A 57,671-nucleotide genomic window follows, 5' to 3' on the forward strand; every position below is an offset into this window, starting at 1 on the left:
TCAGACCACCACCCTGCGCGTACCTCATAACTACGGCGTACCGCGAGGATCAAGGCTTGTCAGCAGCTACGACTTCACGAGTTCAAGCTCAGTAACAGGCCTGTGAGAGCACGAAGAGCGCCGTGTCCTCGCACCGGGGTTGGCCGGCGCGTTCGACGAGCCTGCCCTGCTGGCGATTCCCGTGAAGGTACGTTCACCCGATCCGACCGCTTCTAGGATGCGACGGGGTTGGAGAGCGGCGGGGAACTCGGCGGACAGTATCCGCTCACCGGACACCAGGAGCGGGCTGGTCGGGTCGTTCAGACAGTGCCAGAGGAAGTCCCTGCGACTCCAACCCGGGCGTCATTCCTGGCAGATCAGCGGGAGGCCTCCGGTGATCAAGTAAGCATCGATCGCCTGCACGGCGCCAAGTCCCGTCATTTCCAAGACGTCCCAGGGCGTGAGCGGGCCAAGCACCATTCCGACGCCACGCTGATGGAAGGGCCGTTCGTAGGCCGACAGTCCCTCCATCACCGCCAGGTCACTCGAACGGAATTGCGCCCTGTCTCGCATGATCGACATGCGGGCGCGCGTACCTGGGGTAAGGCTGTCCGGAGGGGCTGGAAGGAGCGTGTGATGAGACTTCCGTTGCTTGGTACGGCCGCTGTTCTGGGGACTGCCGGGGTGGTCACCCTGGTTACCGTCCTGCCCGCCGCCGCATCCGATCCCGGAGGGCGTGTGAGCTCGCATATCGGGCTGAACGTGCACAGCAGCCCTTCGATGTCGGCCCGGGTCACCAAGGTCCTCGCGTATCAGCAGCTCGTGCTGCTGAGCTGCAAGGTCAATGGGCCCAGCGTCGAGGGGAACCGGATTTGGTACAACCTCGCCCACGGTGGGTGGGTCAGCGCGCGGTACGTCGACAACCTGTCCGCCGTGCCGACCTGCAACAGCGGTGTGGGGAACGGCGGGGCGCGGGCTCAGGGGCGGGTCAGTTCGCGTACCGAACTGCATGTGCGGAAGGGCGCTTCCACTTCCTCGGCCTTTGTGAAGGATCTGAAGCCCGGGTCCGTCATCCCGCTCTACTGCAAGAAAAACGGGCAGAGCGTGGGCGGGAACAGCCTCTGGTACATGCTCGGCGACGGGAGCGGGTGGGTCTCCGCTCGGTACGTCGACAATTTGAGCATCGTTCCGTACTGCTAGGGCTGCGTCGGGGCCGACTGTTTTGTGTCCTGGGGCGGCTTCGTGTCGTCGCCGCCCGATGTCGCCAGCCAGCCGCCCACGCCTACCGCTGCCGCCAGCACCAGCGCTGCCGCGCCCAGCTTCAGGCGGCGTTTGCGGATTGCCTCTGCGCTGGACTTGTGGCGGGCCGAGCCCGGGCGGCGCTGAGCGGACGTACGGGGGGCTCGGGCCGTGCCTCTGGGGCCGCCTGCCAACTCGTCGGGGGCCGGCACGCGCATGCTCGTGTGCGTGTCCCTGTTGGAGTCGGGGGACGAGCCCGGGACCAGGGGGACCGCGCCTCTGCGTTGCGGGGTGGCGGGCGTGGGTTGGGAATCGTCGTACGCGGCCTCGCCCTCCGGCTGCGCTTCGTCGTCCGGTTCGTCCACGTCCAGCGGTGGGATGCCTGCCAGGTGCGGGAGTTGTTCGCGGAGGCGGTCCGCCAGTTCCGAGGCGCGCAGGCGGGATGCGGGGGCCTTCGCCAGGCACTGGACGAGGAGTTGCCAGAGTTCGTCGGGGATGCCGGGGAGGGGGACGACCGTCTCTGTCACGTGGCGGCGCAGGATCGCGCCCGGGTGGCCTCCGCCGAACGGCGTGAAGCCTGCCAGGAGTTCGTAGAGGACGGTGGCGAGCGCGTAGATGTCGACCGAGGCGCGCGGGGGCAGGCCTTCGATGATCTCGGGCGCCAAGTAGTCCGGGGTGCCGATGATTTTGGTCGCCCGGGTGCGGCGTGGGGTGTCGATCAGCTTTGCCACGCCGAAGTCCGTCAGGAGCGCGGGATGCGAGCTGCCGGGGCCCAACGGGCCCTGCATGTCCAGGAGGATGTTCTCCGGCTTCACGTCCCTGTGGACCACGCCTGCCGCGTGCGCCGCCGCCAGGCCGTCCGCGATGTCCGCGACGATCGCCACCGCCGCTTCGGGGCTCAGGCGGCGTTCGCGGTCGAGGCGGGTGCGCAGGTCCGTGCCCCGTACCAGGTCCATGACCAGGGCGAGGTCGTTGCCGTCGACCACCAGGTCGCGTACCGAGACCACGTGGGGGTGGTTCAGGCCCAGGAGGGCCGTGCGCTCCTGTACGAAGCGGCCCACCAGCTCCTGGTCGGATGCCAGGTCCTCGCGGAGCAGCTTGATGGCGACGGGGCCCTCAGGGCCTTCGCCTAGCCATACCGTGCCCGCGCTGCCGCGCCCCAGGATCTGGTGCGCGGTGTACCGGCTGCCGATTTTCCGTGCCAAGACTGCTCCCTCAGCGGCTGGCGATCGCACCCAAAATACGCGGGTGCCGGGGTGTTCAGTGCCCCGGATGGCACCAACCTTCACTTCTGCGGGTGAAATTGGTCCGCAGAAGTCGACTTGTTTACAGGGTGGGGCTGAATCGCGTCAGTTTCCTGAGTCCGAGCCGCCGATGCTCGAGATGAAATCGTTCACCTTGTCGATGATGTCGCCGACCTGAGCGAAGAAGCCCTTCGTCGAGCCCACCCAGTCCTGGAGGGCCAACTCCCAGAACAGCCAGCCTCCGACGAAGAGGATCAGGGCGATGAACAGGCAGCCCTTGAGGCAGCCCAGGCCCGGGATCTTCATCGGGTTGGCGCTGCGCTGACGCGGCTGGCGCGGTTCGCGGGGTGCGGGAGGCTGGGGCTGCTGCGGGGGTGCGTACTGCTGACGCTGAGGTGCGTACTGCTGTTGTTGCGGGCGCTGTTGTTGCGGGCGCTGTTGTTGCGGGCGCTGCTGCTGCTGCTGGGGGCGCGGCTGCTGCCTCTGGGGCGGGCGCTGCTGCTGGGGCTGCTGCTGCTGAGAGCGGTGCGGGCGGTGGCGCAGCGGGTCCTGGTTGGGATCCAGATACTGGACCTGGGTCTGCTCGTTGCGGTCGCGCGCCGCCTGGAGCTGGCTCTGCCAGGGGTGCGGGCCTTCGGGCTGCGGGGGCTGCTGCGGCTGGCCCGGAGGCTGGTTGGGCATGACGGCCGTCGGGTCCGCCATGGGGCGCGGCGGGGTGTTCGGCATCACGCTGGTGCGCGCGTTCGGGTCGTACGACGCCGCGTTGGACGGCAGCACCTGGGTGGGGTCGGCCGCACCCGGCATGTCGGGGACCGTCGTGGGCGCCGGGTCGGGGGCCAGCAGGGCGGCCACGCCGAGGGCCGCGTCGACCTGGGCCGGCGTGGAGTGGACGCCGACACCGGCGGCCACCGTACGCAGGCCGCGCGCGAGGTTCTCGGCGCTGGGGCGGCGGTCGGGGTTCTTGGAGAGGCAGCGCTCGATGACCGTCCAGAGGGGCTCGGGGACGGTCGTGGGGCGGCGGGGCTCCTCGCTGAGGTGGCGGTGGAGGACCTCCAGGGCCGTTCCGCCCGCGAACGGCGGGCGTCCGGTGACCAGTTCGTACAGGAGGATGCCCGCGCCGTAGATGTCGACGGCCGACGTCTGCGGGCGGCCTTCGGCGGACTCGGGGGCCACATAGGCCGGCGTACCGACGAATTCGTGGGTGCGGGTCAGGCCCGGGGAGTCCGCGAGGCGCGCGATGCCGAAGTCCGTCAGCATCGGGTGCATCTGGCCGTCGGGGCTGGTGGCGACCAGGACGTTGGCGGGCTTGAGGTCGCGGTGGACCACGCCGTCCGCATGGCTCGCCGCGAGCGCGTCGGCGACCTGCGCGGTGAGGAGCGAGGCGGCGACCGGGGAGAACGGGCCGTTGTCGCGGAGGTAGTGGTGCAGGTCGGGGCCGTCGATCAGGTCCATGACCAGGGCGAGGAGATCGCCCTCCACGACGAGGTCGCGGGTGCGCACGATGTTGGGGTGCGTCAGACGCAGGAGTACGGAGCGCTCACGGAGGAAGCGCATCACGATGTCCGGGTCGTTCGCGAGCTCCTCCTTGAGGACCTTGATCGCGACCATCTCGCCGGGCTGGCCGGCCACGGCCGCCTCGGCGCCCGCGGTCTCGCGCTGGCGTGCTCGCCAGACGGTGCCCGTGGCACCGCGCCCGAGGGGCTCCTCGAGCAGGTACTTGCTGCCTACCGGCCGCACGTCATGCGCTCCCTGCTGATCGGGGTCCTGGTTCCTGCGCCGCTGGTCCGGAGGTCGTGCTGGTGGTGCATCCCGGCTCCAGCGTTTCCGGTCCACTCTAGTGCCGCCGAACGGGGCACCGGCCGGGGAAGTTCCGGATGTGCGCAGGGCTGTGTTCCCGCTGTGTTCGAGTGGAAGACGCAAGCGCGGCCCTGATGGTTGCCGAACCCGTCCCAACCAGGCACTTTTACGTCCAGAGCCGACCGTTCAAGATCACTTTCCGGCCACCCCCGGGCGTGTTGTCAGTGGCAGGTGCGAGGATGCCCTACAGCACGGAGTTGTGGGGTCGGGAGCCCTTCGTTCCGTGCCGACCTGCCGGGTGGGGGAGATCACAGGGCGGCTTCCCCTGCCGGGCACCCCGCGCAGAAGGGACCGCCGACGGCTATGCAGATCCGGCTGACCGTCCTCGCGCCGCGAAGCGGCCAACCCTCCAACGAGGTGCGTTCCTGCAACGTGCTGGTGACCGCGCCCGCGGGTACGGCACTGGCGGCTGTGACCTCCGGCCTGGCCGCGGCTGTGGCAGGCGCCGAGGCCGGCGCCGAAGCCGGCCGGTCGGGCGCCGTCGTGCTGTACGCAGGGCATCGGCGGCTCGACGTACAGCAGTGCGCTCTGGGTGAGCCGCCGCTGGTGGACGGAGCGGTGCTGTCGCTCCAGATCCCGGCCGAGGACGACGGGGCGGCGGCGCGCGGCGACGAGGACACGGCCGCCCAGCTCCATGTGGTCGCCGGTCCTGACGCCGGCGGGGTGCATCTGCTGCACGGCGGGCAGATCCGTATCGGACGCTCGGCGGACGCGGACGTTCCGCTGGACGACCCCGATGTCTCGCGGCTGCACTGCGCGGTCACCGTCGGCGACGACGGCCGGGTCACGGTCGCCGATCTCGGCTCGACCAACGGCACGACGGTGGACGGCAGGGAGATCGGCGGGCGGCCGGTGCGGCTCGCACCCGGCGCGCTGCTGCGGATCGGCGAATCGGCGCTGCGGATCGCCTCGGGCACGGGGGGTCCCGCCGCTGGTGCGGCTGCCGCTGTGGTGCCGGACGGCGAGGGGCATCTGCGGGTGTCGAGCGCGGTCGCGGAGGCGCACGCGGACGCCGGCTCGGACAGCCGTGTGAACACCGCGGCCGCAGAAGGGACTTCGGGGTACGGCGGCACGGCGCCCGCGCCCGTGCGCGACCCGTACAGCACGCCGCACCCCGGCACCCGCCCGAGCGGGCGGGTCGGCACGCCGCCGCGCGGCACCCGTATGCCCCTGCGGGACGACGACATCGACGAGCACGCCCGGGCCGAGAGCGAGGGCGACACCGAAGCAGGACCCGGCGGCGCGCGCAGGCGCGGCGGGATAGGGACATGGGCCCGGCGGCTGACCGGCGGGCGTACGGAGAGCGTGCGGGAGAGTCCGCCCGCGCAGGGCCCGCCCACCGGGGCGCCCGACGCCTCGCCGGTCCGCCTCCCCGAGTCCTGGCCCGATCCGGCCGCGCTGCTGCTGACCGCGCTCGGCCCCGGGGCGCGGCTGTGGGAGCGCGGGCCAGGGCACCCGGAGTCGCTGGTGGTGCGGCTCGGGACGGCGGACCGGGCCGAGATGGCTTCCGTGCCGGTGACGGTGTCGCTGCGCGAGGCCGGTTCGCTCGGTCTCGCGGGCCCGCGCGAGCGGCTGGCCGGTCTGGCCCGTGCCGTCGTGGCGCAGCTCGCGGCCCTGCACTCCCCCGCCGGTCTGGAGATCGTGCTGATCAGTACGGACCGGGGGCGTTCGGCCGCCGAGCGCACGGCGGACTGGGGCTGGCTCGGCTGGCTGCCGCATCTGCGGCCCGCGCACGGACAGGACTGCCGGCTGCTGCTCGCCTACGACCGCGAGCAGGCCTCCGCCCGCACCGACGAGCTCGTACGGCGCCTGGATTACGGCCCGCTCGGGACGAGTTGGGCCTCGGCGGACGCCCGGAGCATCGATGCCGCCGCCCAGAACTACGACGGGCCGCGCACGGTCGTCGTCGTGGACGGCGACCCCGGCTCCGCCGTCCTGCGCGAGACGACGGCGCGCCTCGCCTCGGCCGGCGCCGCCGCCGGCATCCATCTGCTCTGTCTGGCCGAGACCCCGGCCGCCTCCGCGCTCTCCCCCGTCGACGCGACGTACGAGACGGCCTGCGCGGCCTCGCTCGCCTTCCGTGAGTGCGGGGCCGTCGCCCTGCTCAGCGGGGACGTGGCGACCACGCTGCGGCTGCTGCGCACGGCGGGCGGGCAGCCCGCGGGACACGGCACGCTCGCCGCGGTGGACGCGGTGTCCGCGGCCTGGGCCGAGCGGTTCGGGCGGGCGCTGGCGCCGCTGCGCGCGGACGGCAGCGGCGGGGGCGGTGAGTCGTCGGCCCGTCAGGCCGCGGCGCTGCCCCAGTCGGCCCGCCTCCTGGACGAGTTGGGGCTCGCCAGGGCCACCCCGGCCTCCCTGATGGCCCGTTGGGCATCGGCGGCAGACGGCAAAGAGGCGTCGGAGGGTGCGGGCGGACCGCACCGCACGCCCGAGGGCGGCTCCGCCACACCCGGGGCCCGCGCCCTGGCCGTGCTCGGCGCGGGACCGCGCGGACCGCTCACCGTGGACCTGGCCGCCGAGGGCCCGCATCTCCTGATCGAGGGCCCGGCCGGCAGCGGTCGTACGGAACTGCTGCGCGCGGCGGCCGCCTCGCTCGCCGCGGCCGCGCGCCCTGACCGGCTCGGGCTGATCCTGGTGGACGGATCGGGCGGCGACGGCCTGTCCCCCTGTACGGAACTGCCGCACACCTCCACCCACTTGGTGGCGTCGGACCCGGTGCGCATGCGCGAGTTCGCCCAGTCCCTCGGCGGCGAACTGAAGCGCAGGGCCGAGCTCCTGGGCTCCATCGGCTTCGCCGAATGGCACACCCAGCGCGAGGTCACGGAGCGGATGATCGGCCAGCGCACCGGTTCGGGCTCCCCCGCGGGCCGACGCGTAGGCGGTGTCGGAGGCGGCGCGGGGAGCGGGAGCGGAACCGGCGGCGACGAGGCCGCGGCCTGGGCCGCCGCCCCCCGGGTCGGTCCCCCCGGGCGCCCCGGTGACATAGAGTCCGCCGACTCCGGCACGCTCCGGCTGCGCGGACGCATCGCCCGGGCCGACGCGGCGGCAGCGACGGACGGTGCCTCCCAGCCGCCCCCGCCCCTGCCCCTGCCCCGACTGGTCGTGCTCGTCGACGACTTCGACGCGCTGGTCGCCCCCGCCCTGGGCAGCCCCGGCCGCCCCGCCGCCGGATCGGTGGTCCGCGCGCTGGAGGCGGTGGCCAGGGACGGCGAGCGTCTCGGGGTGCATCTGATCGCGACCTCGGCGCGCCCCGACCGCACCGCCGACACCGAGCTCGCCCACATCGCACGGCTGCGCGTGGTCCTCGACCCCGCGCCCGTGTCGCCGGGCCCCGAGGACCCGAGCCCGGGGCGCGGCCGCCTCGGCCACCCGGACGGCAGGGTGACGCCGTTCCAGGGCGGGCGCGTCACCGGCCGCATCCCGCGCACGGCCACCCTGCGCCCCACCGTCGTACCCCTGGAGTGGGAGCGGATGGGCGATCCGCCCACCCGCCGCCCCGTCCGTGAGCTGGGCAACGGACCCACCGACCTGGCCCTGCTGGCCAGCGCCCTGGACCGGGCCGCCCGGTCGGTGGAGGCCGTCCCGATACCGCCGCTCGTCTGCTGACATATCCCCCGACATGACCACTGACGTAACGTCACAGGCCCATCACGATCCGGGAGTTGACACCTGAGGCAGTATTGCGGGCCCCGTGGACCGGGCGTAGGACTGACGCACGGGACACAGGCGTCGCCGACGTGGCCACCACCGGCACGCGCTCCACGGCTGCGCCGATCCGCACGCGCGCGCAACGGGAGAGGTCGGGGCAGACATGCGCACCATACGCACGGCTCGTCGTACACGGAACTCCGCATTCGCGGTACTCGCGGCAGGTTCGCTCGTGCTCGCCGCAGGCTGCGGGAGCAGCGACAAGAAGTCGGACGGCAAGGACACCAACTCACCGAGCGCAGGCTCCAGTACGTCGTCCGGGGTCACGCTCCCCAAGCTCGACGGCGTCTCGCTCACCGTGGCCGCCGTCTGGACGGGCGCGGAGCAGAAGAACTTCGTCAAGGTGCTCGACGAGTTCTCCAAGCGCACCGGGGCGAAGGTCACCTTCGTCCCCGCCCAGGACCCGATCGTCAACTTCCTCGGTACGAAGATCGCCGGCGGCGCCCCGCCGGACGTGGCGATGCTGCCCCAGGTCGGCGCGATCACCCAGGCGGCCGCCAAGGGCTGGCTCAAGCCGGCGGGCCCCGAGGCCAAGGCCGAGCTGGACAAGAACTACTCGAAGATCTGGAAGGACCTCGGCGCGGTCAAGGGCACCCAGTACGGGGTGTACTACAAGGCCGCCAACAAGTCCCTGGTCTGGTACAACACCAAGGTCTTCGGCGACGCGGGCGCCACCGAGCCCAAGACCTGGCCGGACTTCCTGAAGACCGCCGAGACCATCTCCGCCTCCGGTGTCACCCCGGTCTCGGTCGGCGGTGCGGACGGCTGGACCCTCACCGACTGGTTCGAGAACATCTATCTCTCCCAGGCGGGCCCGGAGAAGTACGACCAGCTCGCCGCCCACAAGATCAAGTGGACCGACCCGTCCGTGAAGGACGCGCTGACCACCCTCGGCCAGCTCTTCGGCAAGCCCAGCCTGATCGCGGGCGGCGCGAACGGCGCGCTGCAGGTGGAGTTCCCGGCGTCCGTCACCCAGACCTTCACCGGCGCAACCCCCAAGGCCGGCATGGTCTTCGAGGGCGACTTCGTCCAGGTCAACATCGGCCAGACCAAGGCCAAGGTAGGCACCGACGCCAAGGTCTTCCCGTTCCCTGCCGTGGGCGCCAAGTCCCCGGTGGTCACCGGCGGTGACGCGGCCGTCGTACTGAAGGACTCCAAGGGAGCCCAGGCGCTGCTGACCTGGCTGGCCTCCGCCGACGCGGCGAAGGTCGCGGCCGAGTCCGGGGGCTTCATCTCCCCCAACAAGGGCCTGGACATGGCCGCGTACCCCAATGACATCCAGCGCACGATCGCCAAGGCCCTCATCGCCGCCGGTGACGACATCCGCTTCGACATGTCCGACCAGGCTCCGCAGTCCTTCGGCGGTACGCCGGGCAAGGGCGAGTGGAAGGCGCTCCAGGACTTCCTGAAGAACCCGAAGGACATCGCGGGGACGCAGGCGACGCTGGAGTCGGACGCCGCCAAGGCCTACACGAGCTGACGGCGCGAGACACGAAACGCGAGACACGACGATGACGTCGGACGCTGCGGCGGGCGGCGCGCTCAACCAGGCGCCCCCCACCGGGAATCGCACCCCCCGTAAGAGCGTGACAGGCACGCGCAGCACCATCGCGGTCGGCTTCCTGCTGCCCACGCTGGTGCTGCTCGGCGCGCTCGTGGTCTACCCCATCGGGTATTCGGTCTACCGGTCCTTCTTCGACAAGTCCGGCAACGGCTTCGCGGGCTTCGACAACTACACGTCGGTCTTCACCGACGACACCATGCAGACCGCCGTCATCAACAACGGCATCTGGCTGATCGCGCCCGTCGTCGCCACCGGCATCGGTCTGATCTTCGCGGTCCTCACCGAACGGATCCGCTGGAGCACGGCGTTCAAGCTGGTCGTCTTCATGCCGATGGCCATCTCGATGCTCGCCTCGGGGATCATCTTCCGGCTGGTGTACGACCAGGACCCGCACCGCGGCGTCGCCAATGCCGTCTGGGTGAGCGTCCACGACACGTTCGCCGAGTCGGCGGGCTACCCGGGCGCACACCCCCTGCCGGTGGCACCGCTCAAGGCGGCCGGCGGCGGCTCCTTCCTCACCAAGCAGCCGGTGAGCGCGTCGACTCCCGTACAGCTGCCGCTCGTCGGCGTCCTCCCGGCGAAGATGCCCTCGGACGCCAAGCCCGCCCAGGCACCAAAGGCCGCCACCGGCGGGAAGATCACCGGCACCGCCTGGCTGGACTTCACCAAGGGCGGCGGCGGCAAGCCCAACACCATCGACTCCACCGAACTCGGCCTCAAGGGGCTGAAGATCGAGGCGGTCAAGGACGGCAAGGTGGTGGCCTCGGCGAAGGCGGCGCCCGACGGCACCTTCACTCTCCCCGCGAAGGCGGACGGCGCGCAGCTGCGCCTGCCCGACTCCAACTTCCACGAGCCGTACAACGGAGTGGACTGGCTCGGCCCGAAGGTCGTCACCCCGGCCATCATGGGCAGTTACATCTGGATGTGGACGGGCTTCGCGATGGTCCTCATCGCGGCCGGCCTGGCCGGCATCCCGCGCGAACTGCTCGAACAGGCGCGGGTGGACGGCGCGAACGAGTGGCAGGTCTTCCGCCGCGTCACCGTGCCCCTGCTGAGCCCGGTACTCGGCGTGGTCACCATCACGCTGATGATCAACGTCCTGAAGGTCTTCGACCTCATCTTCATCATCGCCCCGGGCTCGTCGCAGGACGACGCCAACGTCCTCGCCCTCCAGCTCTACCGCTCGTCCTTCGGTACGGACGCGGACCTGGGCGTCGGCAGCGCGATCGCCGTCATCCTGCTCCTCCTGGTGATCCCGATCATGATCGTCAACATTCGCAGGATGCGGAAGGAGGCCCGGCGGTGACCACACAACTCCAGGTGGTGAAGGCGAAGCAGTCCCTCCCGGCCAGGATCGCGGCCCGCACGGGCGGCGGCGTCGTACGGCTCCTGCTGCTCGTCGTGGCGCTGATCTGGCTGATGCCGACGGTCGGGCTGCTCTTCTCCTCCCTCCGCTCGCCCTCCGACATCGCGGCGAGCGGCTGGTGGAAGGTCTTCTCCGCGCCGTCCCAGATGAACTTCGACAACTACACCAATCTCCTCGACAACAAGGTCATCACCGACTCCCTCCTCACCACCGTCCTGATCACGGTCCCCGCGACCCTGCTGGTCGTGATCATCGGTTCGCTCGCCGGCTACGCCTTCGCCTGGATGGAATTCCCCGGCAGGGACTGGTGGTTCCTGATCGTCGTCGGCCTGCTCGTGGTCCCCGTCCAGGTCGCCCTGGTCCCGGTGGCGAAGATCTTCGGGGAGGTGGGCCTCTTCGGTACGACGCTGGGCGTGATCCTCTTCCACGTCGCCTTCGGTCTGCCGTTCGCGATCTTCCTCCTCCGCAACTTCTTCGCGGAGATCCCGCGCGAACTCCTCGAAGCGGCACGCCTGGACGGTGCGGGCGAGATCCGCCTCTTCACCAGGGTCGTCATGCCGCTCGGCGGTCCGGCGATCGCCTCGCTCGGCATCTTCCAGTTCCTCTGGGTCTGGAACGACATGCTGGTCGCGCTGATCTTCGCGGACTCCAAGCACCCGCCGATCACGGTCGCGCTCCAGCAGCAGGTCCGTCAGTTCGGCAACAACATCGACGTCCTCGCGCCGGGCGCCTTCGTCTCGATGGTCATCCCGCTCGCCGTCTTCTTCGCCTTCCAGAGGCAGTTCGTCTCGGGGGTCATGGCGGGCGCCGTCAAGTAGGCACTCAAGTAAGCGCACCGCAGGCCCGGTTCACCCATAAGCGGGAGGCGCCGGGCCTGCACAAACCCATCAGCCCCCCGAATGCCACATCCGGCGTAACCGCCTCACCCCTTCGGCCGTTCCCCGGCCATGCCCCGGTTCAGCGTGATCGTCCCCGCGTACAAGGTCCAGGCCTACCTCCAGGAATGCCTGGACTCGGTACTGACGCAGACCTTCGAAGACTTCGAGCTCATCGCGGTGGACGACTGCTCACCCGACGCATGCGGCGCGATCATCGACGAGTACGCGGCCCGGGACCGCCGGGTCACCGCCGTACACCTCCAGGAGAACCAGGGCCTGGGCCGCGCACGCAACGCCGGCCTCGCCCGCGCCACCGGCGACTACGTCCTCTTCCTGGACAGCGACGACACCCTCACCCCCGGCGCGCTCCAGGCGATCACCGACCGCCTCAAGGAGACCGGCGGCCCCGACGTCCTGGTCTACGACTACGCGCGCACCTACTGGTCGGGCGAGGCCGTACGCAACGAGCGCGCGACCCAGCTCACCGAGGAAGGCCCTGACACCTTCAGGCTGGCCGACCGCCCGGGTCTCCTCAAGGTCCTGATGGTGGTCTGGAACAAGGCCTACAGCCGGGAGTTCATCGAGAAGCAGTCCATGACCTTCCCGCCCGGCTACTACGAGGACACCCCCTGGACCTACCCGGTCCTGATGGCCGCCGGCTCCCTCACCACACTCGACCGGGTCTGCGTCCACTACCGCCAGCGGCGCCTCGGCAACATCCTCTCCACCACCAGCCGCAAGCACTTCGACCTCTTCGACCAGTACGACCGCGTCTTCGCCTTCATCGACTCCCGCCCCGAGCTGGCGAGTTGGCGTCCGGTCATCTTCCGGCGGATGATCGACCACTTCACGACGGTCTTCACCAAGCGCGACCGCCTCCCGCGCGGATCGCGCGCCGAGTTCTTCCGCCGCGCCCGCGCCCACTACGCCCGCTACCGCACCCCCGGCGCGACCCCCCGCCTCTCCACCCGGGCCCGCCACTCCATGGTCCGCCTCGGCGCACACCGCACCTACGGCACCCTTTTCAAGGCTCTGGCCCTACGACGCCGGGCGCACCGCCTGCTCGCGACGGCCCACCGCACCGTGCGCGCGGCCCTCCTCCAGCTGCACTACCGGGTCCAACTCCGCCTGCCGGTCCGCAAGAACACCGCGGTCTTCGCCGCCTACTGGAACGGCGCCTACTCCTGCAACCCGGCCGCCATCGAGTCCAAGCTCCGCGAACTGGCCCCCCACATCCGCACCGCCTGGATCAGCGCCCCGGCGCACCGCCACACGGTCCCGCTCGCCACCCGCCGCCTCGCCCCCGGCACCTTCTCCTACTGGACGGCGCTCGCCCGTTCCGCGTACCTCGTGAACAACGTCAACTTCGACCGCCGTCTGGTCAAGCGCCCCGGCCAGACCTTCCTCCAGACCCACCACGGCACCCCCCTGAAGTCGATGGGCCTCGACCTCCGGCGCCACCCGGCGGCCTCGCACGGAATGAACTTCCACGACCTCCTCTCCAACACCGACAAGTGGGACTACACCCTCTCGGCGAACCGCCACTCCACGCTGGTCTGGGAGCGCGCCTACCCCTCGCGCTACACCACGCTCGAATACGGTTACCCGCGCAACGACCGCTTCCAGAACGCCACTTCGGCCGATGTCTCCCGCATCCGCGAGTCCCTCTCGATCCCCGAGGGCTTCACCGCGCTCCTGTACGCGCCCACCCACCGCGACTACGTCGCCGGCCAGCGCCGCACCCTGGACCTGGAGCGCCTGGCCCGCGCGCTGGGCCCGCGCTGCGTGATCCTCACGCGCGCCCACTACTCGTACGAGGCGCCGCTCTCCCCCACGCCGCTCCCCCGCGTGATCGACGTCTCCGCCCACCCCTCGGTCGAGGACCTCTGCCTCGCCTCGGACGCCCTGATCACCGACTACTCGTCCCTGATGTTCGACTACGCGTCCCTCGACCGCCCGATCGTCCTGCACATCGACGACTGGGAGGCCTACGAGGCGTCCCGCGGCACGTACTTCGACGTCCGCGCCTGTCCCCCCGGCGCGCTCGCCCGCACCGAGGACGAGCTGATCGACATCTTCACCACCGACCACTGGCGCGGCTCGCGCTCCGCCCAGCTCAGGTCCGCCTTCCGCGCGCGCTTCTGTACGTACGACGACGGGCGCGCCGCCGAGCGCGTGGTCCGCCATGTCTTCCTCGGCGGGACACCGGGCCTCCCCGCGCCCCTCCCCCTGGAGAACCGCACCCCGGCGCCCGCGCCCCAGCACTTCCCCCGCACAGCGGCCGCCACCGCCGGCTACATCCCCTCCAACACCCACAGCTGAGAGGCCCGCCACCATGGCGCCCACCGTGCCCCCCGCAGCCACCACCACCACCACCTCCACCGCCGCCGAACCGACCGAACAGCTCCCGCAGCCGACCCGGCTCTCCGACGTCAAGGGCTGGTTCTTCACCGCGGACCAGTGGCTCTTCGACTGGTTCCTCACCCACCAGCGCGAGCAGCAGCCGGCAGGCGACCTCCTCGAACTCGGCGCGTACCTCGGCAAGAGCGCGATCTTCCTGGGCTCCTATCTGAAGCCCGACGAGACGTTCACGGTCTGCGACCTCTTCGACTCCCCGGCCCCCGACGCCTCGAACACCCGGGAGATGAACCGCTCGTACGCGACCCTCACCCGCCGCGCGTTCGAGGCCAACTACCTCTCCTTCCACCCCCAGCTCCCCACGGTGATCCAGGCCCCCACGTCGGCGGTCACCGACCACGTCGCCCCCGCCAGCTGCCGCTTCGTCCACGTCGACGCCTCGCACCTCTACGAGCATGTGCACGGCGATATCGCGGCCGCCCGCCAACTCCTGCTCCCCGAGGGCATCGTGGCCTTCGACGACTTCCGCTCCGAGCACTGCCCGGGCGTCGCCGCCGCCGTCTGGGGTGCGGTCGCGACGACCGGCCTCAAGCCGATCTGCGTGACCGGCACCAAGTTCTACGGAACGTGGGGCGACCCCGCCGCCCCGCGCGAGGCACTCCGCGCCTGGCTGAAGACCCGCAGGTCGGACCTCTGGCACGGGGTGGAGGAGGTCGCGGGCCACCCGCTGATCCGGGTCTCGGACAAGAAGGCCAGCCCGCCGCCGCACCCCAAGTCCCGTCACGCGGCGGCCATTCCGGCCCAGCGGGGAACCACCGCGGACGCCGGCGCCCCCGCGCCCGCCGCGCACCCCTCGCTCGCGCGCCGCCTGGCGAAGGATCTGCTCCCGCCGGTCCTCACGCGGGCGATCGCCGCACGCCGTACGTCCTGAGCAACGCAAGGAAGAGTGAATGCCCCGCTTCAGCATCATCGTCCCCGTCCACGAGTCCCTCGGATATCTGCGGGGGTGCGTGGAGTCGGTGCTCGCACAGTCGCATCCGGACTTCGAGATCATCGGCGTCGACGACGGTTCCGCCGACGGCTCGGGCCGTCTGCTGGACGCTCTCGCGGCCGGCGACGGCCGGGTGAGGGCCGTCCATCTGCCGGCGGCGGTGAGCATCGGGGAGCGGCGCAACGCCGGTGTCCGCGAGGCCAGGGGCGACTATCTCCTCTTCCTCGACCCGGCGTTCGTCCAGCTGCCCGGCGCCCTGCAGGCCCTCGCCGAGCGGCTGGCGGCGACGGACGACCCCGATCTGCTGGTGTTCGGCCACATCCGTACGCCGTTCCTCGGCAAGCCGGAGCCCGGCCGCTCCCTCGCCACCCTGCGGGCGGTCGGCGACGGCACCCACACCCTCGTCGACCGGCCGCGCCTCCTGGACCTGGCCGCGGTGTGCTGGAACCGGGCGGTACGCCGGGAGTTCTGGCAGTCCGAGTCGCTGGCCTTCGGGTCCGGCCGGTACGCGGAGGGGCTCCTCTCGCTGAAGACCCTCGCCGCCGCATCGACCGTCGCCGCCCTGCCCACCGCCTGTGTGGACCACCGCAGGCGACGCCCTGTGCCGGGGACCGCGCAGCCCGAGGGCTCGCCGCTGGAGTTCGTGGACCAGTACACCGGGCTCTTCGCCTTCCTCGCCGAGCGCCCGCGCCTGGCCCCCCTGACCGCCCCGCTGTTCACCGAGGCCGTACAGGAACTGCTCAAGGCGTACGGGGACCTGCGCACGGGCCGCCGCGCCTATGTCCGCGCGGTGGCCCGCTTCAGCTCGGCCCACCGCCCCGAGGGCCACCGCCCGGCGGGCGGCCGGGCCGGACTGCGCCAACGGCTGCTCACCGACGGCAGGTACGCGGCCCTGACGGCGCTCGACTCCGCGCTCGGCGCCCGCCGTGCCGTGCACGGCACGGTCCGCTCCGTCAGGAAGCGGGCGGCGCGCACAGCCGTCAGCCGCTACTACCGCCTCCAGCGGCTGCTGCCCCTGGACCCCGCGCTGGCGGTCTACTCGGCGTACTGGGACCGCGGGATGAGCTGCAACCCGGAGGCGATCCACCGCAAGGCGGCCGAACTGGCCCCCGCGATCAGGAGCGTCTGGGTCGTCTCAGGGAAGAACGCCGCAGCACTGCCCCCGGGCACCGCCCACATCGTGCCGGGCAGGCGCCGCTACTGGCGCACGATGGCCCGCGCCACGTACTTCGTGAACAACGTCAACTTCCCCGACAAGGTCGTCAAACGCCCCGGCCAGATCCACCTCCAGACCCACCACGGCACGCCGCTGAAGAAGATGGGCCTCGACCAGCAGGACCACCCGGCCGCGGCCCAGGGCCTCAACTTCCGCCGCTTCCTGGCCCGCGTCGACCGCTGGGACTACTCGGTGACGGCCAATCCGCACACCACCGAGGCCTGGTCGCGCGCGCACCCGAGCGCGGTGCGCTTCCTGGAGTCGGGCTATCCGCGCAACGACGTGTTCACCACGGCGACGGCCGCGGACGTCGTGGCCGTACGCGAAGAGCTCGGCATCGCCCCGCACCAGCGCGCCCTGCTCTTCGCGCCCACCCACCGCGACTACGAGCGGGGCTTCAGCTCCACCATCGACCTCGCCCGCCTCTGCGACGAACTCGGCCCGGACACCGTGGTGCTGGTCCGCGCGCACTACTTCTACGCGGCCGCCGGCCTGCCCTCCCACCCCTCCCTGATCGACGTCTCGGCGCACCCCAGGGTCGAGGACCTGTGTCTGGCGGCGGACGCGCTGATCACCGACTACTCCTCGGTGATGTTCGACTACGCCAACCTCGACCGCCCGATCGTGGTGCACGCCCCGGACTGGGACATCTACCGCACGGTGCGCGGCGTCTACTTCGACCTGCTGTCGGGAGCGCCGGGCGAGACGCCGGGCGCGGTGACCACGTCCACGGACGAGCTCGTCGCGGTCCTCAGCGACGGCACCTGGTGCAGCGAGGAGAACACCGCGCTGCGCGGTGCGTTCCGCGCGCGCTTCTGTACGTACGACGACGGGCGCGCCGCCGAGCGGGTCGTGCGCCGTGTCCTGCTGGGCGAGAGCGCCCCGGTGCCGCTGGTGCCGCTCGCCGAACGCACCCCCGCGCCCTCCGTGAGCAGCTTCAGCCCGACGGCGACGGCGAAGGCCAGGCAGACCCAGGCGGCCATCGCCCACCAGAGCGGAAGCGTGAGCCGGACGGATGCGGAGCGGCCGATGACGCACCAAGGGGCGCCGCATCCGCTGGTGTAGGTGATGACGAGACAGGTCCCGGCGCTCAGACCGTAGAGCGCCGCGGTCCAGAACTCCACGAGGAAGAGTCCTGCGGCGGCCCAGGCCAGGTACTGGACTCCGCTGGCCGTGCTCAGCAGCAGGAAGAGCGCCAGGGTCAGCCCCGCGGCGCCGGGGAGCCGGTCGGGCGCACGGCGCACCAGCAGGGCGCCGGCGGCCGCGCACAGGGCGACGACGGCGAACCGGCCCGGGCCGTGCAGCAGGTTCAGTACGGGGCCCGGGTGGATGCCGAGCAGCCGCACCAGTTCGTTGAGCCCCCACCAGTCGCCGGTGCCGCCCGCGTAGCCGAGAACGTTGTGGCGCAGCCCGGCCCACTGGGACCAGGCGGCGGGCCCCCACACCACCAGGGACGCACCGCCGAAGCCGAGGGCGAAGTGCCGCAGGCTCCGCCGCCCCTGCAGGAGTGCGGCCAGCAGCAGCGCGGGCAGGACGACGACGGGGACGATCTTCACGCCGAGAGCGAGGGCGAAGACGACGCCGGCCGCGCCGGGGCGCCGCAGATCGGCGAGCAGGTACACGGCGAGCAGGGTGAGGAAGACGAAGACCGGATCCGTGTTGCCGTGGAATCCCGACACCGCGACGAGGACGGGGCTGAGGCTGACCATCACCGAGGCGGCGACGGCCCGCGCGGTTCCGGCCCTTCGGCGCACCATGGCGTACACGAGCAGTGCGGTGCCCGCGTCGGCGAGGCAGGCGGGGGCACGGATGAACAGCGGGAAGGGGATGCCCGCGCTGTGCGCCGCACCGGCGAGGGAGAGCCAGGCGCCGGTGACGGGCGGGTGGTTGTAGAGCCTCCCGCTGTAGAACGGATGCTCGTACGCGCCCGCCACCCCGAGCCGGCCGACCGCATGGGCGAACACCTGGAACGTGCGGACGTCTCCCGTCCCGAACGTGTGCGCGGCCAGCCAGAGTTTACCGGCGCAGGCCAGCACGGCGATCACCAGGGTCACGCGTGATGCGGCGGTGGCGGCGGTGATGGGACGCAAGGTGGTACTTCCTCTACCTCTGCGGGAAACAGGAGACCTGCCTATCTGTCGACCGCAGAGGGCACACCGCAAACCAACCGTGACGAAGGGCGCCCCCCGGCGGGGAGCGCCCTTCGTCACGTACGCGACCGCGGGGTCAGCCGGATTGCCCCGCGAAGACCGTCACCAGGCCGACCACCACCAGCAGGGATCCCGCCCAGGTCCACGGGGAGGTCTGCTCGTGCAGGACGGTGGAGCTCGCCAGCACGATCAGCAGATAGCCCAGCGCGTTGAAGGGGTACGCGATGGACAGCGGCACCTGGGCCAGCGTGGACATCCACGCGATGGCGGAGATGCCGAAGACGGCGAGCCCGAGGACCACCCAGGGGGTGGTAGCCGCGCGTACGGCCAGCGATCCTCCGGCGTGGTCCGCGGTCTTGGCCGCGACCTTCATTCCGTGCTTGAGCATGATCTGGCCGGCCGCCGAGGAGAAGACGGCGAACAGCAGCAGTACGAGACTCGGCAGAGTCAACGTCCGCCTCCCATCGGATAGTTCGTGTTCCGCGGCGTCCTCGGCGGGCTCAGACGCCCACGTGGTCGGCTCGCTCGGCGGGGCTGTACTGGCGGTTGAGAATGTCTTGGACATCGACGTGCTCTCCAGCGATGATCGTCCGGGCCGCATGCGGAGTGAGCAGTGCGACGTGCTGATAGCCGAACAGCGTCGGCCTGAGGCGGGTCAGCAGCTTGGACATTCCGCCGAGCACCTTGGCGAGCGGCCCGCCGCCCATCACGGACCAGAACGGCGCCCCGGTCGAGGTGATGTCGAGGACGTCGTAACCGGCCGAGGTGACGGTGCGGCGCAGGCTGGCGCGGGTGAAGAAGCGCAGATGCGTCTCGTCGAGGATGCCCCTGCGGTCGTAGTCGAAGGCCCCGAAGGCCACCCGAAGACGCGAGTACCAGTGGCTGAAGTTCGGTACGGAGAGCAGCATCTTGCCGCCCGGTGCCAGGATGTCGGCGATCTCGGCGAGGACCCGCTCGGGCCGCGAGAGGTGCTCGATCACATCGCCGGCGACCACGTAGTCGTAGTCGACGCCGATGTCCTCGGGCAGTCCCTCCTCGAGGTTGGCGAGGAAGAACTCCGAGCAGCGTTCGCGTACGCCCTCGACCTCGATGTAGTCCACGCCGGTCACCTTGTGGCCGAGCATCTCCAGGCGCTCCGCGAAGAGCCCGCCCGAGCAGCCGAGGTCCAGGACCCGGCCGGGCGGCAGGGTGCGCATCCGGTCCAGGATGACGGAGTGCGAGGAGCCGTCGCCCTCCTTGAAGGCGTACTCGGCGGGCTTGGGGATCCAGGCGCAGGTGCCGAATCCCTTGACGGCGAGCCGGTATTCGAGGACGTCCTTGATGACGTCCTTCGCATACTTCATGCCGTTCACGTAGCAGATCTCGTCGCCGTAATACGTGGGAATGGGGATCTCCTTGATCCGCATTCCGGCATTGATCAGCTGGACGATGATCTGGGTGTCGAAGTCGAAGGCGTCGGTGTTCCGGTCGATCGGCAGCTGCTTGAGCGCCGCCACGCTGTACGCGCGGTATCCGGAGTGGAATTCGGTGAGCTGCGACCCGAGGAGTGAATTCTCGACCCGGGTGAGAATGCGGTTGCCGAGCCATTTGTACATCGGCATGCCGCCCTTGCGGGCCCCGCCGGACTTCATCATGCGCGAGCCGAACACCGCCTCGCATTCGCCGCGTTCGATGGGGGCGACCATGTCGGGCAGCGATTCGGGGGCGTACTGGCCGTCGCCGTGCAGCAGCACCACGATGTCCAGACCTCGCTCGGCGGCGAGTGCATAACCGGCCTTCTGGTTTCCGCCGTAACCGAGGTTCTTCGTGTGCCGCATGACCACGGTCTGCGGCATTCCCTCCGCCTGCGACCAGCGGCATCCGGCGGTGAATGTCTCGTCGTGACTCGCGTCGTCCAGGATCAGGATCTCGGCGATGCGCGAGCGGAAATCCTCCGGAATGCGGTCGAGCGTCTTCTCCAGCGTGGTTTCGGCGTTGTACGCCACCACCATGATCCCGATCCGGGGGCCGGGGCTGGAGCTGCTGCTTTCCTTCACGTACGTGTCTCCACGGTCTGTTGGGGTTCGATTGCTTGACGGGGGAATGAGCCGGCGCCGGCCTGCGGCGGCCGCGCTCCGAGCACCTTGTGGACCGCCGACGCGAGGGCGATCGCGAGGACAAGCCAGCCGACGGCGCCGACGGTGAGTTCGAAGGAGTTCCACCTGACGGCCCGGTGGACGGCGTAGACCCAGGAGGCGAGAGCGCCGGCGACGAGGCTGTAACCCAGCCCTTCCCAGAGCCCGATGACGAAGAGTCCGGCCACCGGCCAGGCCAGGTACTGCACACCGGACGCAGTGCTCAGCAGCAGCAGAACGCCCATGGTCACGCCGACCACGGCGGGCAGTTCGGCGGGTCGCCGCCAGGCGAGCCACGCCCCGGCGGCAACCGTGATCAGCACCACCACGTAGTGCCCGTCGCCGCGCATGAAGGCGATGGTCGACTCGGGCGCACCGAGCCAGTCCGCGAACCGGATCAGCCCCCAGAGGCGAGTCCGGCCGCCCTCGTACTCCAGGACTTTCTCCTTGAGCGCCAGGGGCACGGTCACCAGTGCCGGTCCCCAGACGACGAGGAAGACGGCACCCAGCCCGGCGGCAAAACGCACGAACGGACGGCGTCCACCACGGAACGCGGCAATCACCAGTGCGGGGAGCGCCACGACCGGCACGAACTTGACGCTGATGGAGAGTGCGGCGCACACCCCGGCGGCCAGCGGGCTTTTCCGGTCCGCCAGCAGATACGCGGCGGCCAGCGCGAACATCACCGCGACCGAATCGGTGTTGCCGTGAAATCCCGAGGTGGGAATCAGTACGGGGGAGAGCGTGACCCCGATGCCGCACGCCACGGCCATACGGACGGAGCGACGCCTGCGCACGATTTCGAACACCAGAATGCTGGACACGAAATCGGCCAGGCAGGCCGGAAGGCGAATGAGTGTGCTGAAGTCGGCCACCCGGCCCGCGAGTTCATTGAGCACCAGCAGCATCCAGCCGGCCAGCGGCGGGTGGTTGTAGACCGGCAGATGCGCCATGGGGTGGTCATAGATGCGCACCGGTCCGACCTCGGCGATGTTCCGGGCGAACCCATGGAAGAAGCGGACGTCCGCGGGCCCTCCCGTGCCGGCGGCGAGCATCATCTTTCCGATGAGACCCACTGCCGCGACCAGCACGACCACGGCCATGCCACGGTGCGCGGCCAAGACCTTCCGAAAGTTCAGCAAGCTCATGGCCGCCGAACGTAGCAACGATCTGTTCCATCGTTCCGGAGGGATGAAATCACTATTGCCGCAAGCGAGTTCGCTGCCCTGCGGATCTACACAAACATCACTTCAGGTGAATCACCCATACGGCGCACGGGAACCCGTAATTCGGCACGCCAACTCTCGTTCACAACCTGTCCCTTGTGCGGCAACCGCGCAGCCAACTCACAGTTTTGACGACGGGTCGGACCAGTGAAAGCACTCGTACTCTCCGGTGGTGCCGGCACCCGCCTGCGGCCAATCACCCACACCTCGGCCAAGCAGCTCGTACCGGTCGCCAACAAGCCGGTGCTCTTCTACGGCCTGGAGGCGATCGCCGAGGCGGGCATCCGCGAGGTGGGCATCGTCGTGGGCGACACCGCCCCGGAGATCGAGGCCGCGGTCGGCGACGGGTCGCGCTTCGGCCTCGAGGTGACGTACATCCCCCAGCTGTCCCCGCTCGGGCTGGCCCACGCGGTGCTGATCGCCGAGGAGTTCCTCGGCGACGACGACTTCGTGATGTACCTCGGCGACAACTTCATCGTCGGCGGGATCACCTCGCTGGTCGAGGAGTTCCGCACCACCCGCCCCGACGCCCAGATCCTGCTCACCCGGGTCCCCGACCCGCGCGCCTTCGGTGTCGCGGAGCTGGACGGGACGGGCCGGGTGGCGTCCCTGGAGGAGAAGCCGGCCGATCCCAAGAGCGATCTGGCGCTGGTCGGGGTGTATCTCTTCACCCCGGCCGTGCACGAGGCCGTACGGTCCATCACGCCCTCGGCGCGCGGCGAGCTGGAGATCACGCACGCGCTGCAGTGGCTCATCGACCAGCAGCGGATGGTGAGTTCGACGATCATCAGCGGCTACTGGAAGGACACCGGCAACGTCGCCGACATGCTGGAGGTGAACCGTTCCGTGCTGGAACTGCTCGAACCCAGCGACGAGGGCAGCGTGGACGCCGCCACCGAGATCATCGGCCGGGTGCGGATCGGGAAGGGCGCGACCGTACGCGGATCGCGGATCGTGGGCCCGGCGATCATCGGGCCGCGTACGACCGTCGAGAACTCCTACATCGGGCCCTCCACGTCGATCGCCGAGAACTGCCGGGTCACCGACAGCGAGATCGAGTACTCGATCGTGCTGAGCGGATCCTCGCTCGACGGCGTACGGCGCGTGGAGGCGTCCCTCATCGGCCGGGACGTCGAGATCACGCCCGCGCCGAGCATCCCGGCCGCCCACCGGCTGGTCCTCGGGGACCACAGCAGGGTGCAGATCTCCGGCTAGCGGGAGGACGGCGGGACGGGGCGGCCCGGATCACCCGGACCGCCCCCAGGGTCACCGTGCCAGCATCCGGTCGGCCACCGCGGCGGCCGCCGCTCCGTCGTCGAGGTCGCAGAAGACCTCGCGGAACGCCTCGTAGGCCCCGGCGTACGCCTCCGTCGCCGTGGCGGGGGCGCGCAGCGCCTCGATCAGCTCCGCCGAGCCGGGGACGAGCGGGCCCGGCGCCTGGGACTCGAAGTCGAAGCAGAACCCGCGCAGGGTGTCCCGGTAGTGCTCCAGGTCGTAGGTGTGGAAGAGCATCGGGCGGCGGGTCTGGGCGAAGTCGAACATCAGCGAGGAGTAGTCGGTGACCAGCACGTCACTGATGAGCATGAGCTCCGCGACGTCCGGGTAGCGCGAGACGTCCCGCACGAAGCCGTCGGCGGTGGCGGGCAGCCGGTCGGTGACCAGGTAGTGGCGGCGCACCAGCATGACGGTGGAATCGCCGAGTGCCTCCTCGGCGGCCTTGAGGTCCAGGCGCAGGTCGAGGGCGTACTGGCCGCCTCCCGCCGGACGGTCCTCGCGCCAGGTCGGCGCGTAGAGGACGACGCGCTTGCCTTCGGGGAGGGAGAGCCTCTCCCGTACGCTCGCGGCGATCTTCTCCCGGTCCGGCGCGTGGAGCAGGCCGTTGCGCGGGTAGCCGCTCTCCAGCACCTCGCCCTCGTAGCCGAAGGACCGGCGCAGCACGGGGGTGCTGAAGCGGTTGGGCGACACCAGCAGGCTCCACTGGCGGGCCCGCTGGGGAAGTGTCGCGATGTACGGCTCGTTCGCCGCGGCGGTGCCGGTGAGGTCGATCCCGATGCGCTTGAGCGGGGTGCCGTGCCAGGTCTGTACGACGTACTGGTCCTCGCGGCGCTCGAACCACTCCGGCAGCTGGGTGTTGGTCACGATGTACGCCGACCGGGCGAGCGCCTCGTGCCAGGCGGTGGAGCCGTGGATCACCGCGCGGGCACCGGACGGCAGCTGGGCCTGCTGGTCGCGTACGACGCACAGGTGCTCCAACTCGCCGCCACGGGAGAGGAGTTCCTCGTGCACGGCGCGCGGTGAGTCCGAGTACTGGCGGCCGTCGAAACTGCTGTAGAGGACGGCGGCGCGCAGCGGCTGCGTACGGGCGGCACGGTAGCCCTCCGCCAGCCGGTGCTGCCCGTGGGCGCCGCGCTCGTCGGCCGCGAGGACGGAGCCCGACACCAGCAGCAGCTGGTCGTGGAAGCGCCGGTCCAGGGTGAAGTCCCTTTCGTTCAAGGTGCGTTGGGCGGGGACGGAGGCATGCAGGACGGGGAGCAGCCGGACCGGGACACCGGGCGACTCCTGCTCGGTGCCGGTTCCGGATTCCCGCAGGAAGAAATACCAGTTCCCCTCCGCGAGCGGCAGCTCGCCGCCGGGCCCTTCCACGGTGTGCGGATGCAGTGCGGCGCGGAAGCGGCCGTTCTCGTACTGGACGGGAAAGACCAGCTCCTCGCGGTGTGCGCTGTGCTGGGCGACCAACTCGACCTCGTACGAAGGCCCTTGGGGATACGAGCCCTCGATGACGAGCTCACCCTCCCCGCTCCAGCCCGCCCGGTCGACCAGAGGCTGCACCGTCTGGTCGCAGAGCTGCAGATTGCCGCGGGCGCCCGCCGTGACGCACAGCTCGCGGCCCGCATCCGCGAGCGGATAGCGGCCCGTGGCGCGCGTGCCGGGAGCGTCGACCGGCGTCCGGCGCCCCTTGGCGTCGACGAGATGGGCGCTGTACGGATCCACCGGCCTGGCAGACGTCGCCTGCGCGCCCGCGAAGTCGGCCAGCGGCACCTGCGCGGTGAAGCGGTTCCCCTGAAGCGTCACCGGGCAGACGACCACCGCATCGGAGTGCTGGTGGTCGAGGTGCAGGGTGAACGGTCCCCGGCCTGCGCCGTCCCCGACCAGCTCCCCTTCGAGCACGACCGTGTCACCGGCCGCCCGGCTTTCCTCGAACCTGGCCGACACCGCCTCGGCGTACAGCACCAGCTTGCCCCCCTCGAATGCGGGGACGATGCGCGAGGTCGCGTCGGGCCGGTGGACGGCGGGCGGCGTCGGGGCGTCGGCGGGCCCGAGGGCGGAGCGGCGCAGCAGCCCGTGTCCTGCGACGCCGATCTCCAGCCGCCAGGCCGTGCCCGCACCGCCGGTTCCGGCCGACAGCAGCCGCCGGGGGTCGACGGACGTCTCGAACCCCGCCCAGTCGTAGCGGTGCAGCCGCTGCCGGGAGCGCGCGGTGGCCTCCGCGTCGGCGACGGTCCGCAGGCGCAGGGGCAGCACCTTGCGGCCGCCCGCCCGCAGCCAGCCGGCCTTGACCTCGCTGCGGCGCGATGCGGCCGGGAGGTTGCGGATGTAGGCGAAGCCGCGCAGCTGGAGCCTGCCGTCGCGCCACTGCGCCTCCAACAGCCGTGCGGTGAGCGGCAGATCGGTGTCACCGAGCCGCAGAACGGATGCGGGCACGGGGTGCCGCAGGGTCGGGTACTGGGCGCGCCGGCGACGGAGGCCGCGTACGGCGAAACTGCCGGGATGGGCCTTGTCGAAGGCGAGGAGCGCGAGAAGCTCGTCGAGGCGGCGCTCACGCACCAGGTGCCACATCACCCGCAGCCGTACGGGAAGGCCGTCGAGGACGCCGGGTTCCGCCTGGTCGGCGAACTCATTGGCGTGGCGGAGGAACGCCTCCTGGTACTCGGGGCTCCCCTGCGGAAGCACCTCCATGAAGTACCAGAGGTCGTTGGCCAGGACGTGCGACTCGTAGTGCGCCTTGTGTCCCGCCTCGCCGCGCCCCTTCAGGAAGGTGCTGACGCCGGTCACATGGGCCGCACGGTCCCTGATGCCCCTGACGACCGCGCGCCGGGTGGTGATGGATCCGTCGCGGTCGCGCCAGTGGTAGACGGTGTCCTTGAGGACGTCGACCGTGGAGGCGAGGAACTGTGCGGGGAGGACGACCGGGATGTCCTCGTACAGGCTCCCCACCGGGAAGGCGAAGGCGTGCTGCTCCCAGAAGGACCTGCGGAAGACCTTGTTGCAGGCGATCCGGTCGGCGGCCAGGTCCCAGTCCCGGGTGATGTGGGTACGCGGCCGGGTGGAGGCCATGGGTTTGCGGAAGTTGGGCGACTGCCGCAGCTTGCCGCCGGCCCGCAGCCGCATCACGTTCCCGGAGGCGAAGTCGGAGCCCGAGGCGTCCAGGGCGGCGATCAACCGCTCGTACGCGTCGGCGGGGATGACGTCGTCGCTGTCGACGAAGGCCAGGAACTCGCTCCGGGGGTCCATGTGCGCCACGCCGGTGTTCCGTGCCGCGCCCAGACCGGCGTTCTCCTGCGTGACCAGCCTGAAGCGGGCATCGTCCGCCACGAACCGGCGGGCGATGTCCGCACTGCCGTCCGGTGATCCGTCGTCGACCATGACGACTTCCAGGTCCGCGCAGGTCTGCTCGGCGAGCGAACGCAGGCACTCGTCGAGATAGTCCTCGACGTTGTAGATGGGGACGACGACGCTGAGCCGAGGCGGCATAAGAAGACATGTCCTTCGAGAGCTGTGGTTTGCGAGGACCAACCCCGCAATCGGCCCGGCGGTCACCACGCGTACGCCGAACGGGTGGGGCCGGCCGGCTGCCGTTCAGCTCGCGTCGGCCCCACGGGCGGCGTGCGCCAGCCGTTGCAGCCGCAGCTGGGCCACCCTGGCCGGCCTGATCGGCGCGACCGCCACCTGGAGGCGGCCCGTGCTGTCGCGCTCCACGGTCAGGCGGCGCAGGTTCAGGCCCTTGCGGTGGCGCAGCGCGGGCAGTTCGAGAGCGCCGGGGACCTCGACCGCTCCTGCCACCTCCATCAGCGACGTCGACAGCCGGAGAGCGGTGCGGCCCAGCGGCAACTCCGCCGCGGGCACCCGCACTTCCACGTCGGAGCCCTCTCCTTCGGGTGCGGCCTCGGCGCACCGCACGACCCGTCCGATGCTGCTGCGCACCGCGCCGGGTCCGAACTCCGCGAGGTCGGGCAGCGTGCTGTGCACCCGTACGACGAGATCCCCGTCCGCCCAGTCGACCCCGGTGACCGTGCACTGCTGCTCGGCGACGCGCCGCAGGGTGGGCTTGGTGATGTCGTAGCACGCGTCGGGCAGGGTGCGTTCCGGCGCGGTGAAGCACGGGTATCCGGCGTAGGCCCGTGTGCCGCGGACCACGACGGGCGGCGTCCCGTGGTCGCGCTCGTAGCGGATGACAGCGAGGAGCCCGTCCAGGTCACCGGCCTTCGCGTGGGAGAGCCGCAGCCGTCGGCTGACCCTCAGCTTGGGCAGGACGGCCTCGTTCAGGTGGGCCACGGCCAGCCGGCGCACACCGTCGAACAGGTGCTGTCGCTCGTCCGGTGTGTCCGTCAACAGGTTCTCGTCGAGAAGCAGTTGGGCCTCCCAGTCGAGGTGGCGCAGATGGAAGCTGTCACGGATGCGGCCCGGCTCGGTGAAGCGCTGCGTCACCTCCATGATCCGTACGAGAGCACGCAGCCGGTCCACGCGGCGGCTGCTGAGCGTCACATTGCTCTCGTCGCTGCGCCTGACGGCGAAGTAGTAGTCGTAGTCGCCGAGGACGGAGACGCGGCCCGCTCTGAAGACCGCTTCGAGGGTGAACGGCTGATCGCTGAAGGCGGGCAGATCCTCCATGAACCGCAGCCGGTGCCGCTCGATGAACGCACGCCTGAACAGTTTGGTGTTGGACAGCGCCCAGGGGAGCTTTCCCGAGCCCAGCGCCATGTCCGGAACGGTGCGGGCGAACACGGCGATCGGCACGGCCCGCCCGTTGACCGGCGCCATCTTGGCGTAGACGACGTCGGAGCCGTGCTCATCGGCCGCCGCGACCATCCGCTCCATCGCCTCTTCGCCCAGATAGTCGTCGGAGCCGAGGAAGAACACGTACCGCCCGCGCGCCGCTTCGAGCGCCCGGTTGCACGGGCTCGCGGGACCACCGGAGTTGGCCTGCTTCAGCACCTTGAACCCGCCCGGCCGCAGGGCCGCATATCTGTCGAGTTCCCTGCCGCTGCCGTCCGTCGACCCGTCGTCGACGGCGACCACCTCCATCCGGCCGGGGCCGATGCTCTGCCGCAGCAGCGAGTCCAGGCACTCGGTGAGGTACGGCATGGTGTTGTAGACGGGGATGATCACGCTTACGTCAGGGAGAGTTGTCGCCATGCCCGTTCAACGACGGCCCCTCCCCCTCGGCTACGCCGTGACGAGCCGCGATGCCCCCGAGTGCGCCGGCGTGGGGAGCAGGCCGCTGTACACACCGTCGAGGACCTCCGCCTGCGCCTGCCAGGTCCACTGGTCGAGCAGCCCTGCCCTGTCGTACGCGGCCCGGTATCCGTCCGGGGCTTCGAGCACCGCACGTACCGCCCGGACGAAGTCCGCGGTGTCCTCGGCCCTGAACACCTCGCCCTGACCGGTCTCGCGCACGGCCTCCGCCATGGTCCGTACATCGCTGACGACGACGGGGAGGCGGGCGTGCGCGTACTCCATGAACTTGGTGATCAGGGCCAGTTCATGGTTGGGCCAGTGATGGATCGGGATGACACCGACGTCGGCGGCCGCCAGGAAGGGGACGACCTGCCAGTAGGGGACGTAGGGCAGGATGTGGATCCGCTCGGCAACGCCGAGTTCCTCCGCCCTGGCCAGCACGCTCTTCATATAGGTCCCCCGAGGCGCCGACACGACGAAGGCGCAGTGCACGCCGGGCAGCTGCGGCAGTGCTTCGACCATCGTGCCGAGGCCGCGCTGCTCCGCCGCTGCCCCGCTGTAGACGAGCAGCGGGTCATCCGGTCCGATGCCGCACAACTCCCGCAGGTCCGGCGTCTCTTCGGCCTCAGGACCGGCGGGCGGCTCGCCGCCCGGCGCGTTCAGCACAACGGCCGGCAGGCGCGGGAGGTCGTGCTCGGCCTGGAGGAGCTCGGCGAGGGTTCCCGAGACGGTGACGACGGCATCGGCGCAGCGGGCGTACTCCCGCTCGTGCGCGCAGTGCCCCGGCATCCAGGTGTGCCGGTCGGCACGGGGTTTGAGACCGGGAAGGAACTCGTGGGCGTCCCAGACCAGTTTCACCGTCCGGCCCCCGGCCCGGGCGCGCTGCACGGCACGCGCGCCCACACCGATCATCCGGAAGTCGTTGGCGTGGATCAGGTCGGGCGCCAGGGCGTCGACGACGGGGCCGAACGCCAACTCGCCGTCCCACAGGCCCGGTTCGATGCGCCGCCAGAAACGGTCCCGCAGGGTCAGCTTCCAGAAGGCCGTACGCGCCTTGGCCAGCGGGGTGTCACGGTTCTTGCGTGCGGTGACGGCCGCATTCAGCTGCCGCCGGCGAAAGAGCGTCCACCGCATGGCGAGCAGCGCAGTCGTCCGGGACAGCGGGAACGCCCGTCGCTCCGCGATGCCCCGCACCCGCAGATCCGCCCGCCACGCCTTGGCCCGCTGCACTCGCTGATGCGCCATCTCGGCGGTCCGGTAGGCGAAGGGCCGGCGCCAGCCCGGGTGGCGCAGTTGGTGGCGCAGCCTGCCGAGCCGTGCCGGCACCGGGATCAGCCGCACCTCGGCCTCGCCGAGCTGCCAGCTCCGGGTGCGCCGGTCCGGGGACTGCCCGAGCAGGATCACGTCCCAGCCGGCCTCGGCCATGGTCCGCGCGGACTTCTGGACGCGGGAGTCGCCGTTGACGGCGTTGTCGACGAGCATCACCACTCGGCCTCTGCCGCGGGGGCGTTCCGCATTGCGAGCCTGGTCCATGACAGCCTTCCGGTCGCGCGCGATGGGTGGTTCCTGCACCGATTCCAACGGGACGGCAGGAAGAACGGCAACGCGCATCCCCGGGCGCCACCCCATCGGCGCACGCCACCCTACGCCCGTATAGCGCGTATTGTCCGTTTCGTGAACACCGCCCTCACACGCGCCCCTGCCCCGGCCGCGGGATCACAGCCCTCGCTCACCCCGCCGGCTCCCCGCTCGCCCCACCGCACCTGGAACACCCTCGCCACCCTCGCGCCTGCGCTGCTGATCGCGTTCGCGTGCTATCGGCAGCGCTGGGTGGGGGACGACGGCCTGATCTACACGCGGGTCGTCCGCCAGATCCTCGCGGGCAACGGCCCCGTGTTCAACGTCGGGGAACGCGCGGAGAGTTCGACCGGAACCCTGTGGCAGTGGCTGATCGCCGCAGGCAGCCTGTACCCGGGCACGGACCCCGCGCGGGTGGCCACGGCGCTCGGGGTGTTCTGCACCGGCGCCGGATTCCTGCTCGCCCTGGACGGCGCCCGCCGCTTCCACCCCGCCCGGTCGCTGCTCGTCCCTGCCGGCGTACTGGTCCTGCTGCCGGTGCAGGCCGTGTGGGACTACGGGACTTCGGGCCTGGAATCAGGTCTGGTGTTCGGCTGGCTGGGCCTGTCCTGGTGGTTGCTCGTACGGACGGCGACCGCCCCTGTCGCCGCGCGCACCCACCTCGCCACCTGCGCCGTGCTGGGTCTCGGCCCGCTGGTCAGGCCCGAACTGGGCGCGGTCTCGGCGGTGTTCCTGGCCACGGCCTGGTTCCTCGGCCGCCCCGGATGGCGCGCGACCACGGCCCGGCTGGCCGCCGCCGTCGCGCTGCCGCTCGCGTACGAGATCTTCCGGGCCGGCTACTACGGCATCCTCGTCCCCCTCCCCGGCGTCACCAAGGAGGCCTCGACCTCGCTGTGGGGACGGGGTCTGCTCTACCTCGGCAACTTCGTCGAGCCGTACCGCCTGTGGCTCCCTCTGCTGCTGGTCGCCGGTCTCACGGTCGAGGTCGTACGCCGCAGCACCCACGGCCGCCGCGATACGGCGATCGTCGCGGCCCCGCTGGTCGCAGGGCTGCTCTGCACGCTGTACGCGGTCAAGGTCGGTGGTGACTTCATGCACGGCCGCACCCTGCTGCCCGCGCTCTTCCTGCTCCTGCTCCCGGTGATGCTCGTGCCCCTGACCCGGGTGAGCGGAGCCGTGGTCGCGGCGCTCGGCGTCTGGGCGGCGGCCTGCCTCCTGTTCTGGCGTCCGCCGCACCTCGACGGCGGAGCATCGGCGATCCTCGACGAGCACGCCGGGTACATCGCCGCCACCGGCAGTGAGCACCCGGTGAGCCAGAGCGTCCACGCGGCACGCAACCTCCGCTTCACCCACCGCCTCGACAGCGTCCGGCAGTCCGGCTCCCGGAGCGTCGTCATCGAGATGTCCTACGACAAGCGGTACGCGATCCTGCCGCTCACCGCGCGCATCCCCGCCCCCCTCGCCGGCGCCGAGGCCCGGCTTGGCCACTCCGGCACCGTGATCCCGCTCGACGGCCGGGCGATCGACACCCTCGGTCTCGCCTACCCGCTGGGCGCGCACATCGAGTCGCGCGTCTTCACCAAGGCGGGCCACGACAAACCGCTCCCCCGGGAGTGGATCATCGCCGACTACACCGACCCCGGCACGCCCACGCCGCCCGGCATCCAGCCCCGCCGCGTCGCCGCCGCCCGGCACGCGCTGACCTGCGGCCCGCTGGCCGAACTGCAGGCGTCCGTACGGGAACCCATGACCCTCCGGCGGTTCACCAGGAACCTCGCCGGCGCATGGGACCGCACCGCCTTCCGCTTCCCGTCGGACCCGGTCGAGGCCGAACGCAGGCTCTGCGGCAGGGGCTGACCCCAGGACGCGGGCTGACCTCAGGAGGCCATGAAGAGGCGCCGTACGACCCGCTCCGCCGCTCCCCCGTCGTCGTACGGACAGAACCGCGCGCGGAACGCCGCCCGGAGCGCGGTCGTCGCTTCGGTGTCCCAGGAGACGGAGTCCAGCAGGTCGAGGAGTTCGTCCTCGGTGGTGGCGACCGCGCCCGGGGTCTCGCCCGGCTCGCCGGAGAGGAGGTCGAAGTAGGTGCCGCGCGATGCGCGGTAGGCCGGCCAGTCGGGGGCGTAGGTGATGATCGGGCGGTCGAGGCAGGCGTAGTCGAACATCAGGGACGAGTAGTCGGTGATCAACGCGTCCGATGCCAGGGCGAGTTCCTCGGTCGACGGGTGGGACGACACGTCGATGACGCGGGCGCCGCTCACCCCGGGCTGTGCCCCGTAGAAGTAGTGGGCCCGCACCAACAGGACGTATTCCTCGGTCAGTTCGCGCGAGACCCGTTCGAGGTCGAGGTGCGGGACGAAGCCCCTTTCGTAGTCGCGGTGCGTGGGTGCGTAGAGCAGTGCCGTCTGGCCGCGTTCGATGCCCAGGCCGGTGCGGAGTGCGGCGATCTCGGCGGGTGTCGTCGTGAAATAGGTGTCGTTGCGCGGATAGCCGAGGTCCAGGTGCTCGTACGCGGCCGAGGGGTAGACCCGGTCCCAGACCTCCGTGGAGTGCGGGTTGGAGGAGAGGCTGAAGTCCCACTGGTCGGTGTGGGCGAGGATCTTCGCGAAGTCCGTCGAGCCGCCGGACGCGGGATAGCGGCGCTGGTCGAGACCCATGGACTTGAGCGGGGTGCCGTGGTGCGTCTGGAGGTAGACCTGCCCGGGACGCTTCGTGAAACCGCCGGGGAAGCTGGAGTTGTTGATCAGATACGTCGCCCTCGCCATCGCCCGCCAGTAGGCGCGCGAGCCCTCGATGACGTGTTCCGTGCCGGGCGGGAGCCGGTCGGCGTGGCGGCTGCTGACCGCCCAGACCTGGCGGATGTGCGGGACGAGTTCGCGGGCGCGGGCGGCGATCGCGGCCGGGTTGCAGGAGACCCCGCGGTTCCAGTAGGCGCCGTAGACCGCGAGGTTCGGGTCGAGGCGGCTGGTGCGGAGGTCGGCGCTGTAGGCCGTGCGCATGGCCCGGGTGCGCAGGTGCTTCTTGTACGTGAGGACCGCCGAGCGGGCCCGGGTGCGCCGGTCGGCCGCCGCGCCGAGCGCCTGGTGCGCCGCGTACGAACCGGTGGCCAGGGGGCGGTGGTGCGGCGGCGGGTCGTACCCCTCGGGGACATGGATGCGGTAGTGCTCGGCGGCCCGCTGGAAGAAGGCCTTGCGGTCCTCGGGGGCGATGCGGCCCGGGTCGTCGAGGACGGCGAGGGTGTGGTCCGTCATGGGCCCGAAGAGGCAGGGGTGCGGCCCGGAGTCCGCGAGCACGGCGGTGTAGGCGTCGAAGAGCGTGAAGTGCTGGCGGCCCGGGGTGGAGGAGGTGGAGCCGCCGCGGCGGATCCTGTGCCGTACGCAGTTGCGGTCCAGGACGGCGGGCGGCCCGTCGAGGAGGCGCGTGGCGCGGTGGACGGGGAGGAGGTGGCCGTAGGGCCCGTACCGGAAGCCGAGGCGGTGGCCGGTGAAGAACGCGCGGCCGAAGACGCGGTTCCAGGGGACGGGGGTGGCCGACAGCGGGTCGGTGAGGTCGTCGCCGCCCGGGGTCACCGTCTCCCACCAGTCGATGCGGTCGTGGCCGAAGAGGAGGACGTCGGGGTGGCCGGTCTCGGTGAGGCGTCCGGCGATCGCCTCCAGCGCGCCGGGCAGCAGCAGATCGTCGCCGTCGAGGAAGAGGAGGTGGTCGCCGCGGGCCAGCCCCGCCCCTGCGTTGCGGGCCGCGCCCACGCCCTGGTGCGAGGCGAGGGGCAGCAGGGTGACGCGGGGGTCGCGGTCGGCGTACTCCTCGGCGATGGCCGCGCATCCGTCGGGCGAGTGGTCTTCGACCACGATCAGCTCGAAGTCCCCGTAGGACTGGGCGAGTACGGACTCCACGGCGGCCCGGAGATATCCCTGTACCCGGTGGACGGGCATGACGACACTGAAGCGGGGCATGGGCGCTGACAGTAGTGCCATCGTCGCACCGCGCCACCGCGCCACCACCCGTTCGGGTTAGCGCTGGTAACTCCTCCCGCGCCCCCGTGTTGACGTGTACGTGAAGCCACGTCTGAGCGTCGTCGTGCCCATTTTCAATGTCGAGGATTACCTGGAGGAGTGCCTGCGGTCCATCGCGGAGCAGACCGTCCGGGATCTGGAGGTGGTGCTCGTCGATGACGGTTCCACCGACACGAGCGGGGTGATCGCGGAGAAATTCGCCGCCGCGGATCCGCGGTTCAGGTACATCAGGCAGGAGAACGCCGGACTGAGCGCGGCGCGCAACACGGGGGTGCGGCACGCCACTTCCGCGGTCCCGTATCTGACCTTCGCCGACAGCGACGACATCGTCGTGCACGACGCGTACGAACGGATGCTGGCCTCCCTGGAATCCACCGGATCCGACTTCGCCACCGGCAATGTGTGGCGCCTCGACGGGCAGGGCCGCCACCAGGCCTGGCAGTACAAGTGGCTGGCCGCCGGCGCCTCGCGCGAGCGCACCCACATCACCCGCGATCCGCAGCTGCTCGCCGACCGGGTCGCCTGGAACAAGGTCTTCCGGCGCTCTTTCTGGGACCGTCACCACTTCGCCTTCCCCGAGGGGAAGTTGTACGAGGACACCCCGGTGATGATCCCCGCGCACTACCGGGCAGAGGCGGTGGACGTGCTCGCCGACCACGTCTACTACTGGCGGGTGCGGGAGGGTTCGATCACCCAGCGGCGTACGGACGTGAAGGGCGTCCGGGACCGGATCGACGTCTGCGCGGAGGTCAGCCGCTTCCTCGGCGCGGAGCGCTCGGCGGAGGAGAAGCGGACCTACGACGTGTCGTGCCTGCGCGACGACTTCGTCTACTTCCTGGAGGGGCTGCCGATGGGCGGCCCCGAGTACCGCGAGGCGTTCATGACGGGGGCCGCGGCCTTCCTCGGAGCGGCCGACGCGTCGATCGCCGGCGAGCTGCCGGTGGATCTGCGGATCAAGTGGCGCCTGGTCCGGGAGGGCCGGCTGCCCGAACTTCTCGAGGTCCTGCTGTACGAACAGGAGCACGGCAAGGGGACGTTCGCGGTACGCGGCCTGCCCTGGCGGCGCCGCGCCGCCTTCCCCGGAGTGGACGCCACGGAGCGACTGCGCCCCAGTGAACTCCCTTCGGCCGTACGGCTGTTGGGTGCGGAGTGGCAGCCCGACGGACGACTGCTGCTGCACGGAACGGCGGGGATCCGCAATCTGAAGGCAGGGCGCGGGCCGAAGCTGGGCATGGCGCGCGAGGTGGGCGGCCGGCGGATGCGCCGCGTACCGCTGCAGGGCGGCAAGGAGCCCGACACCTTCGACATGGTGGTCGACCCGCTGGCGCTCCCGGTCGGCGAGTGGCTGCTCGGAGTGGTGGTGGTCCGCCGCGAGATGGTGCGCCGGGCGGCCGTACGCCCGGTGGAGGCGTCCGCGGCACAGCCGCTCGTGAAGGAGCTCGGCCACGGCTGGCGGGGCACGCTCGACTTCCGGGACGGACGGGCGTCGGTGACCGTCGGACAGTGTGCCGCGCGGGTGGACGCACACCGGCTCGACGGCGACAGGCTGGAGGTGACGGGGCAGCTCTTCGGTACGGTGCGGCCGATGGTGCTCCGGATCCAGCACCCGGACGGCGAAAGAGAGTTCAGCTATCACGCCGACGGATCCGCGGACACCTTCTCGGCCCGCATCCCGCTGAAGGACCTGACGGCCGCCCCCGCCCGCACCCCACGCCTCCCGAAGGAGGTCGCCGCACCGCGCTCGGTGCGCTGGCGCGCCCGGCTGGTACTGCCGGACGGCACCGAACTGCCCGTGGCGGCCAGGCTGGGGCTCGCACCGGGACGGTACGGCGAGGTGTGCGCGACGGCGGATCCGGCAGGCGAGCTCCAACTGGAGGCGACCCGGCAGGCGATCGCCGACGTACTGCGCTGGGAACGCGGAGCGCTGCACCTGGCGGGGACGCACGGCGGATCCCCGTCCGGGGAACTGGAGCTGCGCTCCGGGGAGACGGGCGAGGTGACGTACGCGCCGGTGTCACGCGACGGATCCCGCTTCACGGCATCGGTGGAGCCGCCGCCGGACGGGGGCCGCTGGCACGCGTACCTGGACGGAATGCCGTTGCGCGTGCTGACCCCGCTGGGAGCGAGTCTGCCCACGGAACTGGCGGACGGGGAAAGGCGGTTCACCGCGACCCGACGGGACGGCGACCACCTGGTGATCGACGCAGAGATCCGCCGGATCCAAGCCCCCCACGTCCCCCAACCCACAGCCGAGGTCCGACAGCCACACGACGCGGCGCAGACCGAGCCCTTCACCCCCGCCCCGTGAGCCCAGGCTCACGGACCGCCGCCTGGTCACTGCTCCTGGCCACCCTCTTCGCCTGCCTGCAACTCACCTCCGTATCAGGCCGTGCCACCCCCGACACCAAGAACTACCTCTCGTACGCCCTCACCCTCCAGGGAGACACCCCCCGGACCGCCGCCACCCGGACCATCACCTACGTCTGCGCCCAGAGCCCCCCGCCCCCCACCGGCCACCACACCTGCACAGCGAAGCTGACCCGCGCCATCTCCCGCCACGGCGGCCCACGCACCACCTCCCCCATCACCCCCTTCGCCGGGCCCCGCTTCCTGCGCATCTTCGAGGTGCGCCCCGGTTACCCCCTCCTGCTCGCCCCCTTCATCGCGGCCGCAGGCGTGACCTGGGGCGTCTGGGCAGCGGCGCTCTTCGTCACCGTCACCGGCGGCCTCCTGGTGGTCCGCGTGCTGCGCACACTCGGCGCCCGGCCCGCCGTCGCGGTCGCCGGCCAGGGCCTGTACTACGCGCTGCCCTCCGGAGCCACCGCGATGCGCCCCATGACCGAGGGCACGCTGATGGTGCTGACCCTCGCCGTGGTCTGGGGGTACCTGCTCGTTCTCCGCAAGGAGAAGCCGCGCCGGGGGTTCGCCCTCGCCGCGGCGGCCTTCGCCGCCCTGTTCGCCGTCAAGCACACGCAGGCGCTGTTCCTCGGCGTCACCCTGGCCGCCGCGCTCGCCGCCGTCGCAGCGGTACGCCGCCGCGGCGGCCGCAGGGCGGGGCCCGAGGTGACCGGACTCCTCGCCCTGGCCGCGGGCGCGGCGGGCGCCACCGCCCTCGTCGCCCACGCGCTGCACTACCCCTCCGCGTACGACAGCGTCCAGGACCTCCTCACCCACCATTACGCACGCCCCGATGTCCCCCACCCCTGGCGGGAGTTGGCCTACACCGAGGCCCGCTTCTGGACCGGCTGGCTGCGCCACCAGTGCCTGCAGCCCCTCCTCCCCGTACTGCTCGCCGGCGCGGGCTGGGCGGCGTACCGGCGCAGTCCCGTCTTCGCGGCGGTGCTCGCCGCGGCCGCCTGCAGCGGTGTGGTCAACCAGGCGGCCCACCCCGACAGCACCCTCTGGGGCGACCGGCTGATCGTCATGGTCTGGCTGCTCCCCGCCATCGGGCTTCCGCTGCTGGCCGAATGGGCCGGGGCTCATCGAGTGACGTCTGTGACGGGCGCGGCCCGCCACGGAACCGATGAGGAGTGCACTCTCCCCCCGCCCCCGCCCCGTGGCGCCCCAGCCCGTACTTCCTCGTCGGCGGCCTCTTCTGGGCGCTGATGACCGCGGCGACCTGGCGCGTCCCGATGGCCGGGGAATTCGGCACGCACGCCGCCGTCGTGGAGCGGCTCAGCGCCGACTGGCTGCACCCGACGCACCCCCTCGCGGCGCTGCCCGGCGAGGGCAGTCCGTACTACTCGCCCTACGCCCTCTTCCAGGGGCTGTTCGCGCACGCGATGGGCCTGCCGGGACGCCTGGTCGTCAAGCTCTCCACCCCGGTGAACCTCCTGGTCCTGCTCACCGGGATCGGCCGCTTCAGCCGACTGCTGACCCCCCGCCGCTGGGCCCCGGTCTTCGCGCTCGCCGCGATGGTGCTGCTCTGGGGCACCGAACCGGCCGGCTGGAGCGGCTCTTTCGGACTGCTCTCGATGACGACGACGCTCGCCTACCCGAGCGCCTTCGCGGCCGGGCTCGCGCTCCACATCTGGGCGCTGACGGGGAGCGCGGCTCTGGAGCACGAGCGCGAGCGCACGGGTTACCTGGAGCACGCCGCGCTCGGCGTCCTCATCGGGCTGCTGATGCTGATCCACCCGATCACCTCGGTGGGCGCCCTGGTGGGCGTGGCCGCCTTCGTCGCCGGCTGGCAGCGCGAGTGGGACGACGGCACGGCACGGCGCTGGTCGCTCACGGTCGTGGCGGCGGTGGCGGTGGCCGCCTCCTGGCCGTACTTCAACGCCTTCACGCTCGGTTCGGGCGAGACCTCCGCCCTCCTGGACCAGGTGCAGCGGGGGCTGTACGACCACATCGGCGGCCGCTTCTGGCTGGGACTCCTCGGGGTGCCCGCGCTGTGGGTGCGGTGGCGGCGCTCGCGCCGGGACCCCCTCGTCCTGATGTTCGCCGCGGACTGCCTGCTCGTCGCGTACGGCTGGATCAGCGGCCACTACACCTACGGGCGCCTCCTCGGGCTGACCCTGGTCGGTCCGCAGTTCGCGCTCGCGGTCGAGCTGGCACGCCCGGGCCCGCGCGGGCTCGGCCGGCGGCTGCTCGCCCCGGTCGCGGTGGCTGCGGCCGCGCTGGGGTTCTTCACGGTGCAGGCGGGGGCGGTGGTGCCGCGGTCCCTGGATCCGGTCGGTTTCGACCAGCCGCCGGACTGGCGGACGTACGAGTGGGTCACCCGGTACGTCGAGCCGGGCGAGACCGTGCTCGCCGACGACTACTTCATCAGCCGTTCGCTGCCCGGGTACGGCGCGTATCTCGTCGCCCCGACCTGGCCCGATCCGGCACTGTCCGAGAAGGACCGGCTGCGGCGGAAGCAGGATGTGCACCGCTATCTCTCGCCGCTCTCCACGGCGACCGTACGGGCCGACATCGCGCGCAGATACCGCGTGCACTGGCTGCTGCTGACCCCGCGGCAGTCGCTGCCGCCGGAGGCGGTGGCCGTCGCCTTCAGCCCGGTGACGGGTGAAGTCCTGGCGCGGGTACCGGAGTTCAGGCTGTGAGGGCGGCGACCGCGGCCCGGGCCAGCGAGTCCAGATAGCCCTTCGGCAGGTCGTCCCGTACGACGACGGCCCGCCAGTACAGCGGCCCGATGATCAGTTCGAGGGCGCGCTCCGGGTCGGCGCCCTCCGGCAGGTCGCCGCGCGCCACCGCGTCGCGGACGACGGCCGCGGCCAGTCCCTGCTGACTGTCGAGCAGCACTTCCTTGATCGTGTTGGCGATCTCGGGGTTGCGGGCCGCCTCGACGAGCAGGTCCGGGATGATCTGGGACGCCACGGGGTGGCGCAGAGCGTGCGAGGCGAACTCCAGGAGCGCGCGTACGTCGCCGTACAGCGAACCGGTGGCAGGGGCGGGGAGCCCCTGGACGGCGAAGGCCGAGACCAGGTCGAGCACCAGGTGGAGCTTGGACTTCCAGCGGCGGTAGACGGCCGTCTTGCCGACCCCCGCCCTGCGCGCGATGCCCTCGATCGACATCTTCGAGAAGCCGACGGTGGCCAGCTCCTCGAAGACAGCGGCCCGGATGGCGTCCGTCACGTCCTCGCGGAGCACTGCGGCTCCGGCGGGCGCTCTACGTGCGGCTTTGGGGTCGGTCGACGTCATGGGAAAGATTTTACCTTACGTCGGGACGGTTGCGTTTCGACGCAGGATCGGTCTTACTGTCATCGTGACGACGAAACGGGTCCGTCCCATCGTCACTGCCTTCACGGCACCCTGCTTCCTGCCCCCCGTCGAAAGTGACCGCCCGTGAGCGTGATGACACCGCCGGCCCCCCGGCCGGCCATGGATGCGCAGCCGCCGCAGGACCTGAGCGCGTACGCACTCGCCCACGGTCTGAGCATCAGCGGGGCCCGCCCCTCCCTCATCTCGTACGTGACGCAGATCTGGGGCCGCCGGCACTTCATCACCACCTTCGCCACCGCCAAGCTGACCGCCCAGTACAGCCAGGCGAAGATGGGCCAGATCTGGCAGATCATGACGCCGCTGCTCAACGCGGCCGTCTTCTACTTCATCTTCGGCATCCTGATGAACACCAAGCGCGGGATCCCGGACTTCCTGCCCTGGCTCGTCTGCGGCGTCTTCATCTGGACCTTCACCAACCAGTCGGTCATGGCCGGGACCCGCGCCCTGACCAGCAACATGGGCCTGGTGCGGGCGCTCCACTTCCCGCGGGCCAGCCTCCCGATCGCGTACGCCATCCAGCAGCTCCAGCAGCTGATGTTCTCCATGGGCGCGCTGGTCGCGATCCTCGCCTTCTGCGGCGAGTTCCCGAGGGCGAGCTGGCTGCTGGCCGTCCCCGCCCTGGCACTGCAGGCGGTCTTCAACACCGGGCTCTCGCTGATCATGGCGAGGATCACCAGCCGGGCGCCGGACATGGCCCAGCTGATGCCCTTCCTCCTGCGCACCTGGATGTACGTCTCGGGCGTCATGTGGTCCATCGACAACGTGACCAAGAGCCACCACCTGCCGCATCTGGTGATGCTGGCCCTGCGGTGCAACCCCGCCGCCATCTACATCGACCTGATGCGCTTCGCCCTCATCGACAGCGTCACCGCGGGCGACCTGCCCCCGCACGTGTGGCTGATCGCGGGCAGCTGGGCGCTGCTGGCCGGCATCGGCGGGTTCATCTACTTCTGGAAGGCAGAGGAGAGCTACGGCCGTGGCTGAGACCAGTACCGAAACGCCCGCAGAGCTCCCGGTGAACCCCGAGGACAGGTCCCCGACCGTCGTCTGCGACGACGTCCACATCGTCTACAAGGTCCTGGGCGCCGGCTCGGGAAAGGGCAGCGCCACTTCGGCCCTCAGCCGGATCATCTCCCGCAAGGAGTCACCGGGCATCCGCCGGGTGCACGCCGTCAAGGGGGTGAGCTTCGTCGCGCACAAGGGCGAGGCGATCGGCCTGATCGGCTCCAACGGCTCCGGAAAATCAACGCTGTTGAAGGCGATCGCCGGCCTCCTTCCCACCGAGAAAGGCAAAATCTTCACCCAGGGACAGCCCTCGCTCCTCGGCGTGAACGCGGCACTGATGTCCGATCTGACCGGCGAGCGCAACGTCATCCTCGGCGGCCTCGCCATGGGCATGTCCCGCGAGGAGATCCGCGACCGCTACGAGGGCATCGTCGACTTCTCCGGGATCAACGAGAAGGGCGACTTCATCTCGCTGCCGATGCGCACGTACTCCTCCGGCATGGGCGCCCGGCTGCGCTTCTCGATCGCCGCGGCCAAGAACCACGACGTCCTGATGATCGACGAGGCGCTGGCCACCGGCGACGCCACGTTCCAGCGCCGCAGCCAGGAGCGCATCACCGAACTGCGCAAGGAGGCCGGCACGGTCTTCGTCGTCAGTCACAGCAACCGCTCGATCCTGGAGACCTGCGAGCGGGCGATCTGGCTGGAGGCCGGCGTGATGCGGATGGACGGCCCCGCCGACGAGGTCGTCGCCGCGTACGAGAAGCACACCGGCAAGAAGTAGCGGCACACGAGAAGGGGCGCCCACCGGCGAGGTGGGCGCCCCTTCTCCTGTCCGTACCGCTGCCGCTACACGTGCGTACGCAGCAGGGTCCGCATCGTCCGCATCGCGACCGACAGGTTCGCCAGGTCGAAGGAGTCCGAGGATTGGATCTCCTCCAGGGTGGAGCGCGAACGGCCCAGGATCGAGGCGTTCTTCTCCTCCCACGCCTTGAAGCGCTGCTCGGGGCTGGACGCTCCGTTGCCCACCGACAGGACGTCCTGGGTGAGGCCCGCGTGCGCCGCGTACAGGTCCTCGCGGATGGAGGCGCGGGCCATCGACTGCCAGCGGTCGGCCCGCGGGAGCTCGATGATCCGGTCCATCAGCTTGGTGATCGCCAGGCGGTCGGCGAGGTCGTAGTAGACCTCGGCGACGGCCATCGGGTCCTTGTCCGTACGGTCGGCGATCGCGACGATGTCGAGCGTCGGGAAGGCGGACGAGAACCCGGCCACCCGCAGCGCCAGCTCCTCCGGGACACCGGCCGCCGTGAGCTCGTCGAGGATGCCCTGGTACCACTCCAGGTCCGCGCCGCGGAGCATCTTCGGCAGCTCGGCCCAGACCTGGGCGACGCCCTCGCTGAAGAAGGCGATGGTCTCGCTGAGGTCGAGCGGCTGCGGGCGGTTGCCGAGCAGCCAGCGCGTGGCGCGCTCGACGAGCCGGCGCGAGTGCAGGCGCAGACGGGTCTGGATGTCGGCGGCGACCTTGTTGTCGAGCGCCTCGACCTCGTCCCAGACGGCGGCGAGACCGAAGATCTCGCGGGCCGCGGCCTGTGCGCGTACGACCTCCTCGATCGACGCGCCCGTCTCCTCCCGCAGTCGGTGCAGGAAGGTCGAACCACCGGTGTTCACCGTGTCGTTGACCAGCACCGTCGTGATGATCTCGCGGCGCAGCGGGTGCGAGTCGATCGCGTCCGGGTAGCGCTCGCGCAGCTGCTGCGGGAAGTAGGCGTGCACCAGCTTCTGCAGATACGGGTCGTCGGGGAGCCCGGTGGTGATCAGCTCGTCGGCGGCCGTGATCTTCGTGTACGCGAGGAGCACGGCCAGCTCCGGCTGGCTCAACCCCTTGCCCGCGCTGAGCAGTTCACGGATCTGCCGGTCGCTGGGCAGGAACTCCAGCGAGCGGTCGAGGTGCTTGTCGCGGCCCAGGCGGCGCATGAAGCGCTGCTGGGCGTGGAGCAGAGAGGAGGACTGGGCGACGGAGTTGGCCAGCGCGGTGTTCTGCGCGTAGTTGTTGCGCAGCACCAGGTGGCCGACCTCGTCGGTCATCTCCGCGAGCAGGATGTTGCGTTGCTTGACGGTCAGATCGCCTTCGCCGACCAGGCCGTTGAGCAGGATCTTGATGTTCACCTCGTGGTCGGAGGTGTCGACGCCCGCGCTGTTGTCGATGGCGTCGGTGTTGATCTTGCCGCCCGCCCGGGCGAACTCGATGCGGCCGAGCTGGGTGAGGCCCAGGTTGCCGCCCTCGCCGACGACCTTGGCGCGCAGCTCCTCGCCGTTGACGCGGATCGCGTCGTTGGCCTTGTCGCCGACGTCCGCGTTCGACTCGGCGCTCGACTTCACGTACGTACCGATGCCGCCGTTCCACAGCAGATCGACCGGCGCCTTGAGGATCGCCTGCATCAGATCGGCCGGGGTCATCTTGGCGACGCCCGACTCGATGCCGAGCGCCTCGCGGATGTGCGCGTTGAGCGGGATGGACTTGGCGCTGCGCGGGTGGATGCCGCCGCCCGCCGACAGCAGGCTCTTGTCGTACTCGGCCCATGAGGAGCGCGGCATCTCGAAGAGCCGGCGGCGCTCGGCGTACGAGGTGGCCGCGTCGGGGTTCGGGTCGATGAAGATGTGCCGGTGGTCGAAGGCGGCGACCAGGCGGATGTGCTCGCTGAGCAGCATTCCGTTGCCGAAGACGTCGCCCGACATGTCACCGACGCCGACCGTGGTGAAGTCCTCGGTCTGCGAGTCGTGGCCGAGCTCGCGGAAGTGCCGCTTGACGGACTCCCAGGCGCCGCGGGCGGTGATGCCCATGCCCTTGTGGTCGTAGCCGGCCGAGCCGCCGGAGGCGAAGGCGTCACCGAGCCAGAAGTTGTACGACTCGGCGACCTGGTTGGCGATGTCGGAGAAGGTCGCGGTGCCCTTGTCAGCGGCGACGACCAGGTAGGTGTCGTCCTCGTCGTGGCGTACGACGTCGGCGGGCGGCACGACCTCGCCGGCCACCAGGTTGTCGGTGATGTCGAGCAGCGCCGAGATGAAGGTCTTGTAGCTGGCGATGCCCTCGGCGAGCCAGGCGTCACGGTCGGCGGCCGGGTCGGGCAGCTGCTTGGCGACGAAGCCGCCCTTGGCGCCGACCGGCACGATGACGGTGTTCTTCACCATCTGCGCCTTGACCAGGCCGAGGATCTCCGTACGGAAGTCCTCACGCCGGTCGGACCAGCGCAGACCGCCGCGCGCGACCTTGCCGAAGCGCAGGTGCACGCCTTCGACGCGGGGCGAGTAGACCCAGATCTCGTACGCCGGGCGGGGCGCCGGCAGATCGGGGATGGCCTGCGGGTCGAACTTCATCGAGACATAGGTGTGGCTCTTGCCGCCCTCCGCCTCCTGGAAGAAGTTGGTCCGCAGCGTGGCCTTGATGACGGTGAGGAAGGACCGCAGGATCCGGTCCTCGTCGAGCGAGGCGACCTGGTCGAGGGCCCCGTCGAGCTCTTCGAGCAGCCCGTCGGTGAGCTCGGTCCCGGCCCGCTGGCGGTCCGGCGACATCCGCGCCTCGAAGAGCGAGACGAGGAGGCGGGTGGTGTGGACGTTCGTGCGGAGGGTGTCCTCCATGTAGTCCTGGCTGAAAGTCGACCCGGCCTGGCGCAGGTACTTGGCGTACGCGCGCAGCACCGTGGCCTGGCGCCAGTTGAGCCCTGCGCCCAGGACGAGGGAGTTGAAGCCGTCGTTCTCGGCCTCGCCGGTCCAGGTCGCGGCGAAGGCCTGCTGGAAGCGCTCGCGGGCGTCGTCGGCGAGGTAATCGCCGTTGCTGCCCGCCGACTTGGGCATCCGCAGCCCGAAGTCGTAGATCCAGGCGTGCGTACGGTCGGCGCAGCGCAGCTCGTAGGGACGCTCGTCGGTGACCTCGACGCCGAGTCTCTGCAGCACGGGCAGCACGGCGGAGAGGGAGACCTGCTCGCCGATCCGGTAGATCTTGAAGCGGCGCTCGCCGGGGGCGGCGCCCACGGGCTCGTACAGCGAGAGCGCGAAGTCGTTGCGCCCCTGCGTGAGTTGCTCCAGGTGGACCAGGTCGGCGACGGCGGAGCGCGGTGAGTGGTCGGCCTTGTAGCCCTCGGGGAAGGCGTGTCCGTACCGGCGCAGGAGGGCGGCGGCGCGCTCCTCGCCGCACTCGGCGTTCAACGCGTCGGAGAAGCCGTCGGCCCAGGAGCGGGCGGCCTCGACGAGGCGGGCCTCGATGCGGTCGGTGTCGGCCTCGGTGAGCTTGGTGAGCTCGGTGCCGGGCTCCACCCGTACGACGAAGTGCAGGCGGGAGAGGATCGACTCGGTGTTCCAGGCGGTGAAGTCGACGGAGGTGCCGCCGAGCTCTTCCTTGAGGATGTCGATGAGGCGCAGACGCACGCCGGTGGTGTAGCGGTCGCGCGGCAGGTAGATGAGGGCCGAGTAGTAGCGGCCGTACTCGTCCTGGCGCAGGTAGAGCCGCAGCCTGCGGCGCTCCTGCAGATACATCACCGAGGTGACGACGGCGCGCAGCTGGTCGACGGGGGTCTGGAAGATCTCGTCGCGCGGGTACGTCTCGAGAATCTGCAGCAGATCACGCCCGTCGTGGCTGTGCGGCGAGACGCCCGCACCTTCCAGCACCTCGGCGACCTTGCGCCGTACGACAGGAACCCGCCGCACGGACTCGGTGTACGCGGCGGAGGAGAAGAGCCCCAGGAAGCGCCGCTCGCCGACGACATTGCCGTCCTTGTCGAACTTCTTCACGCCGACGTAGTCGAGGTAGCTGGGCCGGTGCACGGTCGCCCGGCTGTTGGCCTTGGTCAGCACGAGCAGCTTGTGCTCGCGCGCCTTGGCGCGGGCGTCGGCGGGCAGCCGGCTGAAGGAGGGCGAGACGGGGTGCGCGTCGTCCTCGTGGTGCTGGGGGTCGGAACGCAGAATCCCGAGCCCCGTGCCGGGAACGGCGGCCAGCGCATCGTCCTTGGTGAGCTGGTACTCGCGGAAGCCGAGGAAGGTGAAGTGATCGGCGGCCAGCCAGCGCAGCAGCTCGCGGGCCTCCTCGACCTCCTGGGTGCGCAGGTCGTCGGCGGTCGGCTCGGAGGGGAGCTCCTCGGCGATGCGCAGGGCGGCATCGCGCATCTTGTCCCAGTCCTCGACGGTCTCGCGTACGTCGGAGAGGACCCGGAGCAGATCGGCGGTGATCTGCTTCAGGTCGGCGCGGTCGGTCTCGCGGTCGATCTCGACGTGGATCCAGGACTCGACGACGGTCTCGTGGCTTTCCGGGGCGGTGGCGCCGGCGGCCAGGACCTCGATCAGCTTGCCGGTGACGTCACGCCGTACGAGAACCTGCGGGTGGATGACGACATGGATGCCGCGACCCTGCCGGGAGAGCTCGTTGGTGACGGAGTCGACCAGGAAGGGCATGTCGTCGGTGACGACCTCGACGACGGAGTGGCTGCAGGTCCAGCCGTTCTCCTCGACGGTCGGCGTGTGGACGCGGACGTTGGCGGTGCCCTGTGGCCGCGTCTCGGCCAGCCGGTAGTGCGAAAGCGCCGCACCGAAGACATCGACCGGGTCGCGGTCACCGAGGTCCTCGGGAGCGGTGTGCAGGTAGTAGCGCTGGAGGTAGGCGAGCACGGTGTCCTGATCACTGCCGCCGGGGAGTCCCGACGGGCTGTTCTCGGCTACCAGGGCCGCCCGTGCGAGCAGTTCGGCCTTGGCTTCGTCCAGCTTGGTCTGCATGTCCTCTGGCTCCTGTCGCGCGCCGTTGCGTGACGTAGGGGAAGGGTGCGACACGACGCCACGACGCGGGGTTTCCGGTCGATGTCGACGTTATGCCGCGATGAGAGATGCCCGTACCGTTATTGGCCATTTTCGGCGTCCGGTCGGGGAAGGGGAAACGGGATGCGGCGATGGCCCGGGCACGGTGGTGCGCCGGGCGCAGGGCAGGGGCGTCACTGCCCCCGCGGGATATCGCGCTGATCACGGGTCAAGGCTATCTCCCCCGGACCGCACTCCGTCATGAGCCATATCTGTACAAAACTGGGGTCCGAACTCTGCCCCTCTGGACAAAGACTCCGGCCGGATGGACGTTGGCGGGAACCACACGACCTGCACGGCCAAAGGGAGCGGGCACCAGCCATGGCAGCGAAGATCCTGATAGTCACCGGCGACGCGGCGGAATCGCTGGAGGTCCTCTACCCGTACCAGCGCCTGCGCGAGGAGGGTTACGAGGTCCACATCGCGGCCCCCACCCGCAAGACGCTCCGCTTCGTGGTGCACGACTTCGAGCCCGGCTTCGACACGTACACCGAGAAGCCCGGCTACACCTGGCCGGCGGACCTGGCCTTCGCGGAAGTCGACCCCGGCCAGTACGCCGCCCTGGTGATCCCGGGCGGCCGGGCCCCCGAGTACCTGCGCAACGACCTGGAGCTCCGCAAGATCCTCAAGGCCTTCTTCGACACGGACAAGCCGGTGGCACAGATCTGCCACGGCCCCCTGCTGACGGCGGCGATCGGCGGCCTGAGCGGTCGCAGGGTGACGGCGTACCCGGCACTGGAACTGGACATGGAGGCGGCGGGGGCGGTGTTCCAGGACGCGGAGACGGTGGTGGACGGAACGCTGGTGTCGGCGCGGGCGTGGCCGGACCACTCGGCATGGATGCGCGAGTTCCTGACGGTGCTGCGCTCAAAGGTCCCGGTCACCTGACAAATTCAGCCCCTCCGGCGATTGAGGAGCGGGGGTCCGGGGGCAGAGCCCCCGAAAGCGGGGGCCGGGGTGCGACCCCGGTTTCGGGAAGGGGCGGGTCAGGGGACAAGCTCCGCGCAGGGCACCCCAGCCGCAGCCGCACCCCACCCCCGCCCCACCCCTAAGCAGCAAACCCCCGCGCCCACTCCACCGCCTCAGCCAAAGAATCCACCACAGGCACCCCAGCCGCCTCCAGACTCCCCCGACTGTGCGACCCCCCGGTATAGAGCACGGCCCGCGCCCCCACATGCTGCGCAGCCCTCGCATCGTCGACCGCGTCCCCGATGACGACGACCCGCCCAGGGTCGACGCCCTCCAGGCCGGCAAGATGCCGCACCATGTGCTCGGCCTTGCCCGTGTTCGAAGGACCCACCCGCCCGTCCACCCGCACAAACCGCTCCTCGATCCCATGCGTCCGCACGATGGGTATCAGATGCTCGTGCGGGGCCAGCGAGCACAGCGACTGCGTGAGCCCGCCGGACTGCCACCCGGCCAGCAACTCCGCGGCCCCGGAAGCGAGTCGGGCCTGCTCCGCACCCGCCCAGTAGTGCCGGTGGAAGGCCTCGTCCATGACGAGCCACTCAGCCTCGGTCGGCAGCCGCCCCATCAGCCGCTCATAGAAGCGCGGTACCGGTACGCAGTACAGCTCGCGGTAGCGCTCCAGCGTGATCGGCTCCATGCCCAGCTCCGCGAAGGCGGCGTTGGTCGCGCCGATGACCGCCGCGTTGTCGTCGAAGAGCGTGCCGTTCCAGTCCCACACCAGATGCGTCCCCATGGAGAAAACCGTACTCGCAGGGACTGACAGTCAGCCGATGAGGTGGGGAATCTCCTGCACGCCGAACCAGAGCAGCTCATGATCTTCCGCACCGTCCACGGTGAACTGCGCGTCGCCGTCGCCCTGGTCCGCGGCGCCCAGCGCCCCGGCCGCCGCGGTCACATCACCCTCGGCGTCGTCCGCGTCGACGTGTACGGCGGCCGCCTTGGCGAGCGGCACCACCGCGGCGATCCGCACCTCGCCGAGCGCCGCCTGGTCGAGGCCCCGGTCGGGGTCGGCCGCCGCAGACCCGTCGGGGATGTCGACGGCGACGACGACCCGGCGGCGGACGGCGGCAGGGTCCCCGGCGAGGAGCCGCAGCGAGGCGGAGGCGGCCCGGTTGAGGGCCGCGTACTCGAGTTCCTCGATGTCGTCCGAGACGTACCACTCGCGCAGTGCCGGGGTGACGGCATAGGCGGTCAGCGGTGCGGGCCCGAGCTCGCCCGACGTATGCGCCGCTGCGAGACCGGCGAGGGTCAGGGGGACGTACGCGCGCATGGCGGGCTGCTTTCGTCGTTCCGTATACGGGACCCCAGGATACGTTCGGAGCCGCCCCGCCACCCGGATAGGTGATCCTGCACGCTCCCTGCCACCCGGACCCTCCCCCCTTGCCACCCCTCGCTCACCGCCTGTAGAAGAACCCCAAGCAGAAAGTTACCGCCCGGTAGAAGTTCATCGCCGGGCCCTGCAGAGCGGGGGCGCACATGACCACCACGAGGCCCGCATCCAGGCGGGACCAGCGCAGGCCGGGCACGGTTCCGGCCCAGCGGCACACCATCCGTCCGCACGAGTTGTTCGCGCAGAAGCTCCTGGCCGTGCTCAGCGGGCAGAAACCCGTGCACTGGATGCTCAACCACACCGTCGGCGAGGCGTACCAGCAGCTGATCGACCTCGCCCCGCACACCCCGTTCCTCGACCAGCGCGCCCACCCCGTCGTGCACAAGTGCCGGTGGTACGGCCACCCCCGCCCGGGAGTGGTCGAGGCGGCGGTCACCATCGCGGCCGGCGAACAGGTCAGGGCCATGGCGTTCCGCCTGGAGCAGGGCGCAGACCTGCGCTGGCGCTGCGCAGCGGTGGAACTGGGCGGCGAGCGGGTCCCTTCGCAGCCGTAGCAAAAAGGCCGGGGCCCGACACCCAAAGGTGTCGGGCCCCGGCCCTTCCCGCGTCTACCGCCCGCGGTTACTTCTTACGGCGGCGACCGCCGCCACCGCTGCTGCCCTTCTGGGCCTTGCGGCGCTCCGCGCGGGTCAGACCGTCGGCCTCGGAACGGGCCGGACCGCCGTCACCGTTCTCGAAGTCGCCTTCGACGACCCCACCCTCGGCGGTCGGAGCCGAGAAGTGCAGCCGGTCGGGGCGCTGCGGGGCTTCGAGCCCCTTGGCGCGGATCTCGGGACGCGCGCCGGCGGGCACTGCGGCGTCGTCCTTCTCCAGCGAGGTCTTCTCGGCCGCGTCCTGCACCGGAACCTCCTCGACCTGCTGCTCGACCTGGACCTCCAGGTTGAACAGATAGCCGACGGACTCCTCCTTGATGCCCTCCATCATGGCGTTGAACATGTCGAAGCCCTCGCGCTGGTACTCGACCAGCGGGTCCTTCTGCGCCATGGCACGGAGACCGATGCCCTCCTGGAGATAGTCCATCTCGTAGAGGTGCTCACGCCACTTGCGGTCCAGGACGGACAGCACCACGCGCCGCTCCAGCTCGCGCATGATGTCCGAGCCGAGCTGCTCCTCACGGCCGGAGTACTGCTCGTGGATGTCGTCCTTGATGGACTCGGCGATGAACTCGGCGGTGATGCCCGCACGGTCACCGGCCGCGTCCTCCAGCTCCTCGACGGTGGCCTTCACCGGGTAGAGCTGCTTGAAGGCGCCCCACAGCCGGTCCAGGTCCCACTCCTCGGCGAAGCCCTCGACGGTCTCGGCCTGGATGTAGGCGTCGATGGTGTCGTCCATGAAGTGCTGCACCTGCTCGTGCAGGTCCTCGCCCTCCAGGACGCGCCGGCGCTCGCCGTAGATGACTTCCCTCTGCCGGTTGAGCACCTCGTCGTACTTCAGGACGTTCTTGCGCGTCTCGAAGTTCTGCTGCTCGACCTGCGACTGCGCGGAGGCGATCGCCCGGGTGACCATCTTGTTCTCGATGGGCACATCGTCAGGAACGTTCGCCATCGACATCACGCGCTCGACCATCTGCGCCTTGAACAGACGCATCAGGTCGTCCCCCAGCGACAGGTAGAACCGGGACTCGCCCGGGTCGCCCTGACGGCCGGAACGACCGCGCAGCTGGTTGTCGATACGGCGCGACTCGTGGCGCTCGGTACCGAGCACGTAGAGCCCGCCGAGCTCGGTGACCTCGTCGTGCTCGGCCTTGACCGCCTGCTCGGCCTTCTCCAGCGCGGCGGGCAGGGCCGCGGCCCACTCCTCCACGTTCTCGTCCGGGTCGAGACCGCGCTGGCGCAGCTCCGCCTCGGCGAGGTCGTCCGGGTTGCCGCCGAGCTTGATGTCCGTACCACGGCCGGCCATGTTCGTGGCGACCGTCACGGCGCCCTTGCGGCCGGCCTGGGCGATGATCGGCGCCTCACGGTCGTGCTGCTTGGCGTTGAGGACCTCGTGCTGGACACCGCGCTTGGAGAGCTGCTGCGAGAGGTACTCGGACTTCTCGACCGAGGTGGTGCCGACCAGGATCGGCTGGCCCTTCTCGTGCTTCTCCGCGATGTCCTCGACGACCGCGTCGAACTTGGCGACCTCGGTACGGAAGATCAGGTCGGACTGGTCGAGGCGGACCATCGGCTTGTTCGTCGGGATCGGAACGACGCCGAGCTTGTAGATCTGGTGGAACTCCGCGGCCTCGGTCATGGCCGTACCGGTCATGCCGGAGAGCTTGCTGTAGAGGCGGAAGAAGTTCTGCAGGGTGATCGTGGCGAGGGTCTGGTTCTCGTCCTTGATGTCCACCCCTTCCTTCGCCTCGATCGCCTGGTGCATGCCCTCGTTGTAGCGGCGGCCGGCGAGGATACGGCCCGTGTGCTCGTCGACGATCATGACTTCGCCGTCGATGACGACGTAGTCCTTGTCGTTCTTGAAGAGCTCCTTGGCCTTGATGGCGTTGTTGAGGTAGCCCACCAGAGGCGTGTTCACCGACTCGTACAGGTTGTCGATGCCGAGCCAGTCCTCGACCTTGGCGACGCCGGGCTCGTGGATGGCGACGGTGCGCTTCTTCTCGTCGACCTCGTAGTCGCCGGTCTCCTCGATGCCCTTGAGCGGGTTGCCCGCCTCGCCCTTGGCCAGGCGGGTGACGAGCTTCGCGAAGTCGCCGTACCACTTGGTGGCCTGGTCGGCGGGGCCGGAGATGATCAGCGGCGTACGGGCCTCGTCGACCAGGATCGAGTCGACCTCGTCGACCACGGCGAAGTTGTGGCCGCGCTGGACGAGTTCGTCCTGGGACCACGCCATGTTGTCGCGGAGGTAGTCGAAGCCGAACTCGTTGTTCGTGCCGTACGTGATGTCGCAGGCGTACTGCTCACGGCGCTGCGCCGGAGTCATGTTCGCCAGGATGCAGCCGACCTCGAGACCGAGGAACTTGTGGACGCGGCCCATCATCTCGGAGTCGCGCTCGGCCAGATAGTCGTTGACCGTGATGAGGTGCACGCCCTTGCCGGACAGTGCGTTGAGATACGTCGGCAGTGTGCCGACCAGGGTCTTGCCCTCACCGGTCTTCATCTCGGCGACGTAACCGAGGTGCAGGGCGGCGCCGCCCATCAGCTGGACGTCGTAGTGACGCTGGCCGAGTGCGCGCTTGGCTGCCTCACGGACGGTCGCGAAGGCCTCGGGGAGCAGGTCGTCGAGGCTCTCGCCGTCGGCATACCGCTCTTTGTACTCGTCGGTGAGGGCCCGCAGCTCGGCGTCGGAGAGGTTGACGAAGTCCTCTTCGATGGAGTTGACCTGGTCCGCAATGCGGTGCAGCTTGCGCAGGATCTTTCCTTCGCCTGCACGCATGAGCTTGTTGAAGACGGACACGGGGGTTGGTCTCCTTGCCGGTCGGGCCTGGCTCGGTCGAATGTGATGGGGGTAGAGCAACGGCCATCGTATGCGAGGACCCCGCCGCGCCGGGAGGTCCACTGTCAAGGAGAACGCCCGGAGCTGCCGGAAGGTGCCGCTGCGGCGGCCGAAAGCTCTGGCGGCCCCCGGGAGGAAGGGCGCAGAATCGACCGATGGATCCCCTCACCCTGACCACCGAGCGCCTGCTGCTGCGCCCCCTGGACCGCCGCGACATCGAGGCCACGTACGAGGCCTGCCAGGATCCTGCGATCCAGCGCTGGACGACCGTCCCTTCGCCGTACGAGCGGATCCACGCGGAGTTCTTCATCGACACGATGGTGCCGGAGGGCTGGCGCACGGACTCCGCGTACAACTTCGCTGTGCTCCCCCTGGCCGGCGGCCCGCTCCTCGGCTCGATCAACGTCCACCGCAACCCCCCGGGCGCCTGGGAGACCGGTTTCTGGACGGCCAAGGAGCACCGCGGCCGCGGCTACACCACCGAGGCGGTGACCGCGCTCGCCCGCTGGGCCTTCACCACGCTGGGCACCGGACGTCTGGAGTGGCGGGCCGAGGTGGGCAACGACGCCTCACGCGCCGTCGCGGAGAGGGCGGGCTTCCGGATCGAGGGCGTGCTGCGGGCCGGGCTGCTGCACCGCGACAGCCTCCGCGACGCCTGGCTGGGCGCCCTGCTCCCCGGCGACCTGGGCCTGCGGTCCGAACCCCCCTATGTCAGTGCCACCTCCTAGGCTCTCTCCCATGGCACCCACAGAACTGTCCGCAGACGAAGCCCGCCGGATCGCACTGCGCGCGCAGGGATTCCTGGGCGCCCCCGACCGACGCGGAGGTGCGCGCGGCGTGCTGCGCCACCTGGGCGCGGTGCAGCTCGACACGATCTCGGTCCTGGCGCGCTCGCACGAGCTGATTCCGTACGCACGCCTGGGCGCCCTGGGCCGCCGGACCGTCGAGGACGCGTACTGGACGGAGGGTCACTCCTTCGAGTACTGGTCGCACGCGGCCTGCATCCTCCCCGTCGAGGAGTGGCCGCACTTCGCGTTCCGCCGCCGCGCGTACCGCAACCGCCCGCAGTGGCACCACGACCTCTCGCAGTCCGCGTACGACCAGGTGATCAAGCAGCTCCGCACCGAAGGCCCGCTCACGGCAACGGAGTTGGGCGGCGCGAAGAACGGCGGCGAGTGGTGGGACTGGTCCGACTCGAAGATCGCCGTCGAGCGGGCCCTGATGTACGGCGACGTGGTGTGCACCGAGCGCCGCAGCTGGAAGCGCGTGTACGACCTCGCGGAACGAGCGATCCCCACGCCACTCCTCGACATCGACCTGGACGACAAGGAGTGCCTGCGCCGCCTGGTCCGCCTTGCGGGCGATGCCTTGGGCGTAGGCACCCGCTCGGACATCGCCGACTACCACCGGCTGAAGGCCGAGCAGTTCGACGCGGTGGTCGCGGACTCGGGCCTGGTCCCGGTCACGGTCCAGGGCTGGGGCAAACCGGCGTGGGCGTCCCCCGAGGCCCTGGCCACCACACCTCGCGGCCGCCACCGCACGACACTGCTCTCGCCCTTCGACTCCCTCATCTGGGAGCGCCCCCGCACCGAGCGCATCTTCGGCTTCACACACCGCCTGGAGGCGTACGTCCCGCGCCCCAAGCGCATCCACGGCTACTTCGCGATGCCGCTGCTGGCGGGCGGCCACCTGGTGGGCCGGGTCGACCCGGCCCGCGAGGGGACGACGCTGGTGGCACGCCAGGTCTCCCTGAAGAACGAGAAGACGGTGGCCCCGATGGCACAGGCCCTGACGGAGGCCGCAGGCTGGGTGGGCTGCAACACGGTCCGCGTGGAACAGGTGACCCCACCCACGCTCCGTGCCCCCCTGACGGCAGCCCTGGCATCAATCTGAAGCAAGGCACCGACCCGCACTATCCAAGCAAAATCAAGCCCCTCCGGCGATTGAGGAGCGGGGGTCCGGGGGCGGAGCCCCCGAAAAGCGACGGGGCTCGGGGGTCCGGGGGCTTGCCCCCGGTTTCGGGAAGGGGCGGGCCAGGGGACAGGCCCCGCGCAGCGCAACCCCCGCCCCGCCCCACCCCGCGCTACCGAATCTCGAGAATCTTCTCCCGCATCGCGTAGACCACGGCCTCCATCCGAGAGTGCAACTGCAGCTTCTCCAGAATGTTCCGCACATGGTTCTTCACGGTGTTCTCCGAGATGAACAACTCCTTGGCGATGTCCCGGTTGTTCATCCCCGTGGCCACCAGCTTCAGCACCTCAAGCTCGCGATCCGTCAACCGCGGCGCCGGCACGAGCCGCCGCTCATCGGTGCGCTGGATCATCGACTTGAACTCGGTGAGCAGCTTCGACGCCATCGAAGGGCTGATCTGCGACTGACCGTCGGCCACCGCCCGAATCGCGGTCGCCACCTCGTCCGTCGAGATCTCCTTCAGCAGATACCCGGTGGCCCCGGCCTTGATCGCGTCGTACAGATCAGCCTCTTCATCACTGATCGTCAGCATGATGATCTTCGCGCTGGGCGCCACCTCCTTGATGGAGGTGCAGGCCTCGATCCCGCCCCGCTTCGGCATCCGTACGTCCATCAGCACGATGTCGGGAAGCAGATCCGCGGCCTTGTCGACCGCTTCGGCCCCGTCCCCCGCCTCACCGACGACCTGGATGTCCTCCTCCGCGGCAAGAACGATCTCCAGCCCCCGCCGGAACAACGCATGGTCGTCCACCACCAGGACCCGGATCGGCTCCTTGCGTGATGCGCCCGGTTCCTCGGAAGCACTGCTGCCACTCATGCTGCCGTCCTGCACCGGTCCGAAGGTGTCCGCCATCGTTCCTCCCCCTGAAGGCCTACTGCGCCAATCGCAGCTCACAGAGCACCTATTGGCGCGCGACTCCATGCTTTCATGCCGGGAGGGCAGAGCAGCGATTGTCCCCACGGCGATGTCCCTGGTGGCTGAAAAACACCCCCAGGGACACCACTGCGGCTAAGCCGTCATCCGCCGAGTGCGCCCCCGGCGCCACCCGCATCGGTCTCGGCGAGCGGGTCGGTCGTCAGATGAATGACGCCGTAGTCGTAAGCGTGCCGCCGGTATACGACACTCGGCTCCTTGGTCTCCGCGTCGACGAAAAGATAGAAGTCGTGGCCGACCAACTCCATCTCGTAGAGCGCCTGGTCGAGCGTCATTGCCGCTGCGACGTGCGTCTTCTCCCTGACGACCAGCGGACCTTCGCCCTGCACCTCGAGCGAGCCCATCTTGGTTGTGGGCACAGAACCCGCCGCGCCCGAACCCTCGGGGACGACGTCACCGTTGCCGTTGAGCTGTGCCACACCCGGCACCGTGTCGACGACCTCGGCGGCCGAAATGCGGCCACTGCCCCGTCGGTTGTGCCGCTTCTCGTTGTTCTTCCGCAGGCGCGCCTCGAGCTTGCCCGTGGCCAGATCCAGCGCTGCGTACGGGTCCGCGGCCGCCGCTTCGGCCCTGATGACCGGGCCTCGGGAGTGAAGTGTGATCTCCACGCGGTCGGAACGGTCGGCCTGCCTCGGGTTGGGCTCCTTGGACACCTCGACGTCGAGGCTGATCACCTTGCCGTCGAGCTTCTGGATCTTCTCCAGCTTCAGCTTCTCGGCCACGTGCTTGCGGAACCGCTCGGGTACCTCGGTCTTGCGGCCCTTGACGACGATGTCCACGCAGAACTCCGTTCCCGGGTCGCTCCGCTCATCGGCGGAGCTGCTCCCTCTTGCACCAGACCCCGGTGAGCACCGGAGTCTCGGACTTGGCGACTTTCACCTCCTCCTCCCCCAAAGGGAAGATCCCCACCCCACCAACTTCAGGGGTTACGGAAAACACCAGAGCCATCCGTGCTTTACACACACGTGCCCGTGCAATCAGTGAGTCACAGCTTTCGCGATTCCTCACAACCGAACATAGCTCGATCGGACGGGTGTCGGCACCTGCTACCGGGCCGTACCTCCGTTCAGGTGACTCTTCCCTCTCACTACCTGCAACGATGCAAGTTGCCTATCAGTTCCGGTTTATTTCGAAAGAGAACGGAAAGCGGAAACAGGAGCAGCCACCACGGCGGCGCCGAGCGCTCCGCCCCCACTGAATTCGCGCGCCTCCCCGACCGCACGCGCGGCCTCCACCAGCGAGGCTCCGGTCGTCATGAGATCGTCCACCAGCACCACGCGGCCGCCCGCCAGCAGCCGTGCCCCGCACGCCGCCGCCTCCAGTGCCCCGGAGAGGTTCGACAGCCGCTGCCGGGCACTCAGCCCCGACTGGTCGGCCACCGCACGCCGCTGCCGCAGCACCGCGAGCACCCGGGCCGGCGACCCCGTCCTGCGCAGCTCCGCGGAGGCCGCGAGAGCGATCCGCCGCGCCGGATCGTGGCCCCGCGCCCGCACCGCGCTCCGCGCCGAAGGCACCGGCACGAGCAGCAGCGGCCCTGTTCCGGAGGCGTACGGAGCGGAAGCCCGCACGGCCCCCGCCAAAGCCCTGCCGAGCGCCCCCGCAAGCCCCAGCGCACCCCGCTCCTTGTGCCCGAGCAGCACGGCCCGCACCGCGTCCTCGTACCCGGCGGCGGCGTGCACCACCGGCAGCCCGCCCGGCTCCGGATCAGGCCGCACCCGTCGCGCCGCAGCACCGTGGAGCGACCCGGCGCACTCCTCGCACAGCGTCGTATGCGGCCTGCCGCAGCCGCCACAGTCCACCGGAAGCACCAGACCGGAGATCTCCCGCCACCACCCCCGCATGAACTCCACTGTGCCCATAAGGACCCCATCCGGCGACCCCTGTGGACAACTCCCCACAGCCCGGCCGAAATCCGGAGCTCCGTGCCGTCAGCCGGGATATACGGGCGATATCCCCTTTTCGACGACCGTCTTCCAATTGGCCCCGGGCGGCAGCCGTACGATGCCGTCGCCCTGCGAGAGCGCCACCAGCGGCAGCCTGCTGTCGTCCGCCGCAGCCACCGCCGTCACCCGGTTCGCGCCGGGAATCGTCGCCGCGGACACCGACCCGTCCGTCTGCATGTACCGCATCTGCTGCACCCCGCCGGCTTCCTTGCCGACCACCACGAGCCTGCTGCGGCCGGCCCACGACATGGCGGTCACCTCCGCCATCTGCGGCGCCGCGTCCCGGAGTTCGCTCACGGACACCGCCTCGACGTCCCCGTGGCTCTGCCGCTCCACCCGTCCGACCTTGAGCGTCGTGTGCCCGTCCTCGGAGACCAGCAGCGCGATCCGCACCCCGTCCGCCGACATCCGCAGCGATTCGATCCGCGCCCCACCCAGACCGGAGACGTTCACCGTCTGCGCCGCACCGGCGCCGCCGGACAAACGCAGCAGCCGCGGATGGGCACGGTCCCTGTCGGCGACCCACAGGTC

General features: G+C 70.5%; 38 protein-coding genes and 1 pseudogene (1 of these 39 running past the window's edge). 19 read left to right on the forward strand and 20 right to left on the reverse strand.

What is annotated here, in order from left to right; translation table 11 throughout:
* Positions 1 to 342 precede the first annotated feature (342 nt).
* Positions 343 to 561 (reverse strand): hypothetical protein, encoded by a 219-nt coding sequence (locus AB0H78_RS36845; RefSeq protein WP_363239180.1) that lies wholly within the window; start codon positions 559 to 561, stop codon positions 343 to 345.
* A 156-nt stretch (positions 562 to 717) separates the two neighbouring features.
* Here AB0H78_RS36845 and AB0H78_RS36850 point away from each other — a divergent pair, with 156 nt between their 5' ends.
* The gene (locus tag AB0H78_RS36850) at positions 718 to 1,179 is read left to right on the forward strand and encodes an SH3 domain-containing protein (RefSeq protein WP_363239181.1); all 462 of its coding nucleotides are present in this window, start codon (positions 718 to 720) and stop codon (positions 1,177 to 1,179) included.
* On the opposite strand, the gene AB0H78_RS36855 is transcribed toward AB0H78_RS36850, so the two are convergent.
* Both AB0H78_RS36855 and AB0H78_RS36860 read right to left on the reverse strand, forming a co-directional pair.
* Complete coding sequence (locus AB0H78_RS36855) at positions 1,176 to 2,423, reverse strand: serine/threonine-protein kinase (protein WP_363239182.1); 1,248 nt, start codon at positions 2,421 to 2,423, stop codon at positions 1,176 to 1,178. The genes AB0H78_RS36850 and AB0H78_RS36855 overlap by 4 nt on opposite strands.
* A 144-nt stretch (positions 2,424 to 2,567) precedes the next feature.
* Positions 2,568 to 4,199 carry a serine/threonine-protein kinase gene (locus AB0H78_RS36860; protein WP_363239183.1) on the reverse strand — a complete coding sequence of 544 codons (1,632 nt, stop codon included), beginning with the start codon at positions 4,197 to 4,199 and terminating at the stop codon, positions 2,568 to 2,570.
* A 423-nt stretch (positions 4,200 to 4,622) separates the two neighbouring features.
* Here AB0H78_RS36860 and AB0H78_RS36865 point away from each other — a divergent pair, with 423 nt between their 5' ends.
* The 7 genes from AB0H78_RS36865 to AB0H78_RS36895 all read left to right on the forward strand — a co-directional run bounded on the left by AB0H78_RS36865 (position 4,623) and on the right by AB0H78_RS36895 (position 17,465).
* The gene (locus tag AB0H78_RS36865) at positions 4,623 to 7,925 is read left to right on the forward strand and encodes an FHA domain-containing protein (protein WP_363239184.1); all 3,303 of its coding nucleotides are present in this window, start codon (positions 4,623 to 4,625) and stop codon (positions 7,923 to 7,925) included.
* A gap of 205 nt (positions 7,926 to 8,130) precedes the next feature.
* Positions 8,131 to 9,507: an ABC transporter substrate-binding protein gene (locus AB0H78_RS36870; protein WP_363239185.1), complete on the forward strand. Its 1,377-nt coding sequence runs from the start codon at positions 8,131 to 8,133 to the stop codon at positions 9,505 to 9,507.
* Positions 9,508 to 9,613: 106 nt separating this feature from the next.
* Positions 9,614 to 10,897 (forward strand): sugar ABC transporter permease, encoded by a 1,284-nt coding sequence (locus tag AB0H78_RS36875; RefSeq protein WP_363239220.1) that lies wholly within the window; start codon positions 9,614 to 9,616, stop codon positions 10,895 to 10,897.
* Positions 10,894 to 11,775: a carbohydrate ABC transporter permease gene (locus AB0H78_RS36880; protein ID WP_363239186.1), complete on the forward strand. Its 882-nt coding sequence runs from the start codon at positions 10,894 to 10,896 to the stop codon at positions 11,773 to 11,775. Before AB0H78_RS36875 ends, AB0H78_RS36880 begins: the two co-directional genes overlap by 4 nt.
* Before the next feature lie 129 nt (positions 11,776 to 11,904).
* Positions 11,905 to 14,157, forward strand: a complete 2,253-nt coding sequence (locus AB0H78_RS36885) for a bifunctional glycosyltransferase family 2 protein/CDP-glycerol:glycerophosphate glycerophosphotransferase (protein ID WP_363239187.1) — start codon at positions 11,905 to 11,907, stop codon at positions 14,155 to 14,157.
* A gap of 13 nt (positions 14,158 to 14,170) precedes the next feature.
* Positions 14,171 to 15,124, forward strand: coding sequence for a class I SAM-dependent methyltransferase (locus AB0H78_RS36890; protein ID WP_363239188.1), 954 nt, complete (start codon positions 14,171 to 14,173; stop codon positions 15,122 to 15,124).
* Between the two features lie 19 nt (positions 15,125 to 15,143).
* On the forward strand, positions 15,144 to 17,465 hold the full coding sequence (locus tag AB0H78_RS36895) for a bifunctional glycosyltransferase family 2 protein/CDP-glycerol:glycerophosphate glycerophosphotransferase (RefSeq protein ID WP_363239189.1): 2,322 nt from the start codon (positions 15,144 to 15,146) through the stop codon (positions 17,463 to 17,465).
* A gap of 122 nt (positions 17,466 to 17,587) precedes the next feature.
* On the opposite strand, the pseudogene AB0H78_RS36900 reads toward AB0H78_RS36895, so the two are convergent.
* The 4 genes and pseudogenes from AB0H78_RS36900 to AB0H78_RS36915 form a co-directional block, all read right to left on the reverse strand.
* A pseudogene (locus AB0H78_RS36900) lies at positions 17,588 to 18,610 on the reverse strand (glycosyltransferase family 39 protein); the annotation flags it as partial.
* A 16-nt stretch (positions 18,611 to 18,626) separates the two neighbouring features.
* Complete coding sequence (locus AB0H78_RS36905) at positions 18,627 to 19,001, reverse strand: hypothetical protein (RefSeq protein ID WP_363239190.1); 375 nt, start codon at positions 18,999 to 19,001, stop codon at positions 18,627 to 18,629.
* Between the two features lie 49 nt (positions 19,002 to 19,050).
* The gene (locus AB0H78_RS36910) at positions 19,051 to 20,541 is read right to left on the reverse strand and encodes a bifunctional glycosyltransferase/class I SAM-dependent methyltransferase (protein WP_363239221.1); all 1,491 of its coding nucleotides are present in this window, start codon (positions 20,539 to 20,541) and stop codon (positions 19,051 to 19,053) included.
* 41 nt (positions 20,542 to 20,582) lie between these two features.
* Complete coding sequence (locus tag AB0H78_RS36915; RefSeq protein ID WP_363239191.1) at positions 20,583 to 21,812, reverse strand: glycosyltransferase family 39 protein; 1,230 nt, start codon at positions 21,810 to 21,812, stop codon at positions 20,583 to 20,585.
* A 225-nt stretch (positions 21,813 to 22,037) separates the two neighbouring features.
* On the opposite strand from AB0H78_RS36915, the gene AB0H78_RS36920 reads away from it, so the two are divergent.
* The gene (locus AB0H78_RS36920; protein WP_363239192.1) at positions 22,038 to 23,105 is read left to right on the forward strand and encodes a glucose-1-phosphate thymidylyltransferase; all 1,068 of its coding nucleotides are present in this window, start codon (positions 22,038 to 22,040) and stop codon (positions 23,103 to 23,105) included.
* A 51-nt stretch (positions 23,106 to 23,156) separates the two neighbouring features.
* On the opposite strand, the gene AB0H78_RS36925 is transcribed toward AB0H78_RS36920, so the two are convergent.
* From AB0H78_RS36925 to AB0H78_RS36935, 3 genes are all read right to left on the reverse strand, one after another.
* Complete coding sequence (locus AB0H78_RS36925; protein WP_363239193.1) at positions 23,157 to 26,642, reverse strand: bifunctional glycosyltransferase family 2 protein/CDP-glycerol:glycerophosphate glycerophosphotransferase; 3,486 nt, start codon at positions 26,640 to 26,642, stop codon at positions 23,157 to 23,159.
* 105 nt (positions 26,643 to 26,747) lie between these two features.
* Positions 26,748 to 28,304: a glycosyltransferase gene (locus AB0H78_RS36930; RefSeq protein WP_363239194.1), complete on the reverse strand. Its 1,557-nt coding sequence runs from the start codon at positions 28,302 to 28,304 to the stop codon at positions 26,748 to 26,750.
* Between the two features lie 30 nt (positions 28,305 to 28,334).
* A complete protein-coding gene (locus AB0H78_RS36935) occupies positions 28,335 to 29,879 on the reverse strand; it encodes a glycosyltransferase family 4 protein (RefSeq protein ID WP_363239195.1) in 1,545 nt (514 codons plus the stop codon).
* Positions 29,880 to 30,020: 141 nt separating this feature from the next.
* Between AB0H78_RS36935 and AB0H78_RS36940 the strand changes: the two genes are divergently transcribed.
* Positions 30,021 to 31,781, forward strand: a complete 1,761-nt coding sequence (locus tag AB0H78_RS36940; protein ID WP_363239196.1) for a hypothetical protein — start codon at positions 30,021 to 30,023, stop codon at positions 31,779 to 31,781.
* Positions 31,782 to 31,801: 20 nt separating this feature from the next.
* On the opposite strand, the gene AB0H78_RS36945 is transcribed toward AB0H78_RS36940, so the two are convergent.
* Complete coding sequence (locus tag AB0H78_RS36945; protein ID WP_363239197.1) at positions 31,802 to 33,877, reverse strand: CDP-glycerol glycerophosphotransferase family protein; 2,076 nt, start codon at positions 33,875 to 33,877, stop codon at positions 31,802 to 31,804.
* A gap of 100 nt (positions 33,878 to 33,977) precedes the next feature.
* Here AB0H78_RS36945 and AB0H78_RS36950 point away from each other — a divergent pair, with 100 nt between their 5' ends.
* The 3 genes from AB0H78_RS36950 to AB0H78_RS36960 are packed head-to-tail and all read left to right on the forward strand — an operon-like array spanning position 33,978 to position 38,982.
* Entirely contained in the window at positions 33,978 to 36,245 is a 2,268-nt protein-coding gene (locus AB0H78_RS36950; protein ID WP_363239198.1) for a glycosyltransferase, read from the forward strand.
* Complete coding sequence (locus tag AB0H78_RS36955; protein WP_363239199.1) at positions 36,242 to 37,543, forward strand: hypothetical protein; 1,302 nt, start codon at positions 36,242 to 36,244, stop codon at positions 37,541 to 37,543. The genes AB0H78_RS36950 and AB0H78_RS36955 overlap by 4 nt, the downstream gene beginning before the upstream one ends.
* The gene (locus AB0H78_RS36960; protein WP_363239200.1) at positions 37,468 to 38,982 is read left to right on the forward strand and encodes a hypothetical protein; all 1,515 of its coding nucleotides are present in this window, start codon (positions 37,468 to 37,470) and stop codon (positions 38,980 to 38,982) included. The genes AB0H78_RS36955 and AB0H78_RS36960 overlap by 76 nt, the downstream gene beginning before the upstream one ends.
* Here AB0H78_RS36960 and AB0H78_RS36965 read toward each other — a convergent pair.
* Positions 38,972 to 39,580, reverse strand: coding sequence for a TetR/AcrR family transcriptional regulator (locus tag AB0H78_RS36965; protein ID WP_363239201.1), 609 nt, complete (start codon positions 39,578 to 39,580; stop codon positions 38,972 to 38,974). The genes AB0H78_RS36960 and AB0H78_RS36965 overlap by 11 nt on opposite strands.
* A 153-nt stretch (positions 39,581 to 39,733) precedes the next feature.
* Here AB0H78_RS36965 and AB0H78_RS36970 point away from each other — a divergent pair, with 153 nt between their 5' ends.
* Together AB0H78_RS36970 and AB0H78_RS36975 are read left to right on the forward strand one after the other, a co-directional pair.
* A complete protein-coding gene (locus tag AB0H78_RS36970; protein ID WP_363239222.1) occupies positions 39,734 to 40,645 on the forward strand; it encodes an ABC transporter permease in 912 nt (303 codons plus the stop codon).
* Positions 40,638 to 41,450: an ABC transporter ATP-binding protein gene (locus AB0H78_RS36975; protein ID WP_363239202.1), complete on the forward strand. Its 813-nt coding sequence runs from the start codon at positions 40,638 to 40,640 to the stop codon at positions 41,448 to 41,450. Before AB0H78_RS36970 ends, AB0H78_RS36975 begins: the two co-directional genes overlap by 8 nt.
* Positions 41,451 to 41,515: 65 nt before the next feature.
* Here AB0H78_RS36975 and AB0H78_RS36980 read toward each other — a convergent pair whose 3' ends face one another.
* Entirely contained in the window at positions 41,516 to 46,426 is a 4,911-nt protein-coding gene (locus AB0H78_RS36980) for an NAD-glutamate dehydrogenase (protein ID WP_363239203.1), read from the reverse strand.
* Positions 46,427 to 46,825: 399 nt separating this feature from the next.
* Here AB0H78_RS36980 and AB0H78_RS36985 point away from each other — a divergent pair, with 399 nt between their 5' ends.
* On the forward strand, positions 46,826 to 47,392 hold the full coding sequence (locus AB0H78_RS36985) for a DJ-1/PfpI family protein (protein ID WP_363239204.1): 567 nt from the start codon (positions 46,826 to 46,828) through the stop codon (positions 47,390 to 47,392).
* 160 nt (positions 47,393 to 47,552) lie between these two features.
* Here the strand turns inward: AB0H78_RS36985 and AB0H78_RS36990 are convergent, their stop codons facing one another.
* Positions 47,553 to 48,206 (reverse strand): HAD family hydrolase, encoded by a 654-nt coding sequence (locus AB0H78_RS36990; RefSeq protein ID WP_363239205.1) that lies wholly within the window; start codon positions 48,204 to 48,206, stop codon positions 47,553 to 47,555.
* A gap of 30 nt (positions 48,207 to 48,236) precedes the next feature.
* Positions 48,237 to 48,743, reverse strand: a complete 507-nt coding sequence (locus AB0H78_RS36995) for a hypothetical protein (protein WP_363239206.1) — start codon at positions 48,741 to 48,743, stop codon at positions 48,237 to 48,239.
* Positions 48,744 to 48,949: 206 nt separating this feature from the next.
* Between AB0H78_RS36995 and AB0H78_RS37000 the strand changes: the two genes are divergently transcribed.
* Positions 48,950 to 49,357, forward strand: a complete 408-nt coding sequence (locus AB0H78_RS37000) for an Rv3235 family protein (protein ID WP_363239207.1) — start codon at positions 48,950 to 48,952, stop codon at positions 49,355 to 49,357.
* A 67-nt stretch (positions 49,358 to 49,424) separates the two neighbouring features.
* On the opposite strand, the gene secA is transcribed toward AB0H78_RS37000, so the two are convergent.
* Entirely contained in the window at positions 49,425 to 52,253 is a 2,829-nt protein-coding gene (gene secA / locus AB0H78_RS37005; RefSeq protein ID WP_363239208.1) for a preprotein translocase subunit SecA, read from the reverse strand.
* A gap of 194 nt (positions 52,254 to 52,447) precedes the next feature.
* Between secA and AB0H78_RS37010 the strand changes: the two genes are divergently transcribed.
* Positions 52,448 to 53,020 (forward strand): GNAT family N-acetyltransferase, encoded by a 573-nt coding sequence (locus AB0H78_RS37010; RefSeq protein WP_363239209.1) that lies wholly within the window; start codon positions 52,448 to 52,450, stop codon positions 53,018 to 53,020.
* Positions 53,001 to 54,185, forward strand: a complete 1,185-nt coding sequence (locus AB0H78_RS37015) for a crosslink repair DNA glycosylase YcaQ family protein (protein ID WP_363239210.1) — start codon at positions 53,001 to 53,003, stop codon at positions 54,183 to 54,185. Before AB0H78_RS37010 ends, AB0H78_RS37015 begins: the two co-directional genes overlap by 20 nt.
* A 190-nt stretch (positions 54,186 to 54,375) precedes the next feature.
* Here AB0H78_RS37015 and AB0H78_RS37020 read toward each other — a convergent pair whose 3' ends face one another.
* The 4 genes from AB0H78_RS37020 to AB0H78_RS37035 all read right to left on the reverse strand — a co-directional run.
* Positions 54,376 to 55,116, reverse strand: coding sequence for a response regulator transcription factor (locus AB0H78_RS37020; RefSeq protein ID WP_363239211.1), 741 nt, complete (start codon positions 55,114 to 55,116; stop codon positions 54,376 to 54,378).
* A 164-nt stretch (positions 55,117 to 55,280) separates the two neighbouring features.
* Positions 55,281 to 55,976 (reverse strand): ribosome-associated translation inhibitor RaiA, encoded by a 696-nt coding sequence (raiA, locus tag AB0H78_RS37025; RefSeq protein ID WP_363239212.1) that lies wholly within the window; start codon positions 55,974 to 55,976, stop codon positions 55,281 to 55,283.
* Positions 55,977 to 56,321: 345 nt separating this feature from the next.
* Positions 56,322 to 57,038 (reverse strand): ComF family protein, encoded by a 717-nt coding sequence (locus tag AB0H78_RS37030; protein WP_363239223.1) that lies wholly within the window; start codon positions 57,036 to 57,038, stop codon positions 56,322 to 56,324.
* A gap of 87 nt (positions 57,039 to 57,125) precedes the next feature.
* Positions 57,126 to 57,671 carry the end of an LpqB family beta-propeller domain-containing protein gene (locus AB0H78_RS37035; protein WP_363239213.1) on the reverse strand. 1,281 nt of this gene lie beyond the right edge of the window, so 546 of the gene's 1,827 nt are visible here — the last part of the coding sequence; its start codon lies beyond the right edge, outside the window; its stop codon occupies positions 57,126 to 57,128.

The organism is Streptomyces sp. NPDC050738 (assembly GCF_040654175.1).
Classification (GTDB): domain Bacteria; phylum Actinomycetota; class Actinomycetes; order Streptomycetales; family Streptomycetaceae; genus Streptomyces.

Bases quoted from the DNA above. Each gene is read 5' to 3' on its own strand.
- AB0H78_RS36845 (WP_363239180.1), bottom strand. From the start codon at position 561: ATGTCGATCATGCGAGACAGGGCGCAATTCCGTTCGAGTGACCTGGCG.
- AB0H78_RS36865 (WP_363239184.1), top strand. From the start codon at position 4,623: ATGCAGATCCGGCTGACCGTCCTCGCGCCGCGAAGCGGCCAACCCTCC.
- AB0H78_RS36870 (WP_363239185.1), top strand. From the start codon at position 8,131: ATGCGCACCATACGCACGGCTCGTCGTACACGGAACTCCGCATTCGCG.
- AB0H78_RS36885 (WP_363239187.1), top strand. From the start codon at position 11,905: ATGCCCCGGTTCAGCGTGATCGTCCCCGCGTACAAGGTCCAGGCCTAC.
- AB0H78_RS36890 (WP_363239188.1), top strand. From the start codon at position 14,171: ATGGCGCCCACCGTGCCCCCCGCAGCCACCACCACCACCACCTCCACC.
- AB0H78_RS36895 (WP_363239189.1), top strand. From the start codon at position 15,144: ATGCCCCGCTTCAGCATCATCGTCCCCGTCCACGAGTCCCTCGGATAT.
- AB0H78_RS36910 (WP_363239221.1), bottom strand. From the start codon at position 20,541: ATGGTGGTGGCGTACAACGCCGAAACCACGCTGGAGAAGACGCTCGAC.
- AB0H78_RS36915 (WP_363239191.1), bottom strand. From the start codon at position 21,812: ATGAGCTTGCTGAACTTTCGGAAGGTCTTGGCCGCGCACCGTGGCATG.
- AB0H78_RS36925 (WP_363239193.1), bottom strand. From the start codon at position 26,642: ATGCCGCCTCGGCTCAGCGTCGTCGTCCCCATCTACAACGTCGAGGAC.
- AB0H78_RS36930 (WP_363239194.1), bottom strand. From the start codon at position 28,304: ATGGCGACAACTCTCCCTGACGTAAGCGTGATCATCCCCGTCTACAAC.
- AB0H78_RS36935 (WP_363239195.1), bottom strand. From the start codon at position 29,879: ATGGACCAGGCTCGCAATGCGGAACGCCCCCGCGGCAGAGGCCGAGTG.
- AB0H78_RS36945 (WP_363239197.1), bottom strand. From the start codon at position 33,877: ATGCCCCGCTTCAGTGTCGTCATGCCCGTCCACCGGGTACAGGGATAT.
- AB0H78_RS36965 (WP_363239201.1), bottom strand. From the start codon at position 39,580: ATGACGTCGACCGACCCCAAAGCCGCACGTAGAGCGCCCGCCGGAGCC.
- AB0H78_RS36970 (WP_363239222.1), top strand. From the start codon at position 39,734: ATGACACCGCCGGCCCCCCGGCCGGCCATGGATGCGCAGCCGCCGCAG.
- AB0H78_RS36980 (WP_363239203.1), bottom strand. From the start codon at position 46,426: ATGCAGACCAAGCTGGACGAAGCCAAGGCCGAACTGCTCGCACGGGCG.
- AB0H78_RS36985 (WP_363239204.1), top strand. From the start codon at position 46,826: ATGGCAGCGAAGATCCTGATAGTCACCGGCGACGCGGCGGAATCGCTG.
- AB0H78_RS36990 (WP_363239205.1), bottom strand. From the start codon at position 48,206: ATGGGGACGCATCTGGTGTGGGACTGGAACGGCACGCTCTTCGACGAC.
- AB0H78_RS36995 (WP_363239206.1), bottom strand. From the start codon at position 48,743: ATGCGCGCGTACGTCCCCCTGACCCTCGCCGGTCTCGCAGCGGCGCAT.
- AB0H78_RS37000 (WP_363239207.1), top strand. From the start codon at position 48,950: ATGACCACCACGAGGCCCGCATCCAGGCGGGACCAGCGCAGGCCGGGC.
- AB0H78_RS37010 (WP_363239209.1), top strand. From the start codon at position 52,448: ATGGATCCCCTCACCCTGACCACCGAGCGCCTGCTGCTGCGCCCCCTG.
- AB0H78_RS37015 (WP_363239210.1), top strand. From the start codon at position 53,001: ATGTCAGTGCCACCTCCTAGGCTCTCTCCCATGGCACCCACAGAACTG.
- AB0H78_RS37020 (WP_363239211.1), bottom strand. From the start codon at position 55,116: ATGGCGGACACCTTCGGACCGGTGCAGGACGGCAGCATGAGTGGCAGC.
- AB0H78_RS37030 (WP_363239223.1), bottom strand. From the start codon at position 57,038: ATGCGGGGGTGGTGGCGGGAGATCTCCGGTCTGGTGCTTCCGGTGGAC.